Origin of the sequence: Acinetobacter lwoffii, from assembly GCF_019343495.1 — a bacterium.
Classification (GTDB): Bacteria; Pseudomonadota; Gammaproteobacteria; order Pseudomonadales; family Moraxellaceae; genus Acinetobacter; species Acinetobacter lwoffii_P.
The window spans coordinates 57672-115342 of the sequence record NZ_CP072549.1 but is presented as its reverse complement, the minus strand read 5'-3'; the positions used below and the strand labels follow the sequence as shown (position 1 = coordinate 115342).

Below are 57671 nucleotides of genomic sequence, written 5' to 3'. Positions count from 1 at the left end.
ATGTTGTGATGGCTTTTATTTTTTAAGCTAAACTTCACTTTAAATTGATTAAATAACATTCACTTTTCACAGTGTCATAACAGTTTGGTCATAAATTCATGGTTTTATTCTATTAAATCCATGCGATGATGTAGCCCAAGCACCTATACAATAAATCCGTTGATTTGAGTAAATAACGAATGATGGAAAAGACTCGCAAACATCTACTCTGCCTCGCAATCATTAGCGCTTTAAGCCCTGTATTGGCAACCCAGTCTTATGCCCAATTGCATCTGGAAATTACCAAAGCACCTGAGGCAGCACCTAAAATTGCCGTTGTACCTTTCAGTCAGGATCAGAGCATTTATCCTATTGTGGAAAATGACCTGAATCGTTCTGGCCGCTTTACCAGTGCTTCAAAAAACCTGCCTGCAACAGCAACATTGAATAATCCGAATGCAGAAGCTTGGGCATCAGCTGGTGTTCCCTATGTGGTCACCGGTTCATCCAAGGCCACAGCCGATGGTTCTTTTGAAATCCAGTATCAGCTCTATGATGTCGAAAAAAAACAATATCTATTAAATGAATTACTAACTGTTCCAGCCTCACGCACCCGTCAGGCAGCGCATATGATCAGTGATGCCATCTATCAGGCATTGACCGGCATTCCAGGTGACTTTAGCGGACGTATTGCCTATGTACTGCGTAATCCTGCTACCCCAGAACAACGCTATACCTTGCAGATTGCCGACACCGATGGCGAACAGCCAAAGACTATTTTGACCTCACGTGATCCAATTCTTTCTCCAGCATGGACACCAGACGCCAAAAAAATCGCTTATGTGTCCTTTGAAACTAAACGCCCGGCGATTTATGTACAGGATCTGGCGACCGGACAACGTGAAAAACTGGCCAGCTTCCGCGGTTTGAATGGCGCGCCGAGCTTCTCTCCAGATGGCAAGAGCATGCTGTTTACTGCTTCTATGCACGGTAATCCGGAAATCTACCAGATGAATCTGGAAACGCGTCAGCTACAACGTATGACCAATGACAGTGCCATTGATACTGAAGCACGTTATTCACCAGATGGAAAATCTTTTATTTTCACTTCTGACCGTGGGGGTTCTCCACAAATTTACCGCCATGATCTTGAATCAAGTAGCAATAAACGCCTGACCTTCCGTGGTGCATTCAACGCACGCGGCACGCTGAGCGCAGATGGTAAAAAACTTGCATTAGTTCATCGCCCAAGCGGCAGTAACTATCGAGTTGCGGTTCAGGACATGACCTCTGGTGTGAACAACATTTTGACACCAACAACGCTGGACGAATCGCCAAGCTTCTCGCCAAATGGCCAGATGGTGGTCTATGCCACCCGTGAAGGTGCACGCGGACTCTTGTCGATCATGTCGCTGGATGGCCGCTTCCGTATGAATTTGCCAAGTGAAACGGGCGAAGTCCGTGAACCGGCTTGGGCACCAAAATAAGATTTTTATATTGATAAACCCTTTACCCCATAATCAAACTTCATGGAGATGAAGATGAACAAAGTAAAATTATTTGCCTTGCCACTTTTAGCAGCAGCTGTTGTCATGACAGGTTGTGCGAGCCGTAAGCCTGCCGCTGAAGTTCAAACGGGCGGTTTAGATACGACCGGTACAACAACTGTGAATACTCAAGGCTTGAGTGAAGATGCAGCACTGAATGCACAAAACATGGCAGGTGCTTCTGCAAAAGGCGTTACTGCAGAAAATAAAGCATTCTTGGCAAAACGCGTGGTGCATTTTGACTATGACAGTACTGAACTCAGCAATGAAGATCTAAATACGTTGCAAGCCCATGCGCAGTTCCTAATGGCCAATGCCAATTCACGTGTAGCACTCACTGGCCATACCGATGAACGCGGTACCCGTGAATACAACATGGCACTTGGCGAGCGTCGCGCCAAAGCAGTAGAAAGCTTCCTGGTAACGACTGGTGTTAATCCTGGTCAATTGGAAGCAGTCAGCTATGGTAAGGAAATGCCAATCAATGCGGGCCATGATGAAAATGCATGGAAAGAAAACCGCCGTGTAGAAATTAATTATGAAGCGGTACCACCATTGTTGAAATAATTTTCATTCATGATGGTTTCATCAAATAAAAAGCACTCAATCATGAGTGCTTTTTATTGGCTTCAATTAAAGAATCAGTCTACTTTGGAAGCTGATCCTGTTCAGCCGGATGCATCGATTCGATCAGGTCATGTTTATTGAATTGTTTGTACTCTGGTTTTGCTTCATAATCCCGCCAGGCTTCTTTCATCTTGTCTTCAGAGATATCATCTAAAGTAATGCCTTCGCTTGGTGTTGGAGTCGCATCAAACTTCAATGTTGTCATATCTGTGCTCCTATTCTCAATTTTCCTTTGTCTTCAACATAGCACTTTCCGCAGGAGTTGCAAGGGCAAAATCGATACAAATAATCCAGTTTAATTTTTCTTTTAGTACGTTCTCATCTAAAATATAGCCGCATATCGTTTTGATCATTTTTTCCCGATTTAAGTTTTGGAGTTTCCCCTATGTCATACCGCACTTTATCCCAGTTTTTACAACAACAAAGCGGGAATCTCACACCTGAACTTGCACAAGTTATTGAAACGATTGCAAACACTTGCAAAGACATTGATCAATTACTGCAAAAAGGTGCTTTAGGGGATGTATTGGGAAGTGCACAGCATGAAAACGTTCAAGGCGAAGAGCAAAAGAAGCTGGATGTCATTTCTAATGACTATTTGATTGATGCCTTGCAGCAACATCCAAATGTGGGTGGTTTGGCCTCAGAAGAACTGGATGAATTCACCCCTGCACAAGAAAATGGTCAATTTCTGGTATTGTTCGATCCATTAGACGGTTCAAGCAATATCGACATCAATATGTGTGTTGGTACCATTTTTTCGATTCTTCCTGCAAAAAATGCCGTGACTCAGGCAGAAGACTTTATGCAAGCCGGTGTTCATCAGGTAGCTGCAGGTTATGTGCTTTATGGTCCATCGACCATGTTGGCATTGACCGTCGGCGCAGGCGTAGTGTTCTTTACCTATGACCCTGAGACTCAAGAATTCCTACTGACTTCTGAAGCAATTCAGGTAGCTGCAGATACTAAAGAATATGCGATCAATGCGTCGAATCAACGTCATTGGGAAGCACCAGTACAGCGTTATATCGATGAATTGTTAGCAGGCAAAACCGGTCCTCGTGAAAAAGACTTCAATATGCGTTGGGTTGCTTGTATGGTGGGCGACATTCACCGTATTCTTTGCCGTAGCGGTATTTTCATGTATCCATACGACCTTAAAGATCCGGCTAAAGCAGGCCGTCTGCGTTTAATGTATGAAGCCAACCCAATGAGTATGTTGATGGAACAGGCTGGCGGCGCATCGACTACAGGTCGTGTCCGTATTCTTGAGATCGAACCGACTGATTTACATCAGCGTGTTCCTGTGATCATTGGTTCTAAAAACGAAGTTGATCTTGTGACCAGCTACCACAACTAATTTTTATAGCGGCAGCCGGTATTGAATCGGCTGCCGTGGATTATATCTCCCATGCCAACTTTTTTTCTTGATTCAAAAGACAATCCAAAGATTAAACACTTACGTGGTTTAATCGAACAAAATACCTATCGTAAAAAACAAGGTCAAACGGTTTTAGAAGGCACGCATCTGTCTCTCGCCTGGTTACATGAAAACCGTAAAATTGATTCTATTTTCACCACTGAACATGCACTTTCACATCCTGATTTCGAGAAAATTCTCGCAAAATACACAGGTATGGTCTTTGTTCTAAGCGAGTCTTTATACAAAGATTTAAGTACCTTAGGAACATCTTTAGCCTGTTTAGCTGTGGTGACTTTACCAACAGCAAATTATGCATTGGATTTTAAAGCAGACACTTTGATTCTGGAAAATGTACAGGATCCGGGTAATGTAGGCACCCTGCTTCGCTCTGCTGCTGCTGCCGGTATTGAACAAATTGTGTGTACCAAAGGTTCTGCATCGCTCTGGTCTCCACGCGTATTACGTGCCGGTATGGGTGCACATTTCACACTGCAAACCTTTGAAAATATTTCGCTTGAACAAATTCTTGAGCAATTTCAAATCCCTGCTTATGTAACCAGCTCACACCGTGCTGAAAGCCTATATTCAAAAGACTTACGTAAACCTTGCGTGTGGATTCTGGGCAATGAAGGCCAAGGCGTGTCTGATTATGCGATGCAACATGCTGAAGCCGTGAGCATTCCGCAACCTGGGGGTCAGGAATCACTGAATGTCGCCATTGCGGGTTCGATCTGTTTTTTTGAAATGGTACGTCAACGTATCTAATTAGGGATTTAGGTTACAGTGTTTTAATACGACCCTGCCCGTGTATAAAATAGATTAAACTACAAAAATAATAAACTTAATTGTCAACCAAACCAGGATTCCCAACGTTATATGATTATGAACTTGGGAATAATGGTGGGTGTCCAATGACAGGATTTTCCATCTCTATGGATTTAGCACCAAAACAGTTGCAAACACACGATGTAAGTATTCTGAAGAGTACGGCTGAAGCACGTCTGAAGAATTTCATGCAGGATGTGACTGGGCGTGCTTTGGTGATGATGGAAAGTGCGACTCAAGGTCATCATGGTATTGCCATGGATCTGGTTCAGGAAGCTTTCATTTCCTTACACAAATCCTATGCAGAAAAAAGCACTGAAGAATGGTATCCCCTGTTTTATACCATTCTCAACAATAAGTTACAGGACTGGCGCCGTAAAGAGTCACGGCGTGGTCAAATGTTTTCATTTTTCAAAAAAGTCAGTCTTGATGACGACGAAATTGAATTTGATGATGTCGTCGATGAATCAACACCAACGCCGCTGGACTTTCTCGATCAGGCAGTCACTGCTGAAGAAATCCAGGAAGCGATTGCAAAATTGCCTGTACGTCAGCAGCAGGCATTTATGCTCAGAGCCTGGGAAGGATTTGATACGCATACCACCGCACAAATTATGAACTGCACAGAAGGCAGTGTAAAAACCCATTATCACCGTGCTATCCAAGGCTTACGTGCCTCTTTAGCACATTTAAATCCATATCTGGGAGGGTCATCCGAATGAATCAAGATGATTTCTTAAAACAAGTAACTTCCAAACTTGATGGACTGGCACAACAACATAAAGATAAACCTGTTGTCATGCACCATGTTCTTGAAGAAATTCAGGATTCAAAACATTCACGCTTTGCATTTCTAAAAATGTCAGGTTTTGCTTTGGCAGCTGCGATTGCAGGCATTGTGGTATTACCGAATCTTTCGGACCATAACGAACCGCAAACTCAAATGGTGTCAGTTCCAAAACTGTCTCCGCAAATGCTTGAAGATTTAGAAATGTTAATGGTTTTAGGTGAGGACAAAGTTCCACATGGCAGCTAAAAAATTGGCGATTGCTTTTTGTGCATTCAGTTTTCTGCAAACCAGCTTTGCAGGATTTGAACGTTTTTGGCTATTTTCCAAAGATGCGAATACCCAAGTAACTGATACTTGGGATAGTCTTTCTGATTCTGAACAATTGGCACTGATTAAACGTTATCAATCTTTAAAAGAAATCCCCGAACAACAACGTGTCAGCTTGCAGCAGCGTATGGACTGGTTTACCCAACTCCCTGATGCGGAAAAGCAGAGAATGCGTGAAACATGGCAAATGATGAGCAGCCAGGAACGTAAAGAACTGGGCGCACGTATGCAAAAAGCGTCTCCTGAGCAACGCCTCGCCATTCGTGAAGAATATATTCTCAAATATCAGCAAGTGACTCAGCAGCCTAACTCGCATTAAACACTTAATATAAAAAAGCCTCCATATGGAGGCTTTTTTGATGTTTCAATCATATTTTATTTTCTTAAGCGGCGATAAGCTGCGAGCCCTAATAATCCTAGTAACCCCCACATTCCAATTGCTCCACCACCACTTGAGGACGTATTCGTATTTTTAACTGTATTACGTAACAAGATTGTTGCTTTTTCTGACATTTTTTCATCAGCATCAAAAATCGCATAATCCATGCTGTAATTTGCCTGGCTTAAATTATTTTTTACACTAAATGTCAGCTGTCCACCATAACAGGTCTGATTTTGGTAGGTATCAGGACAGGCTCCTTGTCGCTCTGCCTTCAGTGAAACTCCCGCAGGCAGCTTAACAATATGAATCGGGATCTCTTTTCCATCTTTATCTTGATAAAAAGCCGACTTTCCTGATGGTAGCGGCCCATCCCCATCATCACTATCATTCTCAAGCGGATTGACTGTCACTGTAAGATTATTCTCTGGACTAAGCCGATATTCATCATCTTTTGCAATTGGTGCAATGTTGTTAAAAGCTGCTCTTAAGAGGCCAGCACTGCTTACACCTGTAGCCTGGTCTTTAAGTGTATAACTACAGAACTCCATATCAACCGAACTGGTCTGCTTACCATCAGTGCGATACATCATGATCCGGTTTAAATCAGGTTTCCACTCACATTTAAGATTTGGATCATTGGGATTTCCTTCCACAGTGGTCGAATTACCAGTACCAATTAACTTACCAACACCTAAAGTTTTTACACTGACCTCATAATTTTCTGAATTTAAGGCTTTAATTTGAATCTTATCATTGGTTAGAGTTTCTTGAGGCATAGCCAAGATAAAAGGATTAATATAGATTGCACGATATTTCTGATATTGCTTGGTATATTTAAGCAAATCCTGATAACTTTTCAATTCTTCCTTTAAACCAGGAAGCTCATTTTCTGGAGTATTTTTATCAGCAATGATTTCTTCGAGATCATCTATATTCTCCTGATAAAAGTCATTGAGTTCTACCAAACTCTTATTTTGCAAGTCCGTAATATCGGCTGCAGTCAAACGTCGGATTTCAACTGAGCCGATCTCGCAAGTATTTTTTGCACTTGGATCAAATGTTAATGTGGATCCAATCACACGATCAATACCACGCTGGTCTTGTTCAATACAGCCACTCACCCCGATATCTACCAAATCCGTTGCGGTCTGATTATCACGCGGGTAATACAGCCCTAAATAGCGATTATCAATAGCAGGCTCAATATAATTTGTTAATAAACTGCTGATTATATTGTTAGAGACATCAAGATTATTTGAAGTAGTATCTTCGTCTAATTCTGGCAATACGCAACGTGATGGCCCAGTCGTTTGAATTGCATTTCGAATTGTAGAAAATTCAACACGTTGTGCCTTGGTCGGATTTCCCTGATTTAAGGCATATTCACAAGACAGGCCTTGGTTAAAGGCTAAAATATTGAAATTAAAATACCTAAACCCGGTATTGTCATAAAATAAAGTAGATTGGGCTGTATTTTCAACAATAGTATTACTTAATGCAGTTAAACTGGAGAATTTACTGAGCGGACGATTAACTTCATTCGTCATACGCACAATATGTCCTGTGGTACTGGCAGTATTCTTCGCAATAGTAGAGTTAACAATTTCTACTGTGGCATAGCCACAAAAATCAATAATACTGTTAGCAGTGTCTGAACCATTTTTAACAATACTACTGGAATTAATTTTCACATTGGTTTGAGTTGTACCTAAATTTCCCTGACAATCCATCGCCAGAACACTACCATATGAACTCGCCTGATTTTTTTGAATCAAAGAATCCTGAATGACAATATTCCTTTCCGTATTCATTGCTACACTATAAATCGCACCACCTTCTGCAGCTGCTCGGGAATTTACTATTTCACTGGTATTAATACTTAAAGGCCCTGCTACATAAAAAGTACCGCCATTCCCTTTATCCAAGGTATTTATTGCTGCATAGCCATCCTTTAAGATCAGATGATGAATTTCCAGACTGGATTGACTGGCCATACTATTAAATAATCTGGTTTTCCCCTGGCCCGAAATAGTACTTTTTAAAGCCTCCCGGGTTGGATATAATAGCGTAATTGGACTACGACTAGCATAATTAAGCGGAGTTTTCCCATAAATTTTGAGCGCTGACTCTACGATCAGCTCTTTATCTAATTTGTACTCGCCTGCTTCAAGCTGAATCACATCTGCAGCTGAACCATCCAATCGAAGCGTACGTCCTACATTACATCCGCCATAAGATTTATCCAGTTTTGCAGTTTTAATGGCTTCTCGCAAAGAACAGGCATTATTATTCTCGCCATCTTCATCAGCAAAAGTAGTCACATATATCGTTTTATCTTCGGCTGCCATCAAACTCATGGCAGATAAAATCATGGCCGCAAGCAGTCCTTTTTTATAATTTTTCATGATTTTTCCTTAATCTTTTAATCCACGGCGTAAACCTATTAATCCGAGTAAAATCAGTAGTCCACCACAACCCCATGAACCACCTGAAGTTTTGACTGCTTTGTCTTCCATTTCATTTTTTGGCTCCTGAACAATTTGAGTAGTAATAGTCAAATAAGGTTTACTTTTATTAAACCGTGTCGATGAGGTCACCACTTGTAGTTCGAAAATATCTGCTCCATGCCAGGTAGAATCCGGGGTATAAACGACATTGCCATGAATATCGATGACTGTTTTACCCTTGGAAGCTGTTTTGGTTTGTACCACTTTCAAACAGCCATCTTGCCAAGTCTCACCCGTCGGATTCTGACCAACAATAGCATTACACTGTTCTTTTGGAATTAAATCACTATCTCCCAGATAAGATTCAATTGAAAACTTGGCGATTTCACCCTTTAACAGATCTTGTCCCACCAGACTGCCTGAGATTGGTATCGTGATTTCAACAGCACCTCGATCACAAAACAGATTATCCATCAAACGGTTGATCCCGCGCTGATCTGCCGCTTCACATGCTACCGTTGGATTTGCTAAACTCAATCCTGTGCCTCTATTCACAATCGGTGATTCACTCACAAGGATATAGTTCAACAAAATTCGTGGGCGCATATAACCGAGAAATTGTCCTTTAGGAACGCTGTATGGACAAAGTATGGCATTATTATTTTCTTGTAGGGTCTGACAAGCACCTTCACTTTTATCTGAGGATTCAGCAAAAAGTCGTGTACCACTCCAGAACTGGTTCGGTGCGACGGAATCCCCTACACCACACGAGGCTGTCAGCAGATTATTTTGCGACACAGACTTGTCACCAGTGATAATTTGGCAATCCTGTGTACCATTTCTTAAAATAATACTATTCGCTACATAAGCTCTGCCATACGGCGCATAGATACGTAAAGCAGTATTTTCATTATCAACCATGGTGAGATTATTCAATCCCACCCCGTCCAGGACATTAATGAGTACACCCTTATTTTTTAGTATCGTACTACTTAATATTTCCCCACTAATACCTTGATCTTTACTGGAGTCAGCAAACTGTCCCGCGCTATAAATATTGGTCGCTGAATTATCCAGTGTCTGGTTATTTTTAAGTACACTTTGATAAATGAGGAAAGCAGGTAGCTCGCTATACAGGATCCCGCCTCGTTGGGCTTTATTATTTTCGATCAGACTATTTTTAATTTGTGCACGGCTTGTTAAGTTCTGTCCAAACTTGCCAGCATTATAAATTGCCCCACCCAAGTTGGCAGCAGCATTAAATAGACGGTTATATTCTAGAATTAGCTGACCTTTATTATAAATTAGGCCACCTTGTTCAGCACAACTGGTTTTACCACAGCCTTCAAGATCCAGTTCTTTCAAATTTAACTGAACCAATGTATCTGTACTGTTGATCCGGAAAAGATTATCGATACCTTTCATTTGAATATGAGCATTATGCAAACCTAATGCTTTTTCATCCGTACTGAATTCACCATCACTTTCTGCGACCGCACGGATGGTAAGAGATTTTTTAATCGCAATATGCTGGTTCAACACATAGGTATTTTTTTCTTTTAAAATAATGGTACTGGATGAGTTCTCCCCACCACACCCCATAAAACCTGCTTTGGCTAAGCCACGGTTAACATACTCAACAGCTTCTCGAAGTGAACATTCCTTGTCATCTTTTTCAATATCTTCTGTAGTGGTTACAATAATATCTGCACTATACGACTGCCCCGCTATACATAGCAAAGCTATGCCTATGCTCTTCTTGAGCATAACCTTCTCCTTAATTTTTATTTCTTTCTTTTTCTTCTAAAGTTGCAGAATCCTTGCAACAGCGAATTATTTTGCCTTACTGTGGCATAGACTGAGTAATTACTCAAGATTTTTTGTGATTTACCGATATTCGTCAATCAAGGCATATATCTGCCGCAGATTAGCATTGCTGACTTTCAATTTTTCCCCTTTAAGTAATTGAATAATCTGCTCTAATCTTTGAAGCAGTACTGAAGTTTGATGCGGTCCATGGCTGAGTAAATAGTCAAAAATTTGAGGGTCTAGATGGATCCCACGACGATCAAGCACCGAGGAAACCAGCGCATAGCGATCAGCATACAAACTGCCACTCGGAACACGGGTACTGACCGCCTGCGTGAGACGGGATTGTAAATCTGGCAATTCGAGTTTGAGTTCGATAGGTGCAAAACGTGACGAAAACACCAACTGCCCACCACCTTCATTATTATAATTAATCAAGTGAAATACTGCGCGTTGCCAATGGGGTACGCCACTAATCGCTTCGATATCATCAAGTGCTACCAGATCAAAACGATCTAGAGAAGTAATCGCCTCAGTCGGTGCATCTAAAAGCTCAAGCAAAGATACCTGAATTGCAGATTTACCTACTTCCAGATAAGAGTCACAGATGGCAGACAACAAATGACTTTTACCTGTACCGGCTCCCCCATAGACATAAAATTGGTTGATCAGGCCTGCATGTAATTGACGGACAGCATCAATGACATGCCCCCAACCCGGCCCTGAAAAATCACTGATTCGGGCATCGAGCTGAGGTTCTATATCTAACTGCAATTGACGCATACGATTTTGTGGCCTTATGAGTCTTTACGATGTGGATCGTGAATTTTACTTGAGTTCTCCTCTGCTTGCAGCGGTTTTTTCTGTGGCTTTTTCATTTCAATATCAACATCTAAGTCTGCTGTTTCAATATTGATTGAACCGGTAGAGGCATCTTGTATGATAACAGCCCGATCACCATAAAATGGCGTATGTTCATAATACTCACGGATATGCCGCAGCAGTACCACAATCACGGCTGCCACCGGTAAGGCAATCAGCATGCCCAAGAAACCGGCCAGTTGTGCACCTGCCAGAACTGCAAACACTACAGCTACAGGAGAAAGACCGATTTTATCACCTAGCAAGAACGGTTGCAGAATATAGCCTTCGACGGCCTGCCCGACCATAAAGACAATCCCGACCAATACCAGTTGCCACCAGTCGATTCCAAATTGGAAAAAGGTTGCAATGACTGCGGCAATAATTCCAACCGCAAAACCAAGATACGGAATGATACTGCACAATCCGGCAATCATCCCAATGATCAAGCCAATCTCTAGGCCAATCAGTTGCAGTCCCACTGCATAGACTACGCCCAGCAGAACCATGACTAGGAACTGACCTTTGACAAAGGCACCTAACACACTATGACATTCACTCACAATAGTTAAGGTTGTTTTTTCATAAGGACGGGGAATTAGACGGCGTAAGCTGTCTAACATACGATCCCAATCCAGCAAGAAATAAAAGGCAATAATCGGAATCAGGACAATCGTGCCACCAATCTGGATAAAGTTCAGACCAGATTGTGCCAGTTTCAGCAGCATTGCCTGAATACTGTCAGCACTATAATTGGTCTGGACATAGTCCATTACTACTGAGGAAATCTGGTCAGTATCGATCTCCATCGGAACCAGATTAAAGCTATCGGAAAGCCAAGGTAGGAACGTGTAATTGATCCAGTGAATCCCGGCCGGAATGCTATCACGCGCATACATCAGCTGCTGCCAGACTAGTGGCACCAGATACCACATCACCAATGTAACCACGATCCCAATCCCGATAAATACGATACTGATCGAGAGCCATCGAGCCAGCCCAATGCGGTGCAAAACATTAACCAAGGGGCTAAATAAATAAGCAATTAGAAAAGCTGCAACAAAAGGAACTACAACTGGTTTAAGCAGATATAAAACCCAAAGTATCAATGCTATACCAGCAAGTATAAGAATGCGCCGTAAAGTACGATCGACCATAGAATCTTGCCTTTTCTCTATTAATCATTCTAAAAATTAAAATATTTTAATAAAGATAGCATTTTAGGCCACAAATACCATAAGAGTTTTACATATTCAGGTTATAATCGCACCCGCGAATGCGGAGACTTCATTATGAGCAACTCAACTTCTACCCCAAACACTGGTTTAAGCTACAAAGATGCAGGTGTCGACATTGAGGCGGGCGACGCGTTAGTCGATCGTATCAAATCTGTCGCTAAGCGTACCTCACGTCCCGAAGTTATGGGCGGTCTAGGTGGCTTTGGTGCACTTTGTAAAATTCCTAAAGGTTATGAAGAACCTGTTCTCGTATCTGGCACAGATGGTGTTGGTACAAAATTACGTCTGGCACTGAATTTGAACCGTCATGACACAATTGGTCAAGACCTGGTTGCAATGTGCGTGAATGACCTTCTTGTCTGTGGTGCTGAACCACTGTTCTTCCTTGATTATTATGCAACTGGTCACTTAAATGTTGATGTTGCTGCAAATGTAGTCACTGGTATTGGCGCTGGTTGTGAACTTGCTGGCTGTGCATTAGTTGGCGGTGAAACTGCTGAAATGCCAGGCATGTATGAAGGCGAAGATTACGATCTTGCAGGTTTCTGTGTCGGTGTTGTTGAGCAAAGTAAAATTATTGATGGCTCTAAAGTCAAAGCGGGTGACGTTTTAATTGGTGTAGCTTCTTCAGGTGCGCACTCAAACGGCTACTCACTGCTTCGTAAAATCCTGGACGTGAAAAACGTTGACCTGAATCAAATCGTCGATGGCCGCCCACTTGCAGATGTTGCAATGGAACCAACACGCATTTATGTAAAACCAATTCTTGAACTGTTAAAACACGTTGATGTCCATGCGATGGCACACATCACCGGTGGTGGTTTACCAGGTAACTTGCCTCGCGTACTTCCAAACGGTGCTCAAGCGCTGGTAAATGAATCTTCTTGGGAATGGCCTGAGCTATTCAAGCTTCTACAACGTGAAGGCGGCGTAGACCAGTTTGAAATGTACCGTACTTTCAACTGTGGCGTCGGCATGGTGCTGGTTGTTGATGCTGCGGATGCAGACAAAACTGTTGAATTACTCAACCAGCTTGGTGAAAAAGCATGGGCGATGGGTCAGATTCAAGACCATGCTGAATCGGTTGCAGGTGCAGACGAAAAAATTCGTGTGATCTTCGCGTAATTTCGCATGATTAAAATTGCTGTACTTGTTTCAGGTAGCGGATCAAATCTGCAAGCCTTGATTGATGCCAATCTTTCAGGGCAAATTGTGGGCGTGATTTCCAACAAACCTGAAGCCTTTGCTTTAACGCGTGCACAACACGCAGGCATTCAGACTGCAGTTATTGAACACAAGCAATATCCAAGTCGTGAAGCTTTTGATGATGTGATGCATCAACAGCTTTTGGACTGGGATGTAGATCTAGTGGTACTTGCCGGCTTTATGCGAATTTTAAGTGAAAAATTTGTGAAAGCCTGGGAAGGGAAAATGTTGAATATTCATCCGTCCCTATTGCCTTATTATAAAGGCATGCATACGCATCAGCGCGTACTCAATACCGGTGATGTTCTGCACGGTTGTACGGTGCATTATGTCACGGCTGAGCTGGATGCAGGCCAAGCACTTGCGCAAGGTGTTCTCAAGGTTTCTCACCACGATACGGTAGAAAATTTGGCAACACGTGTGCATAGCCTCGAGCATGTGATCTATCCACAAGTCGTAGAATGGATTTGTAGCGGTACGATTCAACATACTGAAGATGGTGTGCTGTATCGAAATGAGAAAATGCAAGCGCCTGTTCAATTCTGCAAGTTCTAAAAAAATTTAGATATTAAAAAAACGCATCCTCGGATGCGTTTTTTATTTCCAATACATTCAATAATTCAAGCAGACTGTTGCTGAATCAGCTGTTTGACCAAGCCAGCTACTTGATCAGGTTGTTCCAATGGGAACATATGTCCACCATCCACCACGGTAAAAGGAATACCAAATTTCTTTTGCACTTGCTGCGGGAACTTGCGGGCCAGAAATGGACCTTTCTTAGCCACAACTAAATGCACAGGAATTTTGGGTTTTGCCTGAGGCAACCACCATAGTGACGGATTGGTTCTAAAGACTGCGACCTCATCCATTTTAGGAATAGTGAGTTCTACCCCACCCCGGATGGGATCATCCTGCAAGGCATGGTCAATATAAGCTTGGAAGCAATCTGCATCAAAATCCTGATAAAAACCTTTAGGGCGCAGCAATTCAGCGGCTTGTTCACGTGAATCCCAATGGTCACGACGGCGTTTGGACAGACCGGCCGGAGACATTTTATCCAATGCTTTTAAGCGAAAAGTTTTCGCAATATGCAAGGCAAAGGCTTCTTTGCCCATAATCATCGGCGGGTCCAGCATGATCATTTGTGAAAACAGTTCCGGACGCTGCAAAGCCGCCTGCAGAGTTAACACAGATCCCAAAGAATGCCCCAGACCAATGACAGGTCGCCCATGTGACTGACGTACAATACTGTCAATCACTTGCTGGGTCAGGCTTTTCCAATGGTTATCAACCGGATAACGCTTGTCTGGCCCTAAAAGCGGCACATAGATAACATCGTAATCATCTTGTAATCCATCAAACAGCTTTTGATAGACTTTGGATGGCACGCCATTGGCGTGCGCGAAATGAATCAATGGTTTCATTGCAGTGTCGTGCTATTTTCTGACTGAAGCTTCTGTGCAACCGAAGAAGCAATTCCATCCCCAATCGATGAACCCATACGACCCAAGACTGATTCAAATGGACTATATTCAATGGTGTAATTCAACGCTTTTTCAGTTTTCAGTTCACGTTTCAAAGTATTTAAGCTACCGATACGATCCGCAATTCCTAATTTCACCGCCTGATCACCGGTCCAGAACAAACCAGAGAAAATGGCAGGATCATTAGATTTCAATTTATTACCACGCCCCTGTTTCACTGCATTAATAAAGTGACCATGCACATTATCTAGCACACCCTGTACATGGGCTTTTTGTGCAGGATCAACAGGCTGAGTCATAGACAACAGAGCTTTATTTTCACCTGAAGTCATGGTGCGATCTTCAACGCCTAACTTTTGCAATAGATTAGTCACACCATAATTCGGCATGATTACCCCAATTGAACCAACCAGACTCGATGGATTGACAATAATTTCATCCGCGGCTGAAGCAATATAATAAGCACCTGAAGCCCCCGTATCGCCAATCACGGCATACAGTTTTTTCCCAGGATGCTGTTTTTTCAGATACTGAATTTCCTGCCAGATCTCATCCGACTGTACCGGTGAACCGCCAGGTGAGTTGATATTTAGTACCACTGCTTTGCTTTGTTTATTTTCAAAGGCTTTTTTCAATGATTTGATGGTATTGCTACTGTTGACACTCTGCTTGTCGGCTGCAATCGTACCCACAATATCCACGACTGCAATATGAGAACCCGCACCAGCGCTGGCATCTGACGAGACTGAACTACAGCTCTTGCCCAATGCCAGAATAACCACAAGCAGATAAGCAAAAGTCAGGAATTTAAAGAAAATTCCCCAACGGCGCGCACGGCGCTGCTCCTCGACCGAAGCTAAAACTGCTTTTTCCAGCAGTTTCCATTCCGGGCCAGTCGGTTGAACTGGTTGTTGCGTATTTTGTATTTGATTTTCAGGTTTTGGTGGCCAATCGGACATAAATAATCCAATAAATTGATTTATATTGAGCCCATTATATACACTGAATCGGGTAATTCTGTCTAAACAAAACGTTTTCGCCTATAATAAATTTTGTTCTCTTTTTTTGTACTTATATTAAATCAATGACCAAACAGGACTCACGGAATTCAGCTTACGGTTTACTCAAATACATTAGCCGCCAACCGCTTCCGGTTTCTCGATGGATGGCCCGTCTTCTGGCCTTTATTGTGAACAGTTTCAAAGTCACCAAAACTTCGGAAATTATTCGCCTCAATCTCGAGATCAGCCTTTCTGAACTGTCCAATGACGAACGTGAACGTATTAACCGTGCGGCGGTTCGCAATGAATTAATGTCATATTTCGAGTTTTTTACCATTTGGGGTTCAAGTAATCAGAAAAATATCAAACGGGTGCATCGCGTCATTGGCGAAGATCTACTGCATGATGCACTGGCACAAAATAAAGGCCTAGTGTTAATCGTGCCACATTTTGGTACCTGGGAAATTATGAATGCCTATATTGCCCAGTTCACCTCAATGACCATTATGTACAAACCTGTGAAAAATCAGGCTGCAGATCAATTTGTACGGGCTGCCCGTAGCCGGGAACAGGCGCATCTGGTACCGACCGATGAATCTGGTGTCCGTCAGATTTTTAAGGCCTTAAAACAAGGCGGCACTACGGTCATCCTGCCGGATCATACCCCGAATATCGGTGGTGAATATATTCCATATTTCGGTGTGCCTTTAGCTACGAGTAATTTGAGTGCCAAACTGATTCAAAAGACCAAAGCGCGTGCCCTGTTTTTATATGCCTTGCGTAATACTGATGATGGATTCGATATCTTTATCGAAGCAGTTGATGAAAAAATTTATAGTGGTAATGCCAATCAGGGTACCCAAGTTATTATTAATAGTATTGAAAATTTAATTCGTCGCCATCCAGAACATTATCACTGGAGTTATAAACGCTTTAACGCTCATCAAGACTTGGGCAATCTTTATAGTCTAGAGCATGAACAAGCCTTGAGCAAAGTGAATACCTTAAGAACACAAGACGTCCATGACGTTTTGCTGATGCTGGAATCAGTGACTTAAAGGCTGACGATATAGCCACTGCCATCCATGTCGTTCGGCAGAAAGCACCAGTTTTGAGCCTTGTTGCTGAAAGTGCATGCTGCCCTGTTCTGCCGTGGTCAATAAAGGAATATTAAGAGCTTTCAACCGTTGCTGGGTCAGTTGGCTCGGGTGGCCATAACGGTTAAATTTCCCAGCCGAGGCAATCGCTAGTTTAGGCTGCAAAACTTCTAAAAATTGATAGGCTGAACTGTGCTGACTGCCATGGTGTCCAAGCACCAGCACATCAACTTTCAATTCAGGATAATCTTTGAGCAGCTGATATTCAGTCTCCCAGCCCGCATCGCCCATCAATAAAAAGTTTTGATACGGTCCGGCATTTTTGACTTGCAGATATACCACACAAGAGCGGTCATTTTTATTGAAGTTTGGCGTATTTAACTGCTGCTGCCGAGGTGCCAGAATTCTAAATTTAATCTCTTCGGACCATTGCCATTGCTGTCCTGCATAACAAAACTGAAAACTTGAAGAAGCAGCTGTTTCAGGCATCTGATTGGATGACACTTGTCGGATGTTTAGTTGATCTTTAATGCTGTGATATGCACCGCTATGGTCCTGATCCAGATGGGTCAAAATCAGTTGATCCAGTTCCCCAACACCTTGCACAGATAGAAACGGCCTAATCACTTGTCGACCAATACTGAATTTTTCTTCATTATAATAACCACCCATGTCGATCATCATGCTCTTTTGCCCTTTCCGAATGAAGATGGCCTGTCCCTGCCCGACATCCAGAACAGACAGCTGAAATGCATGCTGATTAAGTTGAGGAATGCACAGTGGTACACAGGCAAGTGCTGTCCAGCTTTTGGGCACTAAGCCACGCGGCAAAAAGACAATTAATAAGCCCAAAATACATAGAGCAATCATCCAGACATTCATGGCCACAGGAATCAGTTGCGGTGCAAACAGCCGATCAAGCAGATCTAGAAATGCCAGCAGTATATGAATAAAAATATCATTGAGCTGAAACAGCAGACTCGAAAGTGGTTCAGAGATGAAAAATAATAAAGCCGCCAGAATATCTACGGGAACTATCAGCAGGCCAATCCACGGGATGGCTACCAGGTTGCTTAGCGGGGTAATCCAAGCCACCTGCTTAAAAAACAGCATCATTAAGGGAAACAGGGCCAGAAAAATTTTCCACTGCGACTCCACTAAAACTTTCATTGCAAAATACGGCCGTTGTAATGCTGTTTGTATTGTTTGATTCGGTTGCTGCTGAATGGTTTGATAGATTCGCAGCAAGACAAAACAGGCTCCATAAGACAGCCAGAATGCGGCCGACAAAATGCTAAAAGGATCAAAGAGCAACAATAAGGCAGCACTTAAAATCAGCAGTTTTAATGGCTGCACACTTTGCCTGAGCAGCAAGGTTAAAGTTACAATCACACAAATCAGTAAAGTGCGTAGCGCCGGAATCTCAAAACCGACAAAGGCACAATACAGTAATACACATAACAAAAAAGGCAGACTCAAAAAATACTGCCTTGGCCATTTCAGATAAATCTGCGGTGCGTACCTTGAAATCAGATATTGCAAGGTGCCACAGACGATAAAAGCAAAGATCAGCACATGCGGTCCGGAAATCGCCAGTAAATGACTCATGCCAAAACGCTGGAATTGCTGTTCCGTCGCTTGATCCAAGAGACTTTCATCACCACTTAATAGAGCCAGTAACAAGCCTTTCTGCTGTACGGGTTGTCTGGCCACAAACTCTCTTAAGGCCAGTCGCTGTTGTTCTACCCAAAGCAAAAATCGCTGATTCAACTTTTGTTGCTGACGGAAATGTTGAGCATGACCTAGCGTATAGAGTTGTTGCAGTTGCAACTCCTGAATGCTCTTGATTCGGAAACCGGCCATAACATTTTGCTGTAATGCCCACTTTTCTGCATCAAAGGCACCTGGTGTGGCATAACTATGGCTAGGCCGAATCTGGCCTTGTAATAAATAATAGTGTCCCAGTTCAAGAGTCTGCTGTTTGGTTTCATCATTTACCAAACTGGATGTGGTAGGATCTGAAACTGGCAGAAAACCCATCCACTTAACTGTATTGCCATCAGGATTAAGCACATGCAAGGCTTGCTGGATATTCTGATCGCCCAGTTTATTCAGCTCTTTGATATACACCACGATTTCTTTTTCAGAGACCTCGTGCTCTCGCTTGGATAAACGTTCAGCCAATTGCAGATTGGCATAAGCGTGACCTAAAAACAGCCCTAAAAGTAGGCTTGACCCAGTGATCAACAGGCTTCTCAGCGGTGTATTCAAGATGAGCTTTAATTTATGGCAACACAGATACCACAACAGCGCAACGATCAAAACTGCCGTCCCGCTCAGTTGAACAGTCAGGAAACTTTTCCCCATACAGGCAAGGCCTAAAATCCAGCCAATACATAGCCACTGCAACATTGAATCTTATTCTGTCTTGTTATTATTTTGCCCAATAATAAAGCCCACCGGAGTGAGCTTCAATCAAATGCGAATATTCTCGTTATTTATGGTTCGATCCAGAGACCATCCTGCATGTGTAAAATTCGGTCTGCAGCATGGGCCAGTTGTTCATCATGGGTCACAATCAGCATCGCCATATTGAACTCACGTTGTAATTCGGTCAGCAGTTCAAAAATCTTTGCTGCAGTCTTACGATCCAGATTTCCGGTCGGTTCATCGGCCATCATCAGTTTAGGTTTACCGACCACTGCACGCGCCAAAGCTACACGCTGACGCTCACCTCCGGATAATTCACCCGGCTTGTGAGTCAGACGATGCGAAAGACCAACACGTTCCAGCAAATATTCGGCCTGCTGTTTAGCTTCCTTGAATTTCATGTTATCGCGTAACATCAGTGGCATGGCCACATTTTCCAGTGCCGTAAATTCTGGCAACAGGTGATGAAACTGATAAACAAAGCCCAAATGCTCATTCCGCACATAACCGCGTTCTGCTTCAGACAAGGTATCAAAACGGCGGCCATTCACCATGACCTGACCTGACGTCGGGCGATCCAATCCACCCAAAACATGCAATAAGGTACTTTTGCCTGAACCACTTGAACCTACAATCGAAACAAACTCACCTGCTTTCACCTGTAGCGACAAGCCGCGAATCACATCGACAGTGGCTTTACCATCGGTAAAGGATTTGTGAATATTCTGGGCATCTAAAATCAGATTACTCATAACGCAAAGCCTCTGCCGGTTGAATTTTTGCTGCACGTAAAGCCGGATAAATTGTCGCGACAAAACTGAGTGCCAGTGACAAGCCTACAATCACCAAGACATCCTGCCAGCGCAGATACGAAGGTAAGTAGTTAATAAAATAGGCATCAAACATATTCAGGCCTAAAGTATTGTTGAGCCAGCCAATAAAGCTACTGATACTGGTTGCCGCAATAATCCCGAGGATGGCCCCTGCACAAGTTCCAATCACCCCAATCACGGTACCTTGCACCATAAAGATTTTGGTAATGGTGGCAGGTGAAGCCCCCAAAGTCCTTAAAATGGCAATGTCTGATTTTTTATCCGTCACCACCATTACCAGTGAAGACACAATATTAAATGCCGCGACTAGAACAATCAGGAATAAAAGCAGGCTGACCATGGCCTTTTCCATCTGAATCGCACTGAACAGGTTACCATGCGTATAAGTCCAGTCCGAAGCATAGAAATTCCCCGGCAAATCACGCACGATTTCCTGAGACACTTGTGGTGCCAGGAAAATATCATCCAGCTTCATACGCACACCCTGCGCACCATCCGGAAGACGCAGTAAAGTCGACGCATCATTTAAAGCGATATAACCCATCATAGAATCAACTTCAGCACCAATACTGAAAATTCCCACGACTTTAAAACGCTTAAAACGTGGGACGACACCGGCTGGTGATGGGGTGGCTTCTGGCAAAACCAGAGTAATATTGTCATTTAAACCCACACCCATGGCATCGGTCATTTGCTTGCCCAAAACAATACCAAATTCACCTTTTTTCAGGCTGTCGATACTGCCCTCAACCATATGGTTTTGTATAATTGAAACTTTTTTCTCATACTCGGGTTCAATCCCGCTGACCATAATGCCGGCGACCTGACCCTGTGCGGTCAGCATGCCTTGTAATTGAGTAAAAGGTGCGACTCCCTGAACATGCTCATGCCCTTCAATTTGCTTTGCAAGTTCTGGCCAATTTGTTAAAATTTGTGTTGAGGAAACAGTCGCTTGAGGTATCATTCCTAAGACACGATTCTTTAACTCTCGGTCAAAACCATTCATCACAGACAACACTGTAATGAGGACTGCCACACCGAGTGTGAGGCCGATCATTGAGACCAACGCGATAAAAGAAATGAAGTGGTTACTACGCCGTGCGCGAGTATATTTCAACCCTATATACAGCGAGATTGGTTTGAACATAACCATCTAGTCCGAGGTAATAAATTATGGAAAATGTACAGCATCCAAACGGATTTACGGAAAGACGCGTCATGTCTCGAATCGATGCTGCCTTACGAATTAATTATCAGATTATTTCCGATGATGTTGCCTTGAATGATCCTTACGATCCTAACTTCGTCTTGCCCCGCTATTTTCTACTACTTGCAGAACTAGATCAATTTGATCATGCGGTTAACTACGAATTAGAACAATTATCTGAAAAAGATCAACAAATTGCTCGAATCTTATCCTTATTTAATCAAAAGTTAAACCTTATTACCGGTTCTTTGTATGACGCAATTGTACAAAGCATGTTACCTGTACCAGAGCAAGTGAACTTTTCAGAAACCGGTTTTAGTTTCTTTAATGAGCGCCCTATCGCTGAAGGCACCTATCTGCACGTGACTTTGAGTCATCCGGAAAATTTCTTCCATATTGCAGCAACCGCTCAGGTGGCCTACAGTCGCGAAGAAGAAAATGGCAAATATCGGACTGGTGCATATTTTATTACCATGCATCCCCAAGACCGTGTCAAACTGGGTGAATGCGTCAAGGCTCACTTTGTTTAAATTACTGCTTTAGTCAGTGCTGCTGGGTGATGAAAGGCGAGCGTTATAGCTCGCTTTAATTTCTCTGGAAAAATATAACAACAAACCAGCCAGTAAGATAACGACGCCAAAGACTGCTCCACCCGATAATTTTTCATCATTCAGAATCACCCCGACAAATAAGGCCAGCATCGGCGTCAATACGGTGGTCAACGACAAAGTGGTCGCCTTGATTTTCTGTACCAGCTTAAAATAACAGAACATCGCAATCAGGGAAGCCATGATTACCGCATAACTAAGTCCAATCAGCGATTTTGCCTGTGGAATCTGGGTAGGTGCAAATTGCCAGATAAATGGCAACATGGCACAAGCCATGACCGCTGAAACTGCAATAGAACCGGCAGCCTGCGCCATAGGCTCTAAAGGGGCATTGACTTTTTTCACCCAGAACATAGAAGCAGAATAAATAAAAACACTGAGCAACATCAGGCCTATGCCAATCGGCTGAATATGCTGATCTTTGCCACCTACACAGATAATGCCCAGACCCAGCAGCGCAATCGCCATACCACCCCACTGCGAAGCATACAGCTTAAGCTGAAATACAAAACGGCCAATCAATCCGGTCATGATCGGCGCCAGTCCGAACATCAGGGCAATAATGCCTGAACTCAGATAATCCGTAGCCAAATAGGTGAAAATCTGTGAGCCGATAAAACTGCATGCACCAGCCAGATAACTGTGCATGGATAATTTATCTAAGGGAAAACGGGTTTTAAACAGCCACAACAAGGCAAATGCAAAAGGCAAAGCCAGAAAGAAGCGCAGTGCCAAAGCCCAGAGCGGATGCAAATCCGTCACACTCCAGACAATCGCCAGCGGTGTCGTCGCCCAGATAAAAACCAATAAAAGATAGGTGACAATCATATTGGTTTGTGTGGGCATGCGAGTCACTCTGAATAAGGTTTAAAGCGCGGAAGTTTTACGTTTTTGTTTTTGAATGGTCTGATCGAGTGCGCTGGAAAATTCGCGTTTATCCCGCTCTGAAATCGGGGGTGGCCCGCCCGTTTGCACACCAGCTCCGCGTAGGCTGTCCATAAAATCACGCAAGTGTAAGCGCGCTTTGACATTGGCTGTAGTATAAATTTCACCGCGGGGATGAATCGCAATTCCGCCTTTTTCAATCACTTCCGCAGCCAAGGGAATATCTTGGGTCATGACAATATCATGCTCTTTCATACGCAGAATAATTTCTTTATCTGCAGCATCCGCTCCACTCATCACCTGAATTGAATTAATTCTGACCGAAGGTGTGATTCCGACTGGTTGATTGGCAACAAAAGTAACTTCCAGCTGATAGCGATCCGAAGCACGAATAATCACATCTCGCAGCATACGGGGCAATGCATCGGCATCGACCCAAAGTTTGAATGGCAACACAGGGCTTCCCATTAAGGTATAAATCATGGTTATTCTAGCAAATTGCAGTGATCAGGTTGATGATTAAATCGCTCCATTTTCATTGCATCCGCTCTCTGTATTTTAAAAAGTATGCGCTCGGTAAAAGCGGCGTGATTCATGCGAGAAAAAAAATTGACTTCATTTGACTGGCATTTTAATTTTAAAATTCATTCGATTGACTTGAAAAATCGCAATGACCCTCGATTAACTATAAATACATCATCCAAGATCAATTGTGCATATGAAAAATCAGAATAGCCCAGAGATCATCACCATTGATGATCAAAATTTCGGTAGTCATGTCGAACACTGGACCTTGCTCACCGACAACCCTGGCACAGATGTACCACAGTGGTTAGGCAAAGCTCTTGATGAACCAATCATGCCGATGGGCCTTTGTACACAAGAATGTGATATGGATGCAGAGACCTGGCTGATTCAGGGTCCAAGCAAAGCTGCGGTACAGTTGAGTCAAGTGATTGCCGTCGAAAACAATAAGCCTCAAGCGGTAAAAACTGCATTCCCCTGCTTTGACAGTCCTTATCAGGTGAAAGCCACGATTGACCGGATTATTAGCTGTAAATCCAATACTCAGGCTGTATTGCGCCTGAATCTGGGTGCTAACAATATTATTTACGCTTTCGATAGCCTGTATAGCGTCAATCACCCGCACTATGAAAAAGACCAGTCCTATGTGGTGAATCTGAATGGCTGGGCCTATGAACTTGAAGCGGTCGCAGATCATGAGCATCTGGTGGTTGATGATCCGGCTTCGATTAAGCACCACCGTGCCTTGAATGATATTCTCGCTGCCAATAATGGTGTGGCCCCGGATAATTTGCAGGAACAGATTGATGCCTGGCAGCCGCAGTCCGAAGAAGATAAAGAACCTGTAACCGTAGATTTTTCTAAAATGGTGGCTTATCTATACGGCGAAACCATGGGTCAAGAAGATGAAGCCTGGTTCCAGGGCAATATTGTCGGTAAAACCACCATGCAATTTATGGATCAGGACTACACCCTTTATGATGTCACCCTGATTCATGATGAAGACCAGCCTGCGACCCTGATCCGGATTGCAACGCGGAATGACCAGTACAAAAACTTCCAGATTGGTCAGTATATTCGTGGTAACTTGTGGATTCAGGCCAATATTTATAGAAAAGCTGCCTAAGTTCAAACATATAAAGAAGATATTCATTTTGATGGGTATCTTCTTTTAATCCATCTATATTCTTATTTGTCATTTTAATTTTTGATTATTTTTTATACATATTTTCTGGCTTAATAATCTATTTAAATTCATTAAAAACCGAGTTATCCACATTTTCAAATTCAAATGAATTCATTTTAAATATTTAAAATAACCTTAAAAATCTTGTAAAAATAAGCGCTTGATTTCTCATATAAATAATCTGTCGTCGTGCAAATCTAATATTTAGATAAAATGATAATTTATGCTCTTTAATTAAAAATGTACTTTATTTAATCAATTTTTTATGATAAAAATACTCACAACAAATTAGTATTAACGATAAATAGATCGGACAATAAATATCTATGAAAATCGTGCAAGAAGAAACATTACAACAGGTCGAGCATCATCTTAGCTCCCGCTATAATATTGATATGATGTCCTGCCTTTTTTTCATGTTGGGGATGCTGATCTGCGGATTCATCCTGCATACTTTTATTTTCTAAAATTATTGTATTCATAAAAAAACCCAGCCTGTGCTGGGTTTTTTCGTTTCAGGAATTAACCATTGCGTTTGGCAAAGTCATCCATAAAGTTCACCAATGCTTGCACACCTTCTAAAGGTACAGCATTGTAAATACTTGCACGCATACCGCCCACCGAACGGTGACCAGCAAGATTCAATAAGTGCTGCGCTTCAGCTTCTTTCAGGAACTGTTTCTCAAGATCTGCATTGGCCAAGGTAAATGGGACGTTCATGATCGAGCGGTTTGCTTTTGCGATTGGATTCGCATAGAAATCGCTTTGATCGATATAACCATAAAGCAAGTTAGCTTTCTCAAGGTTCACCTTGTGCATGGCATCTACGCCGCCATTTTCCAGTAACCACTCAAACACCAGACCAGATAAGTACCATGCATAAGTTGATGGTGTGTTGACCATTGAGCCATTTTTCGCTTGATCTGAATATTTCAAGATGCTTGGAATCTCAGGCTTGGCTTGATCGAGTAAATCTTCGCGAATGATCACCAGCGTTAAACCAGCAGGCCCGATATTCTTTTGCGCGCCCGCATAGATCAAACCAAATTTAGAGACGTCTAAGGGTGCAGATAAAATGCTAGATGAATAATCGCACACTAATGGCTTATCTGTTTCAGGAATTGAAGCAAATTGCAGACCGCCAATGGTTTCATTATCGGCATAATGCACATAAGCTGCATCAGCAGACAGGTTCCATTCGCTTTGTGCACTGATCGCATATTTACCATCAATTTGGATACCTGCTTTTACAACATTGATATCGCCATAACGTTGCGCTTCTTTCAAAGCTTTTTCAGACCAGATGCCGGTATCGATATAGTCTCCTTTGTTGTTTTTGCCAAGCAAGTTCAATGGAATTGCCGAGAACTGTAGTGATGCCCCACCCTGCAAGAACAATACTTTGTAGTTCTCAGGAATATTCATGAGTTTGCGCAGGTCTGCTTCCGCTTTTTCAGCCATGGCAACATAGTCGGAACTACGGTGGCTCATTTCCATGATCGAAAGACCTTTGCCATGCCAGTCAAGCATTTCAGCTTGAGCTTTTTCAAGTACGGCAGTCGGTAATGCAGCAGGACCAGCACAGAAGTTGTACGCGCGCATGATTTTTCCTTTCAGAGTGAAACACAATAAAATGATGGCATTTAACCATATCTGGCAGGGTCTTGCACAAAATTATTTCAATCTATGAGTCAAGATAGAGTCAAAAAATCAATGTAGATTCACAAGATAAATTGACCAGTATTTTAGCCTGCTGTTTTTATCATCTTTGAACTAACAATTGAAAATATTCAAGATTAAGCCATTTTTTGATTCTAGATATTCCATTAAAAACAGCCGATAAGTATTTGAAATACAGATGTAAAAGAAACAATACTATAACTTTACACTAGTTCTATCTACGAACTTTTAATCTATACTAGCCGGATAACATCACCGGCTTTAAATCAGTTTAGCGACTTTATGAACTTAAAGAAAAATAAAAGACAGCTTGTCTGGGGTTTAAATCTGCTTGCATCAATGATGTATGGCAGCTTTGCTCATGCGCAGAGCATCAGCTTTCAGGACGCTGAACGTCAGTTGTTGCAAAATTCTTATAGCAGCCAAGCCTATCAAAGTCTGGAACAGGCCTCAAAACTTGAAGCTGAAGCGGTGAAAGGTATAGGTCTGCCACGAATCGATCTGAATGTTCGTGCGTATGCCTTTCATAATGAACTCGATCTACCTTTGGGCGCATTAAAAAATAATTTAGAGCAATCCTTAACGGATGGTGTCAATAATAGAATTGATGAACTGAACTTAGGTGATCTGGCTGACCCGTTAAAAAATAGTTTAAGACAACCTATTCAAAATGGGGTGGGCTTAATTCCTGATAGTTCGCATGTCGTGCTGGATGACCAGGTGATTCGTCCGACGATTTCAGTCATGATGCCGCTTTATACCGGTGGACTGACAAGCAGCGCCAAAGAAATCGCCAATATTCAGGTCGGTCGTAGTCAGCTCAGCAACAAACAGCAGCAAGACACGCAGCGTTTTGAACTGATTCAAAGTTATTTTAATGTACAGCTTCAAAAGCAACTACATGCAGCAGCACTATTTAACCTGAATGCCATGCAACAGCATTATCGCAATGCCTTAAAGATGGAACAGCAAGGTTTTATCAGTAAAGGCCAGCGCATGCAATTTGAAGTGGCACGTAATAATGCCGAACGCAGCCAGCAAAACACGCAAGCCAATTTGAATGCTGCCCTTTTCCATCTGAATAATCTGCTTCAAGAAAGTAGCATCACTGAGCTTTCAACGCCTTTATTTGTCAATAAAACCGAGCCACAGGCCTTAAATCATCTGCTGAAAACCTTTAGTCAGAACTCTGCGCTGATTCAAAAAATGCAGCTGGATACCCAATTGGCTCAAGCCAATGTCAAAGCCCAGCAAGCGGCAAAAAAACCGAATGTTTTTGCTTTTGGTGAATATAGTCTGGATCAAAATGAAAACTGGATTGTCGGGGTGGCTGCCCGTTATAACTTATTTTCCGGAATTGATAAAAATAAAAATATTCAGGCTGCCGAACTCAAACGCTCTGCTACAGAACTGCTTACTGCACGCACCCAGCAGGAAATTGAAAATCTGATTTATAAATCTTATAGCGAAGCACTCAGTGCACAGCAAAGTGATGCGCTTCTGGCACAAAACTTGAAAGCCGCACAGGAAAATTTACGCATCCAAGAATTGTCTTTTAAAGAAGATATGGGCACCGCCACACAGGTCATCGATGCACAAAATATGCTGAGCGGACTACGAGCTGAAACTGCCTTGAATGCCTATAAATATGTGATGTCACTGGCCACCCTATTACAAAGCCATGGCTCGATTACAGAATTTCCGAACTACATTCAACATACCAATACCCACTATATTCGCTAATGGAGCCGAACATGAACGAAGATCAAAAAACCAATGATCCTGTGAATGAAGCGGCTTCATCCAGCGATACAGAAAAATCGCCTGCGCAACAGGTAGAAACAAAAACTGAAATAGAAAATAACGCGACGACTTCGACCGAGCAACAACAAGCTCCTGAAATCGCTAAAAAGAAAAAATATTTATTGCTCGCCCTGATTCCAGTTCTGCTGGCAGTCATCGCATTTGGATTATGGAAAAGCTACCAACCGGCTCCGCTGGAATTGCAGGGTCGTGTAGAAGCTGAAACGGTTCAGGTGGCGACCAAAGTGCCAAGCCGTATTGAAGAAATCTATGTAGAAGAAGGTCAGCGGGTCAAAAAAGACGATGTGCTGGTGCGCTTAAACAGCCCGGAAATTCAGGCCAAAAAACAGCAAGCCGTAGCGGCTTTACAATCTGCGCTAGCCTTACAATCGACTGCTGAACGTGGCTCGCAGGAAGAAAATATCGCCAGCCTGTATGCCAACTGGCAATCGCTGAAAGCACAGCAAAATTTAGCCAAAGTTTCTTATGAGCGTGGTGCAAATTTATTTAAGGAAGGTGTGATCTCACGCCAGCGCCGTGATGAATTATTTGCAGCCAGTCAATCAGCGGCGCAAATGACTGAAGCGGCGTATCAGCAATATGCACGTGCCAAACGTGGCAGCACCTCGCAGCAAAAGAGTTCCGCCGATGCACAGGTAGATATTGCCCAGGCTGCGCTAGATGAAGCCAATGCTTTAGAAGCAGAAACCCAATTAGTTGCACCTGTAAACGGAACGGTGTCTAAAACCTATGGCAAAGTCTCGGAGTTGGTAGCCACCGCAGTCCCTGTGGTCAGCCTCATTGAAGACAAGATGTGGGTGAGCCTGAATATTCGTGAAGACCAATATGCCCCGTTTCAGAAAATGAGCAGTATTGCAGGTTATATTCCCGCCCTAGATAAAACCGCCACTTTTAAAATCAAGCAGATCAGTGCTGAAGGTGAATTTGCCACCATTAAGACCACACGCCAAACCGGCGGCTATGATGTCAGAAGTTTTAAGCTGCATCTTGTGCCCGTACCAGCGATTTCTGAACTCAAAGTCGGGATGAGCGTGTTGTTTAAACTGAAAGAGACCCCATAATGTGGACGGGTATATGGCGCGAATTGCGCTATCTGCTTCACGAAAAATGGGATCTGTGTCTGGTCACGCTGGCACCTGCACTGGTGATTATTTTATTCAGCAGCATGTTTGCCCAAGGTAAACCCGATCATCTATCGATTGCGATTATTGATCAAGATCAGAGTGCGCTGAGTCAAAGCATTTATCAGCATGTGGCACTGAATCATACTCTGAAAATTGCTACGGTGTCGGAACAAACAGCTGAGATTGAGCGCCTGCTAAATCAAAATAAAATTTGGGGTTATATCCATATTCCAAGCGGCGCCGAGCAACGTCTGGTTCGTGCTCAGGATGCTGACATCAGTATTGCCTTTAACCAAAGTTATTTCAGTATCGGAAATACCATTTCGTCTGCCATGCTGGTTAGTACCCTGCAAGCACTCGCTGAATTTAGCGGACAGCAATATCTGGGCAACCGGCTGCCCTCTCTCGAAGCACCGTCACCGCATATCAAAATATCGCCACTGTATAATCCGCAGCTGAATTATGAATTCTATCTGGAACCCTATGTCATTCCGGCAATTCTGCATTTACTACTGTGTTGTTGTGTGGCATTTTCCGTCGGTCAGGAACTGAAGCGGCAGACCTTAACAAGCTGGGTCAGCAACTCATCCATCTGGATGGCATTGCTGTCTAAGAACCTGGTCTATGTGGCTATTTTTAGTCTATGGACCTGGATCTGGATGTTCTGGCTGATTGAAATTCGCGGCTGGTTTGTTGCCGGCTCGCTCGCTCTGATTCTATCGGCACAATTTCTGCTATATAGCGCTTATGCATTTTTAAGCAGTGCAGTGGTTCTGGCAACCAAAGATTTAAGTAAATCTTTTGGCATCATTGCGGTCTATGGCGGTTCATCTTTAAGTTTTGCCGGTGTGACTTTACCTTTAAATAATGCGCCCCTATTCACCCAGTTTTGGTCCAATATTATTCCGTTCACGCCCTATGCCAAATTACAAACTGAACAATGGGTGATTGGTAGTCCATTGCATATTTCACTGCAAGCTGGATTAATGCTGCTGATCTATGCCCTAGTCTACGCTCTGCTGGCTTATCTGTTTCTTAAAAAAATAGCTAAAGGAGCAGTCCAATGAAATCCCTCTGGTTTTACTATCTGCAAAGCTTCAAGGATATTGTCAGTCACGGCACGATCTTTACCACGCTTATTCTATCCGTCTTATTTTACAGCTTTTTTTATCCAACCGCTTATCAGGCACAGCAGGCTGAAGCCTTACCCATTATTATTGTCGATGAAGAACAAAGTAACTTAAGCACCCGTATTATTGGTCAGGTGGCACAAAGCCCCAATGTGGAAATTGAGGTGATTACCGGCAATTTTGCCGAAGCCAAACAATGGGTGGAGTCACAAAAAGCCGATGGCATTTTACTGCTGCCGGACAATTTATCGCAAAGCTTAAGGCATGGTGAAACAGGCGGAATTGGACTGTATTTAAGCACGGCCAACTTTTTAGTGACCAAACAAATTGGTCTGGGCTTAGCTACATCAGTTGAGCAAACTTTGGCAGATTATACTGAACGCTTTGGCAAGGTCTCGGATTTTTCACCTGCCCTTTCTGTGCATCAAATTCCTTTATTTAATCCGCTATCCGGCTATGGCAGCTATGTCTTTCCTGCGGTTGCACCTTTAATTATTCACCAAACCATTCTTTTGGGTTTGAGTATGCTGATTTTGGTATATCGGGAAAGAAAAGTAGAATTAAACGCAAATGCATTGATTGGGATGTGTTTAGCGGTCTTTACTATTGGCTGTCTGGGATGTTTCTATTTATTCGGCTTTAGCTTCTGGCTATTTGATTATCCGCGCGGTGGCAACCTGCTCGGGATGCTGCTGGCTGTTCCGGTTTTTATCTACACAATAATTGGCATGACCTGCCTATTTGCCAGTTTTCTGGATCTGCCAGAACGTGCGGGTCATATGATTGTATTCACTTCCATTCCACTGTTCTTTTTATCTGGTGCGGCCTGGCCGCATGCTGCCATGCCTATCTGGATGCAAGTCCTTGGTGAAATCCTGCCTTCCACGCAAATTGTGCAGATGTTTATTCAACTCAATCAGATGGGTGTACCTACCGCACTGGTCTTGCCTAAATTGCTCTATCTTGGAATGATTGGCAGCTTGTGCTTTTTCCTGGCTTATCGACGTTTAATTTCTAGTCATCAAAGCAGATAGAGCATTATAGTAATGCTCCTATTCCACTTATTTATTTGACTCGCCAAAGACCTGAATATTGAAATTACGAATCTTGTTGCTACCATTCGGCTTATCAAAACTCACATCATACTGAACCAGATTCTCCGGATAGGCAATTTCATAACTGACCTTATATTGTCCAGGCTGATTGATTGCTTCTTCAATCTCTTTGGTCATTAAAGTCTTAGACTTGTATTCACCTTGAGGAATTGAACGTGAAAAGCGTTTCATCAGCTTTTCATTATCCTTAAACTGGGTTTGCAACTGCGGTTCTAACTGATCCAGAAATTCCTCATATTTCCCATCACGCAAATCCTCATAGGCTAGCTGTGCCGCCTTTTCCTGTTCAGGACTCGGATCCGGAATATTGTCCATTGAATTACAGCCACTCAATGCAACCGCTGCTGCTAACAACATTAATTTGGTTTTCATCGCTTACCCTTATGCAGTCAAGGTTTATAAAAAAGGACGCCGAAGCGCCCTTTTTATCAGTAAAAAACTTATTCTTCTACTGAATTTTCACCATCTTTTTCAACTTGCTCATTTTCAACTGCTACATCTGTTTCTGCCACTAAAGATTCTGCACCTTCAATTGCTTCAACAAACTCGTCTTCTTCAACAGCTTCGATTGAAACCACACCGACCAGCAATTCCTCATTACCTAGACGGATCAGACGAACACCCTGTGCATTACGACCAGTTTGCGCCACTTCAGATGCACGGGTACGAACCAGCGTACCGCCATCAGAAATTAGCATCAGCTCTTTAGTCGCATCAATGCCAACAGCACCCACCAATTGACCGTTACGTTCAGAGGTCTTGATCGCAATCACACCCTTACCGCCACGTTTCTTGGTCGGGAAGTCGTCTACTGGAGTACGTTTACCATAACCATTTTCAGATGCACACAGTACTTCGCCAGTTTCAGGAACCACCACCAATGACACGATACGGCTAATCAATGCTGAATCTGAACCATCTTCGTCATCAGACTCGATCTCAGTTTCGTCATTTTCTTCTAGCTGTGCAGCTGCACCAATGGTCACGCGCATACCGCGTACACCTTTGGCAGAACGGCCCATTGAACGTACATCCGTCTCTGCGAAGCGAATGGCTTTACCTTCGTTCGAGAACAACATGATTTGCTGTTCGCCGTCGGTAATCGCTACACCAATGAGGGTATCGTCACCATTCAGCTCAATCGCACGTAAACCGTTTGAACGGACATTCGAGAACTGTTCAAGCTCTACACGTTTAATCGTACCGTATTCAGTTGCCATAAACACATAGAAGTTTTTACGTACCGCTTCAGCCTGCTGAGCAAAGTCATTGATGATGTCATCATCAAGATCTGTTGCAGAAAGCTCTAAGCCCAACTGTTTCAATTGAATACGCAATGCATCTGAAATATCATCCGCACCATCTTCAGATTCAGTCAGGGCAGCTTCAAGCTCGGCAAAATGAGCATTGATCACTTCATTGGCTTGCAACTGCGCTGCATTAACTTTTACAAATGCCTTGAAGTCAGCCAGACGTTCTTTGAATTTCTTCGGCGCGTCAATGACAGGCAAGATCGCAGTAATGGTCTCGTTTTCATCCAGCGGCAGCAAGTTCACCATTGGGCGGCCTTTGGCACCACGTGATGCTTGCGGCACTTCATAGACTTTCAGACGATAGACCTTACCAACGTTGGTAAAGCAAAGTACTGTCGCATGACTTGAAGTCACAATCAGATGCTGAATGTAATCATCTTCTTTCATGCTGGTCGCAGACTTACCACGGCCACCACGACGCTGTGCAGCGTAGTCAGACAATGGTTGAGTTTTCGCATAACCTGATTTCGATACCGTCAGAACCATTTGCTCTTCAGGAATCAGATCTTCACGAGAGAAATCGATACGTGACTCGACAATCGACGTTTTACGTGCATCGCCATACTGCTGAAGAATCAAGGCCAATTCTTCACGAATCACATTCATCAACAGATTAAAGTCATTCAAAATTGCAGTCAGTTCAGCAATTTGTGACAGAATTTCACTATATTCCGCATGTAACTTGTCTTGTTCCAGACCAGTTAAACGGTGTAAGCGAAGTTCCATAATCGCATTCACTTGGGTTGGTGACAGACGATAAATCTCGCCATCCAAACCAAATGGGCGACTTGGATCTTCACCTTCAATCTCATCTGGACGTACAGAAACTGAACCGGCTTTTTCTAGCAAGGCCAAAACACCGCCACCAGCCCACTCACCTGCCTGCAAACGCTCACGCGCTTCAGCTGGATTCGCAGAACTCTTGATGGTTTCGATGATGGCATCAATATTCGCCAGAGCAACGGTTAAACCTTCCAGGATATGACCACGTTCACGCGCTTTGCGTAATTCGAACATGGTACGACGCGTGACCACTTCCTGACGGTGACGGATAAACGCTGCAATGATGTCTTTCAAGTTCATCAATTTTGGTTGGCCATTATCCAGACAAACCATATTGATGCTGAAAGAGTTTTCAAGTTGCGTATTCTGGAACAGGTTGTTCACGATCACTTCGGCGTTTTCACCGCGCTTCAGGTCAATCGCGATACGCATACCGTCTTTGTCAGACTCGTCACGAAGCTCTGAAATGCCTTCGAGTTTTTTCTCTTTGACCAGTTCAGCAATACGCTCAATGGTTTTTGCTTTATTGACCTGATATGGAATTTCAGTGAAGACAATCGTGGTACGGCCATTCTTCGGATCTTCTTCGAAATGGTATTTACCACGGATATGCAAACGGCCCTTACCAGTACGGTACGCATCGACGATACCTGATTTACCGTAAATGATGCCACCTGTCGGGAAATCCGGACCAGAAATATGTTCCATCAATCCTTCAATGCTGATTTGAGGATCATTGGCATAGGCCAGACACGCATTCACCACTTCAGTCATGTTATGCGGCGCCATATTGGTCGCCATACCGACTGCAATACCAGTGACACCATTAATCAACAAGTTCGGAACACGGGTTGGCATGACTTGAGGAATACGCTCAGAGCCATCGTAGTTGTCTTCCCACTCGACGGTATCTTTTTCAAGATCCGCTAACAGTTCGTGGGTCAGTTTACGCATACGCACTTCGGTATAACGCATGGCTGCTGCGCTATCGCCATCGACCGAACCGAAGTTACCTTGACCATCAACCAATTGGTAACGCAAGCTGAAATCTTGCGCCATACGTACAATGGTTTCGTATACGGCATAATCACCATGCGGGTGATATTTACCGATGACGTCACCGACTACACGTGCAGACTTTTTATAAGCTTTGTTATAGTCATTGCCTAATTCGTGCATTGCGAAAAGCACACGACGATGAACAGGTTTTAAACCATCTCGTACATCGGGCAATGCACGTGACACAATCACGCTCATCGCATAATCGAGATATGAGCTTTTAAGTTCATCCTCAATGGCAATCGGTCTAATTTCCGATACGCTCATGCATACTCCTTATTCTACAAGCCAATTTTGGCTTGTATTTATATGTCGTAAAACTAGCAAAATCATTAACTCAAACGACTGAGTTAAAAACTAAAATACAGCCCTAAATTATAGCATAAACACTTGTATTTTTGTGTCGAAATATTCAGCTTAACCTTGTTAATTATCTTCATTTTAGTGATCATTTTCTTGTTATTTCAAAACCGAAAATCAGCGCATCCAGACAGGATTTTTCAATACCCAAAATTTTGAGAAATACAGGAGTACAAAAACAAAATGCGCCAATCAACTGGCGCATCTTCATCGTTTTTTCTATATTTTTATTGTGCCTGGTTCAGTACTTTACGATAGCTCAGCACGGCCACAATCAATAAAACTGGCAATAACATTTCTACCCCTTCCTCAATGGTCATAATCATGATTTAAGTATGTGGCACCAACTGGATGCCGAATTCTTCTTTCAGGGTTGAGGTCGTGCGATCCAGCACCTTGCTCAGTCCGCCACAGGCAATGGTGAGGAAGATAAAAAAATGTGCAATATTCAAAGAATCTTTCATGCTTCGTATGGTTTGAACCAATTTTTTCGCCAGTACCAGAAAGACAAAAATAATCCCGAGCAATAAAATAAATCCGAGCAGCTTATCCATGAGCGGAATTTCAGCACTGCGATAGAAATTAGTTTTAATAAAACTCATTTCAAACACCTGCTTATGAAAATCCATTTCCCGCAATCCCAACAATGTCGCTGCTATAGCCGTAAACACTCGGGTATTAGGTTTGATTTCAACATTGAGCAAACACAGCACTGCCAGCAAGTACCATAACCATGGACTCATGACTTCAAAAGCGCCTGATTCACTAAATAAATACTGAGTCACCGCAGGCGGTGCATTCAGGGCAGTATGAATGCAAATACCCAGATAAAGCGCAATCAGCAGAAAACTAATTAACAGGATATGGGCGGCTTTGGAAAAGGACATGATTAAAAACAGGAGAAAAACCAAACCGGAATTTTATCACTTTTCATGCAAATGAAATACTCTAGTTTCGACTGCCGAGTATTTTTAAAATTTTTGCATAAAAAAACGCCCTTGCACAAAACAGGAAAGCATTGCTTTCACTGCCTGCGCAAGAGCGTTTTTTTAAAGCTGATTCAGGAATTAGATTTTAGAAACCAATTCTGGAATTACAGTGTTCAGGTCACCGACTAACCAGTAGTCAGCGACTGCATTGATTGGTGCTTCTTCATCTTTGTTGATCGCAACGATCACTTTAGACTCTTTCATACCCGCCAAATGCTGAATCGCACCAGAGATACCTACCGCGATGTACAGGTCAGGTGCAACGATTTTACCAGTTTGACCCACTTGCATATCGTTTGGTACGAAGCCAGCATCTACCGCAGCACGTGATGCACCTTGAGCAGCACCAAGCTTGTCGGCCAATGGATCAAGGATCTTGTGATAGTTCTCACCAGAACCTACACCACGACCACCAGAAACCACAATACGCGCAGCTGTCAGTTCAGGACGTTCAGACTTTACGATTTCTTCGTTGATAAACTTAGAAATACCCGCATCACCAGTAGACGCAGCAGCTTCAACAGCAGCAGAACCGCCTTCAGCAGCTACAGCATCAAATGCTGTACCACGAACAGTCGCCAATACGATGTTTTCGCCTGATTCTACAGTTGCAATTGCGTTACCTGCATAGATCGGACGTTTGAAAGTCTTAGGACCATCTACCGCAATGATGTCAGTGATCATGCTTACGTCAAGAAGCGCAGCTGCACGTGGTAAAATGTTTTTACCAGTTGTTGTAGAAGCAGCAAGGATATGTGTATAGCCTTTACCTAATTCAGCAACAAGTTTAGCCACATTTTCAGCCAATTGGTTTGCATAAGCAGCGTCATCAGCAAGTAATACTTTGCTTACACCCGCAACTTTAGCCGCTTGGTCAGCAACTGCCTGAGCGCCAGAACCAGCAACCAATACAGTGATATCACCACCGATTTTTTGCGCTGCAGCAACAACGTTTAAAGTAGCAGCGTTTAATGCTTTGTTGTCGTGCTCAGCGATAACTAAAATACTCATGATTTTTATCCTTCTGTATTAGATCACTTTCGCTTCGTTTTTCAATTTTTCTACAAGCTCGTCTACAGACTTCACTTGTACGCCAGCTTTACGCTCTGCAGGTGATTCAACTTTCACTGTTTTCAGTTTAGTTGCAGGGTTTACACCGAAATCTGCAGGTGACTTGGTATCCAGCGGTTTTTTACGCGCTTTCATGATGTTTGGAAGTGCCGCATAACGAGGCTCGTTCAAACGCAAGTCCGTGGTAATGATTGCTGGAAGTTTCAGCTCAACAGTTTGTAAACCGCCGTCTACTTCACGTGTTACTTGTACTTTATCGCCATCTACTTTTACTTCAGAAGCGAATGTACCTTGACCTGCACCCATTAGAGCGCCAAGCATCTGACCAACCTGATTCGAGTCATCATCAATTGCTTGCTTACCCAGAAGGATCAATTGTGGTTGTTCAGCGTCAACAACGCCTTTCAGAATTTTAGCGATTTCCAGCGCACCCAGTTGGCTGTCATCAGCTTCAACCAGAATACCGCGGTCAGCACCAAGCGCCATTGCAGAACGAATCTGTTCTTGGGCTTCTTTAGGACCAATAGAAACAACAATGATTTCTGAAACAGTTCCTTTTTCTTTTAAACGAACCGCTTCTTCCACTGCAATTTCACAGAATGGATTAATTGACATTTTAACGTTAGTTAAGTCAACACCACTGTTGTCCGGTTTAACACGAACTTTAACGTTGGCATCAACCACACGTTTTACAGCAACAAGAGCCTTCATGTAATCCTCGGCTGTTTTAGCAAATGTAAATGTTGAGAAAAGTTAGTGTAACTCTTCACTTAAATTTTTTTAGGTGCCCTATCTTGCAATGTGTACGGCATTTCGGTCAAGTCACAATTCAACAAAGAGGTGTAAAAATGCGTAATTTTCCCTGAACGATGCGTTCACAATTAATTGTTATCGTTTTATTACAATGAAATGTATCAATATTTACTTAAAATTTACCCATTGATTTATATTATTTTTTTATCTGATTAATCACATCAGAAGTTTTGATTGATCACATTTAATTTAAATTGATTTAAAGCAGCTTGAAGCAAAACAGCCGGAATATACGTATGTCAGCTTTTGTCATTTTGGACAGAACTCTTTTTGAGAGCGAATTAAACCTAATATAAAGACAAATTGACCAAATAATAAACCAGCGCATTGAATTCTACGCCGACAAAGTGAATATTTAATTTCAAATCTTCGCAATTATAAAAAAAGCATACTGCGAACAGTATGCTTCTTTGCAACCAGATTAATTGATGATGAGCCAGCTTGCAGCAAGTGCCAGTAAACCACCAGAAGTTCCATCCACCCATTTTTGTTTACGTTCATCCATTTGGGTTTTTTGGCTGATTTTGCTGAACAAAATACTTAAGCTACAATACACTACAAAAATCAGACTGATAAAAATAAAGGACAGGATCAAACCTTGGCTGACAGTATTGGCGGATTTATCAATAAACTGCGGCAAAATCGCAAAATAAATCAACATGCCTTTTGGATTTAACAGCGCAGTAAAAAAACCTTTTTTAATCGGATTGGCTGAGGTCTTTTTCTCAATGTTCAGCGCTTTTTTACTGAATACCGATTTGAGCAAATTAAAGGCCAAATACAACAGATACGCAATCCCAAGCCAGCGAATTGTTTCAAACAGCACCGGAAAAGAGATAATAATAGCCGCAATTCCGAGTGCCACCAGAATAGAATGCACCAGATAACCGCAACACACCCCTAAGGTTGCCATCATGCCTGCTTTTGCATCTTTACCCATCACTTGAGACAGGATAAATAACATATCGGGTCCAGGCGTAAAAATCAGGGGAAGCACGGTCAGTGCAAAGAGTACAAATACAGACATTTCCTTTTCCTTTCAAACTCCAGAAAGTGAAACAAGTATCTGCGATTTTTTACAAAATTGGCTTTCAATTTATTTTATAATAAGTATTATTTTTCGAATATTATTCTAATTTATGAAAATATCCACCAAGTCTGTGCGGGTAAAACTTGATCGAATTGATAAAAATATCATTCGACATTTACAGTCCAATGGCCGTATTCAGAATAATGATCTGGCACGTGAAATCGGACTTTCACCTTCATCCTGTTTACGCCGGGTAAAATTACTGGAAGATGCAGGCGTGATTCAGAATTACACGACTATTGTCGACCAACAAAAAATTGGTTTTCAGCTGATTTTATTTTCACGCATCTGGTTAGTCGGTCAGGATGCCGAAACCATTGATACCTTTATTGAGGCGATGAAAGAATTGCCGCAAGTGATGGAGTGCTACATTATTTTGGGAGAGAGCGATGCCATGTTGAAAGTTGTGGTGCCTGATCTGGAAAGTTACCGTAAATTTCAGTCGACCCATCTGACCAAAAAAAATGGTATTACCAGTGTCAAAACAGATTTACCGAGTCAGATTATTAAACAGAGTTTCCAGCTGCCTTTAGAAGATTTATAGGCAAACTGATTTTAGACAACGACGCTATGTTCTTAATTTAAGATTTGCATAATCGTATGCTTGCTTAAACCATAACATGTGCTGCAAGCGCATAGATTGCAAGTTCTCGTATAAAAAAGGTTGCCTATAATAGAAGACAACCTTTTCCTCTTGAGCAAAGCCAAACCACAGGACTGAGTCTTATTTTTATGCTGTGTGGATGCTTCAGAATTTACTCAGTTTCTTGTGCTAAAAAATCACGATGTACATGGCTTAAATCTACCAGCTCATAGTCTGCCAATTCAAAAATTTGCCAAATCGCAATCGCATCTTCTTTTAAATCGACTGCTTGGGTCGCACGATTCGACAATTGCCATTGCAAGTCAGAAATCCATAAATAGTATTGTCCAGTCGCCGCATTAAAGGCCTGAACTTTCCCATCGGCATTAATGCCTTGAATGATGGCGCCTTCAGGTAAAGTCGCTTCAAGATTGGGTAAGCTAATGTCCACGAAATGTTTGATTTGTCGCAGACCATAACCTGCAAACATTTCTTTTTGAGCTTCACTTAACTGTGCATATTTTTGCTCTACATCTGCAATTACCAGTGTGTCCATGTCACCTCCCATCGGTCAAATGCTGAGACGCTGCTCAGCAATATTTCATTTTAAATATTAAATAGTATTTATTGTTATACCTGAAATGGCGCATTTAACGAATAAGACAATAGTGAAATGCTTACCCGAACGCCAATGTTCAGTTCAATTCCATTTTAAGGTTTATATATGAAAGTTTTGTGCCAAAAATACAATTTTCATGATTTTTATTCTTTAAAACTGGGCACATGATCAATCTTCTTTATGCTGCGCACGCGGATGGGCCTGATCATAAATCTGGGCCAGATGGTCAAAATCAACATGGGTATAAATTTGCGTGGTGGTTAAATTACTGTGTCCCAGCATTTCCTGCACCGCACGTAAGTCCCGGCTATTCGACAACATATGACTGGCAAAACAATGTCTTAACAAATGCGGATGCAGATCGACATTGACGCCTGCGCGCTGCGCCTGAAACTTGACCCGATTTTCAATTTGTCGTGCACCGAGCGGATTGCCTTTCTGGGTAATAAATACATTCGCCTCCGGTACAAAATCGCCATTCCATAAAGGATAAACCTGCAACCAAGCCATCACGCTGTCTTTGGCCTTGGAACCGAAAGGCACTATCCGGGTTTTATTGCCTTTACCAGTAATGCGTAATAACTGCCGGTTGAAATCAATATCTTTAATTCTCAGGCTTTGCAGTTCTGCCAGACGCAGCCCACTGGAATAAAGCAATTCTAACATCGCTTTGTCCCGGAGCCACATTTGCTGTTGTATTTCATTTTCAGGCGCAGGCTGATCAATAATTTGGTTGACGGTTTCAATATCCACCATGCCCGGCAAAGGACGCGATTGACGTTTTAACTGAAAATCATCCGCCGGATTAAAAGCCATATGCTGAGCCTGCTCGGCCCATTTCATAAACTGACGAATAGCCGAAAGCATACGTTGCAGGCTGCTAGGACTGAGCTGATGCTGTTCCACTTTTTCAGCCAGAAACTGGCGTAAATCGGTGGCTTCTACATCGTTTAAATTGAGCTGCTCACGCTGGCAAAACTCTAAAAAATCTGAGACATCACGTTCATAGGCTTGCAAGGTATGTTTGGACTGGTTTTGAATTTCACGTTCTTTCAGCCACATGTTAAGCAAGAGTTGAGGTGGGACAATCACTGCTTGCTCCATTTAGAGTTGCTCCAAATAATCTTGAATCAGCATTGCAACCTGATTTGCATGAGAATTGGCAAAGAAATGATCTCCACCTTGGATAATATGCAATTTTGCATTTTTAAAAATTCCTGCCAAGTATTGTCCAAGCTGAACAGTACTTAAAGGATCATGATCGCCCCAGATCAGTAAGATCGGAATGTCAAGACTTTCAAGCTGAATGCGGCTAAATTCAGTTTGGTCTTGTACAAACCAGTCCGGTGCTGTTTTAAAATGTTCATGATAATCTGTTCGCCAGTCTGCACAATGAAATGATTGCAAATTCAGGCCACCAGATGTCGCCAACAATACCAGTCCTTTGACTTTCTGTGGATGCTTAAGTACCAACCCAACGGCCAATACACCACCCATAGACTGGGCAATCAGAATGGAATCATCCTCTATCTGCTTTTCCACGAATTCTTGCAAATCATGCAGATTTTGAATGGCCAAATTTGGTGCTACGCCATCAAAGCTTGGATAGGCAATGACTTGCTGATCTGGATATTCGGTTAATGCTGCCTTTAATGGCTGCCAAAAGTGCTGGCTTCCTGAAGCACCCGGCAGGAACACAAGCTTATTCATCTCGGTCAAATTCTACGGTTTTTCCCATCCTAGCATAAAAAAAGCACCATCGAAGACAGTGCTTTTTTCTCAAGCGGAACCAAGCTTAACCCTGGAAATAACGTAAATCCAGACGTCCTTCATATACGGTCGCCGTTGGTCCGGTCATCCAGACCACATCACCTTCTTTCCATTCAATTTGCAGCTTGCCGCCTGCCAGTTCAACTTCGACTTTACTCGACAGCAGACCACGACGCATACCTGAAATTGCGGCAGCACAGGCACCTGTACCACAAGCTAAGGTCTCGCCTACACCACGCTCGTACACACGTAAACGTGCATGTTTTTCATCAATAATCTGCATAAAGCCAGCATTGACTCGTGCCGGGAAGCGCGCATGTGATTCAACTTGTGGACCAATACGTGCGACATCGGCAGCAATCACATCCGGTACGATTGTCACCGCATGTGGATTCCCCATATTGACCACATCAATGGTCAGCTTTTCACCGCCAGCAAGATCGATGTCATACAGGCTCTCCTGCGCATCAGCTACAAATGGAATTTCCTGAGGCAAAAATTTTGGATAACCCATATTGACCCGTACCCAACCATTCGCACCCAATTCCGGCTCTACAATACCAGATTTGGTTTGTACCTTGATTTTGGTTTTGGTGGTGAGCTGACGATCATGCACAAATTTGGCAAAACAGCGCACGCCATTGCCACATTGTTCCACTTCCGAACCATCAGCATTAAAAATCCGGTATTTAAAGTCTGCACTTGGCACATCGGGTGGCTCAACCACCAAGAGTTGATCAAAACCAATGCCGAAATTACGATTGGCCAAACGCTGAATGGTCAAGGTATCCAGATAAGCACGTTGGCTGATCAGATCAACCACCATAAAGTCATTGCCCAGACCATGCATCTTGGTAAATTCTAATAACATCCTGATTTATCCTTAAGGCAATAAACGCTCACGTTCCCAGAGTGATTCAATCGTTTCACGTTCACGAATCAAATGCGCCTGATCAGCGTCGACCATTACTTCAGCAGCACGACCACGGCTGTTGTAATTTGAGCTCATCACAAAACCGTATGCACCCGCGCCAAGCACTGCTAGCACATCATTTTCCGTGATCGCAAGCTCGCGCTCTTTACCCAGAAAATCACCAGTTTCACAGATCGCGCCCACAACATCCCATTCTTTCGTTTCGACATCGGTACGAGGTGTAACGGATTGAATGTCCATCCATGCTTCATATAAAGCAGGACGAATCAGGTCATTCATCGCGGCATCAATAATCGCGAAATTACGATGATTGGTTGGCTTCAACAGATCCACTTTAGTCAGCAACACACCCGCATTAGCAGAAATACTACGTCCCGGTTCCATATACACTTTCAAGCCCAATTTTTCTAAAGCTGGACGTAGCGCATTGGCATATTCTTCAACCGACGGCGGGGTTTCATCTTTATACGTCACACCCAGACCACCACCGATATCGATGTGTTTGAGGTGAATGCCCAGCTCTTTTAACTGCTCAATCATGACAATGACACGATCCAGTGCATCGACAAATGGCTGGGTTTCAGTCAACTGTGAACCGATATGGCAGTCAATTCCGACTACATCCAGATTTGGCAATGACGCTGCATATTGATAAGTTTCAAACACGCTATCCGATGGAATACCGAATTTATTTTCTTTTAAGCCGGTTGAAATATAAGGATGGGTTTTGGCATCGACATCCGGATTCACACGCAAGGAAATCGGCGCTTTGACATTCAATTCAGCCGCAACTTTCTGGATACGATCCAGCTCGGCATAAGATTCCACGTTGAAACAGGCAATGCCGACTTCCAACGCTTTTTTGATATCCGCTTCAGATTTACCCAAGCCCGAAAATACGATTTTCGATGCATCACCACCGGCTTTCAGCACACGCGCCAATTCACCACCGGTCACAATATCAAAACCGGCACCCTGTTTGGCCAATACATTCAATACCGCAAGATTAGAGTTGGACTTTACCGCAAAACAGATTTGATGGTCGATAAAATCAAAAGCACGGTCCATATCTAAAAAATGCTTTTCCAAAGTGGCTTTAGAATAAACATAGAGTGGTGTGCCGAATTGCTCCGCGAGCTGTTGTAATGAACATTGCTCAGCGTGCAATACCCCATTAATGCGGGTGAAACTCATGAAGGTATCCTTTCTGTGAAAGCGTTATGGAGTGGTTTTAACGTCTGAATCGGTAGGTGCAGCAAACTGTTGTTGCACAGGTGCCTCGCGTTCTTCATCGGACGCTTTAGGCTCAGTTTCAGTATTTTTGTATAACAGATACTTGGCACGCTTGTCGTAATTCGGATCATTCGGCAAGTGCAAAGCACCTGACTGTCCACAACTTGCAAGAGCAAGACCCGTCGCTAAGATACTGATGTAGCAAATGACTTGGCGCATCTGACCACCTAATGTAATAGTTTCGATGAAGTATAACGCGATCATTCGGCATGACCCAAGCGTTAAACGCTAGAGAGTATCTTTAGACAAAAAAAAACGCCAGCAGATCGCTGACGTTTTTATTGATAAGGTTTATTTATGTTTCTGTTTATAGAAACCAAAATAGCCAATGATTAGCAGGATAAACCAGATCGGACTGATCATCAGTGCCTGGCGAGTATCCTCTTCCAGTGCTAAGACCACGATCATGCTCAGGAAGAAGATAATCACGATCCAACAGGTCACTAAACCACCTGGTAATTTAAAGGTCGATTTGGCATGCAGCTCTGGTCGTGTTTTGTAATACACGATATAGCTCCAGATAATGATGATCCAGACACAGATAAACAGAATCGTAGATAAAGTCGTTGCCAAGGTAAAGGCCCGAACTGTATCCGGAACAAAATACTGGAGTGCTGCTCCCAGCAACAAACATACCGCCGAGAAATACAAGGCATTGGCAGGCACTGCGCGACGGTTCAGACGACCAAAAGCCATCGGTGCCTGCTCTTCACGCGACAGGCCAAACAGCATACGGCTGGTCGAGAATACGCCACTGTTCATCGATGACATCACCGAGGACAATACCACCAGGTTCATGATGATCGCAGCCGCGGCAATGCCAGCCTGACTGAACAGGTTTACAAACGGCGAGACATTCGGGTCAATCTGGTTCCATGGAGTTACTGACATCACAATTAGCAGTGCCAAAACATAGAAAATAATGATACGGATCGGAATAGAGTTCACCGCTTTTGGCAGGTTCTTTTCCGGATCTTTGGTTTCAGCCGCGGTAGTACCCACCAGCTCTACCCCGACAAAGGCAAAGATTGCAATCTGGAAACCGGCCAGGAAGCCCATGGCACCCGTCGGGAACAAACCGCCATGCTCCCAGATATGACTAAAGGATGCGACCGTACCTACATCATTGGTAAAGCCGGTAAATACCATCCACAGACCAACGGCAATCAGCACCACAATGGCGATAATTTTGACCAGGGCAAACCAGAATTCCATTTCACCAAACAGTTTTACCGTGACCAGATTCAGCCCCATGATAAACACAATTGCGGCAATACTGATCATGACGCCTTCTTCAGGGCTAAAGGGCAAGCCATTATTGAAGAATTGCAGATAGTAAATAATGGCTGACAGATCTGCGATCCCGATGGTGATCCAGCACAGCCAGTAGGTCCAGCCGACAAAGTATCCAGCCCAAGGCCCAATCAGATCCGTGGCAAAATCAATAAAAGATTTATATTGCAAATTGGAGAGTAACAGTTCACCCAGTGCACGCATTACCAGAAAGACCATAAAACCGATGATCATATAGATCACCAGAATTGAAGGACCTGCGAGACTGATGGTTTTACCCGAACCCATAAACAGGCCGGTTCCGATGGCGCCCCCAATGGCAATTAACTGTAGGTGCCGATTGGACAAACTCCGCTTTAATTCACCGTGCTCTGCCGACGAATTGTTATATTTTTCTGACATTATTAATTACAACTTTGAGTTTTACTCGCGACAAATTAACGTAAAAAATGCTGAATACAAAAATAAAATTTGCATCATTTGTATTTCCTGATTAATTGAAGAAGTTAATTTATTTTTCTTATATCGCTCTAAAGTTACATTTCTGCTTTATTTTTGACCTGCGATATTCCAGTAATTTCTTGTCAAATTTTTAAAACTGTGTAAAAAATAGAACACTATTCAGCCAATTTATGCATTTAGGATGAATGCATCTGGCATAGCAATTGCTTTTTAATCAATACCTCGAACTACACAGACATGGATCAATAAGAAGAATTTTATGCAAAATTTACAAAGTTTAATGGAAACTTTAAGCGGCTGGGTCTGGGGCCCTTATATGCTGGTACTGATTGTCGGTACCGGGATCTTCCTCACCTTCCGTTTATTGTTCTGGCAGTTCCGCATGTTGCCCCTAGCCTTCAAACAGGTCTTTGGCAAGCACCCTGACCATTCAGGGGACATTTCCCAATTCGCTTCACTCATGACCGCACTCTCTGCCACGATTGGTACCGGTAACATTGCCGGCGTAGCCACTGCCTGTGTCCTCGGTGGTCCGGGCGCCGTGTTCTGGATGTGGATGACTGCCCTGTTTGGTATGGCAACCAAATATGGCGAAGGTGTTCTGGCAGTCAAATACCGAGTCAAAAATGAGAAAGGTGAAATGTCCGGTGGTCCGATGTACTACATCGAGCGGGGTCTGAAATGGAAATGGCTGGCGCTGATTTTTGCCTTGTTCGGAACTCTGGCTTCTTTTGGGATCGGCAGCTCCGTACAGTCCAATACCGTAGCATTGGCAGTGCAAAACAGCTTGGGCATCGAAACCTGGATGACCGGTATTATTATTACTGCCTTTTCGGCACTGGTGATTTTGGGCGGGATTAAATCGATTTCCAGAGCAGCGTCACTGATTGTTCCTATTATGGCTATAGGCTATGTGGCAGGGGGATTAATTATCATTTTTAATAATCTTGAACTGGTCGTTCCTGCGCTTAAAATCATCTTCACCTATGCCTTTACTGGAGAAGCCGCAGTGGGCGGTGCAATTGGTGCGGCGATTCGTTATGGTGTGGCACGTGGTGTATTCTCCAACGAAGCCGGCATGGGTTCTGCGCCGATTGCTGCTGCAGCGGCAAAAACCGATCATCCAGCCCGTCAAGGTCTGGTGTCTATGACCGGTACCTTCATTGATACCATTATTGTCTGTTCAATTACTGGTATTGTTCTGGTGATGGGTTATATCATGACCGGTAATTCATTCGGAGATCAAACCGGTGCGGTACTGACTATCGGTGTATTCGACAAGCTGCTACCTGGTATTGGCGGCTGGGTGGTGACTTTCGGGATCATTTTCTTCGCTTATTCCACCATTTTGGGCTGGAGCTACTATGGCGAAAAATGTACCAGCTATTTACTTGGCGAAAAATTCGTTTTGCCCTATCGCATTATTTATATTGCCTCAGTGTTTATCGGCTGTATTGCAACACTGGATCTGGTCTGGCTATTCGCCGATACATTTAACGGCCTGATGGCGGTTCCGAACTTAATCGCATTATTATTACTGTCTGGCGTCATTGCCAAAGAATCGAAAGACTTCATTGCAAGACGTAAATCTGGTGAACTTTATTAATTGATAAGTTATTATTTAACTACTCAATTCAAATAGTAAAAAGCCACGTTAATCGTGGCTTTTTATGCTTCATCTTTTCCATTCTTCATCATGAAAATTTAGCAACGTAAACCACTACAAGCCAGCTTGTCCCACTCAGATTCAAGCTCCAACGCTAGTCCTAAAGATAAAACAAAAAACTGAATGCCTTTAATTTTCATATTGCCCTGTTCATCTTCCAGATATCCACTCAATTTTTGATAGGTTTTATGATGCAGATCAAAAGGTACATCCAGATAAAGACCACCCAGGTAGATTTCACTATGGACGGTTTGATCCACACCTAAACACGGCATATAGACAATGCCCTGTTGCTCTAGCCAGCCGATCAACATTTGGCGAACCGAGTTTGCGTCCCGATCTGGATGTACATAATGATCAAAATGCACAAACAGCACATCACGGTTTTTTTCACGTGCGATCGCATCAATATGTTTCAGCAATTGTGACAAGATCTGTTCCATTCCAGCATAACAAGATGGGCATTATAGACGGCGTTGACGCACAGCATTCAAATCAGCATAAATAAAAACGACAAGACTTGTCGTAAAAACCATGATTTTTCAGGTGAAAGACTTGGTTTTCGATGGCATTCACCGCTATGCTGTCACTCAATTTCAATCGCTTCATCTTCAAATATGGCTAAAGCAAAAAGTGTGTATCGTTGTGAACAATGTGGTGCCGATCATCCAAAATGGTCGGGGCAGTGTTCTGAATGCGGGGAATGGAACAGCCTGGTTGAGGTAACCATTGCACCGGCAGTGACGCATCGTGCTCAGCCAAAAATTGGTGGTGGATATGCGGGCCAGGCGTCCAGCATCACGACTTTAAATCAGGTTTCAGTCTCTCATGAAACCCGTCTGCCGACGGGTATCAGCGAATTTGACCGGGTCTTGGGTGGCGGACTTGTCACTGGTTCGGTGGTCCTAATCGGCGGTGATCCCGGGATTGGTAAATCCACCATTTTGCTACAAACAGCCACGCACATGGCATCTGCCAAAAATCCGGCCCTGTATGTGACCGGTGAGGAATCTTTGTCTCAGGTGGCTTTACGTGCCCAGCGTCTGGATCTGCCGACCGACCAGCTCAAAGTCATGGCAGAAACCTGCGTCGAACGTATTTGTGAAGTACTGGCCCAGCAACGTCCTGCGGTGGCAATCCTGGACTCGATCCAAACCCTGTACACCGAAACCCTGCAATCTGCACCAGGTGGTGTCTCACAAATTCGTGAATCAGCGGCCTTGTTGACCCGTTTTGCCAAAAATAGTGGCACGTCTTTGTTTCTGGTCGGTCATGTAACCAAAGAAGGCGCACTGGCTGGCCCACGTGTACTGGAACATATGGTGGACTGTGTGCTGTATTTTGAAGGCCAGTCGGATTCACGTTACCGGATGATCCGAGCGGTCAAAAACCGTTTTGGTGCGGTCAATGAGCTCGGTGTGTTCGGCATGACCGATAAAGGTCTGCGCGAAGTTTCCAATCCTTCAGCCATCTTTTTAAGCCGTTATGATGAAGCGATTCCCGGTTCGATTGTAATGATCAGCCGCGAAGGTACGCGCCCGCTACTGGTTGAGGTTCAGGCACTGGTCGATGATGCACATGGCCAACCAAGACGCGTAGCGCTTGGTTTGGATCAGAACCGTCTAAATATGCTCCTTGCAGTCATGCATCGGCATGGTGGTGTGCAAACCTCCGGCCAGGATGTTTATGTCAATATTGTCGGTGGATTGAAAATTACCGAAACAGGTTCGGATCTGGCGGTACTTCTCGCCTGCGCTTCCAGCATTCGTGGCAAAGCCTTACCGCAACAGCTGGCGGTTTTTGGGGAAGTCGGACTGTCTGGAGAGATTCGCCCTGTGCCGAACGGTCAGGAACGGCTGAAAGAAGCGATTAAACATGGTTTTAAATACATTATTGTCCCTCGCGGCAATGCACCGCAAAAATCCATCGAGGGCGTGCAAATTATTGCAGTTGCGCGTTTACATGAAGCCTTGAGCGAGGCAATGGCGCTGAGTGATGAACTCAATTAACTGTAAACCGGCTCATTTCGTACAAAGAGCAAAAAAATACAGATTTTTGATTGAAATTCCACACAAAGCCTATATAAATAGACTGTACAAACAGGTTTTATTCTCATAGGAAAAATGAATGGAAGTTCGACAGCGCGGTTTGATCACAGGTATCTTGACAGCAGTTTTATTGGTTGCGCCTTTTGCAGCTGAAGCAAAACGTGCCGGTGGCGGTAAAAGTCACGGCATGCAACGTTCTGCACAACCTACTCAATCTTATCAACAACCTCGTCAAGCTGCGCCTGCTCAACAAGCGCCAGTTGCCGGTGCTGCAACCCAGCAAAAATCCGGTCCGGGTGTCGGCGGCATGGTTGCCGCGGGTGTAGCCGGTGCTGCGATTGGTGCAGTTGCTGCCAATGCCTTGGCGGATGATCAAAGTGTAGCAGCATCTGAAGCTCAGGCTGCTCAAGCCGAAGAGGAAAAAGGTGGTATTCCAGGCTGGATCTGGATCCTTCTTGCTGCTGCTGTTGCCTTCTTCATTTTCCGTAAGATGGGCGCAAAAAAAAAAGTAGCTTCTAACCCATACGCACCAAATAGCGGTGCTGGTAATACAGCACCTTTTGGTCAGGCACCGACTGCACCTCGCGGTGGTGACAGTACCAATATTTTTGGTCAGAATGTGGGTGGTCAAACGTCAAGCAACAATGCTCCGTTCGGTTCTGCTCCGGTAAATAACGCGCCTTTTGGTACAGCTTATACCCAAAGTGGCAGCCAGTTACCGGATGGTACTGAACCTGCAGCATTCTTGCGTGTAGCGCGTCAGCGTTTTAACCATATTCAGTCCATGAATACAGCAAGCAACATTTCTGAAATTCAGCGTTATCTGACTCCTGAACTTTATCAGTCAATGTATAACGACATCATGAGCAATCAGGATCAGGATGTTGCCGAGTTTTCAAATCTGAATGCGATGGTCGTCGACTCATCGACTGACAATGGCCAGTATATTGTCAGCGTACGCTTTACAGGTACGGTAAGCGAAGACTTAAACAGCTTGCCGCAACCGTTCGCAGAAATCTGGCATTTCACCAAACCAGCAGGTTCAAATCAGGACTGGGTGGTTGCAGGTATTCAGCAAGACTAATCGTGAATAAATGAAGTTTAGACAGCGGCCTTCGAGCCGCTGGTTTTATTTGTAAGCCTTACATTTTGATCTTTTTTAATTCCCTTCCCCCTCTTTTTTTAACTTAACTTCCAGTTTTACTTATTTTTCATATAAATAGCTCAAAAACCCATATTTAAAATCTAAACAATAATTGCTATCATTATCATTAATTACTTCATAAGTTTGTAAATAGAATTTTCGATGATGAATAGTCCGAATATGCAAGCCATAGCGACTGGAACAGTTACTGCACCGAAACCATCAAGCAAAAATAAAGTCAAAGCAAATATGCTGGCTTATCGTGGGATGATTTTATATCGCTTTATTCTGGCGGGTGCTGGCGGTTATCTACTGGCTACACTGGCAACGATCTTGATTGCCCAGCTTTTTATCGACAGTGGAAGCAGTGCAGCCATGTCCGCCACCCTGATTGGCTTTAGCTTGAATGCTGCTGCATTTATCTGGGTATTTATGGTGAATAAGACGCTCAAAGCTACGCTCGGGATCGCGATTCCCGGTGTTTTACTCTATATCGCCTATAAGCTTTTAGGAAATTGAGATGAGAGTAGATGCAAAACCCGAAGGTCCACGCCAGTCGATGTCGTGGTTGCATACCTGGGCCAGTCTGATTTTAGGCTGGCTTTTATATGCGATTTTCTTGACCGGAACCTTAAGCTTTTTCCAGAACGAAATTACCGTCTGGATGAAACCGGAATTTCATCAATCAGTTCCACCAAAGACTCAAATCGAACAAACCCGTGTGGCACTGGCTTATCTGCAACAGCACCATCCGGATGCTGGCAGCTGGGCAATCCAGCTTCCTAACTCACGCCAAAATACTACCACCCTGACTATTCGTAGTGCCGGCGAAGATCCGCGTGCCCGTCGTGGCGGTACCCGCGTGACGATTGACAGCGCCACCGACGAAGTTTTGCAAGCGCGTGAAACACGCGGTGGTTCATTCTTATACCGTTTCCACTTTGAATTGTATGGTTTGCCAAGAATCTGGGCGCGCTGGATGGTCGGCGTTGCGACCCTGCTCATGCTGGTGGCAATCATCAGCGGTGTCATTACCCATAAGAAAATTTTCAAGGATTTTTTTACTTTCCGTCCCGGCAAAGGTCAGCGTTCATGGTTGGATGCACACAATGCTACTGCGGTATTTGCCCTGCCCTTTCACATCATGATTACCTTCAGTGGCTTATTATTATTGCTTTTTACCCTCATGCCCTGGGGCGTAAACCAGATTTATGAAAATCGTGGTGCTTTCCTTCAGGATCAACGTAAGAGTTTGGTTCAAGACAACAGTATTCAGGCTGAATCCCGTGAAAGCCATAGTGAGAGCAAAGAACGTCGACCGCAAGCTGAGAGAGAAAATCGTGGCGAGCGCGGTGAAATGTCTGCACGCAGTGAAGGTCGCCGCTCTCGTGATGAAATGCAAGCTGCACCTCCTGCACCGTTAACCGATCTAGCTCCGATCTTGGCAACAGCCGAAAAAGAATGGAAAAATAATCCGGTGGGTATGATAACTATTATCCAGCCAAATACCGTAAAAGCAGAAATTGAGCTTCGTGCCTTAAACGGAGTCAGCGTAGCTTATCGCAATATTTATCTGAGCCTTGCTTTCAATGGTGTGACTGGTGATTTAGAGCCGGATCAAACCACACTGAAAATGCCTTCAGTCGCAAATGGTATCTATAACGTGTTCACCGCACTGCATGAAGCACGGGGCGTAGATCTGGCTTTACGCTGGTTATTGTTTCTGTCTGGCGTAGTCGGCACCTTGATGATTGCCACCGGCTTGATTCTATGGTGTGTTAAACGTGCACCGCAGCAACAGAAGCAAGGTTATAAATCGTTTGGATATCGTCTTGTGGAAGTCACCAATATCGCTGCCATTATTGGTTTACCTATTGCCTGTGCTGCCTATTTCTATGCCAACCGTTTTATTCCGGCAGACATGGACATGCGTCTGAACTGGGAAATACGTAGCTTCTTTATTGTCTGGTTGCTGACGTTGCTTTATGCCATGATTCGCACTCATCGTCAGGCTTGGCTGGAACTATTACTGCTTGCCACTACCGCATTTGCCTTACTCCCAATCGTCAATTTTCTGACCGGCGGTCAGGCGATCTGGAACACCATTATGCATGGTCAATGGGTCATTGCTTCTTTTGATCTAGCGATGTGGGTGCTTGCGATCTTGTTCTGGTTTTCATTTAAAAAAGTGAAAAACCATAAAGGCTTGTCGCCTAAAAAAGCCAAGGTTGCTCTCAAGGAGAATCAGTCATGATGTTTTTCTTACTGATTTGGGCTTTAACTTCACTGGGTTTCTTTGCGCTTGCAACGTCGATGTCCAAACATCAAAAACAAATTTTTGACACAGAACTCAACCCTGCAAAAACACAACTTGCGACTATTCTCGGTTGGGTATTGCTCATACTCGCCCTGATTCTGTGCCTGTGTACAGGAGCTATCAGCAATATGATCAGTTACTGGCTGGGTAGTCTGACTTTTGCAGCACTGGTGGTCGGCTTAAGCCTGAGTTATCTGGCAAGTAGAATTAAAGTGATCGTAATGTTCTGTGTGTTCATCGCCTCGATCTCAGGGATTCTTTGCTTGATCTAATCATTTGATTGACCAATCTCTTTAAAAAGCTGACTTTCGGATTGGCTTTTTTGCTTTAAACCTTTTAGTCTACACACAATATTTTTGAGATGTTGATATGACCCAGCGTGTTTCTCCCCCTGCTGCCCTGACCAATCTTGCCTTAGCCGGCAATGCTGAAGCGCAATTTGAACTGGCTGAACTGTATATGCAAAGCGAGCATGATGATGACATCATTCTTGCTGAAGAATGGGCGTTGAAAGCTGCCAACGGCGGGCTGGTGGATGCAATGTACTGGTTAGGTGAAGGTTATACCGTTTATGCCAAAGAGTTAGCAGAAAAAGATCCTGAAGAATCCAAAGCTCACTTTGAGTTAGCCTATTACTGGTTAAGCAAGGCCAATATCGAGAAGCACCCTGCTGCGACTTTGGAGCTGGCAGGTTTTTACCGTCGTGGCGATGTAATTGAAAAAGACGTCGAAAAATCGATTGCTTTGGTAAAACAGGCTGCGGAATGGGGCGAAGTTCAGGCGATGCGTGATCTTGCATTTATTTATGCCAATGGTTTAGGCGTAGATGGCAATGAAGAACAGGCTGAGTTCTGGACTCAAAAAGCAGATGCTGCTGAAGCTAAATAAGTAAAAAAAAGCCCATCAGATGATGGGCTTTTTTTTAAGGATTATTCCAACAACCTGAACTTTGGCTGTCAAAAAATTCTATTTCGATATTTGGAGCTACTTTTTCATTTTTTATAAGCCGATAAATTCGATGGCACTCTTCCTGATTATTTTGAAATATAGAAATAGCCACCTTACCTGATTGTTTGTTCTTAAATATCTGCTTTACCAAATGTGATTCCTGCTTGCCTAAGCTCCAGCCATAAATGACTAAATTAGCTTTTTGAGTTATTAAATCTGGTAGAACTTCATAGAAAATAGTACTCAAATAGGAACTACTTTTTATAGATTCAAGCTTTTTAGTTCCCGTACCCTCGGCAACAAATAAAGGAATTTTATTATCTTCCCATTGTGAAGTAATAACTTCTAACAAACCCTCAAAATCCCCTCTTTGAACTTTAGTTTCGGTATTTTTTGCATCTCTGAAAATAGATAAATTACCATGTTGATAAAGACTCAAAGTTACTTCTTTTTCCTTACGAATAGGATTTCTCAAATCTTGCCAATTATTTCTAAATAACCCGCTACCTTGAAAACAATCTTTAAATCTATGCCCATCTTCATTTCTATTTCCATACATTAAAATCCAATACAGGATTAAATCGTAATTAAGGGAGACTACTGTTCTAAATTGTTTTGTAAATTGATATAGCTGAGGTAATTGATCCGCGATATCAGAATGTTCACAATGAACTTCCTTCACCACTTTAATAAGAGCTTGTTTTATATTTTCGTAAGCTGAATCAAGTTTTTGATCAACTATTCCCAAATGCTTATTTATTAACTTCGCATGCCAAACCAATCGTAAAATTAATTCAAAATCAGATGTATCAAACTCAATAAAAAGTTTAGATATATCATCATTAAAAAGTCTTAATTTTTCAGCCTCTTCTTTTAAAGAATCAAAACGAAATTTTTGATGCAAAGCAACACTCGCCCCATTACCAATAATTAAATTGCCATTCTCATAATTATCCTTAATTTCAGCCCAGTCTTTGATTGCATACTCAAAACCATCAGTCATAGTTTATTCTCAAAATTTTCTTATTAGTCAGATATTAATCAATTTAGGATTGGAACAAAATCAATTTCCAAGTACAATACGGCGCTAGTCGAGGGATGCTGCGACGTTTTACAGGCACTAAATGTAAAATCGCTAGGCTCGACCATCGGTCAGACATTCGTTCTGATCAACAACGGCATCCGCGAACAGAACGATCCAATCTATTTTTTCCTAGGAGATCCTGATGAACGCGGTTACTGCTTCATTTACAGATTACAAAGTTGCTGATATTTTACTTGCTGATTACGGCCGTAAAGAAATTAAACTTGCTGAAGCTGAAATGCCAGCCCTAATGGGTCTGCGTAAACGCTACTCGGCAGTAAAACCACTTGCAGGCGCGAAAATTCTCGGCTGTATCCACATGACCATCCAAACAGCTGTTTTAATTGAAACACTGGTTGAATTAGGCGCAGAAGTTCGCTGGACTTCATGTAACATCTTCTCGACTCAAGACCATGCTGCTGCTGCAATCGCTGCTGCGGGCATTCCTGTATTTGCTTGGAAAGGCGAAACTGAAGAAGAATACATGTGGTGTCTTGAACAACAAATCAATGTAAATGGCACGCCTTGGGATGCCAACATGATTCTTGACGATGGCGGTGATTTAACACTACTTGTTCATGAAAAATACCCAGAAGTGATTGAAAAAATTCACGGTGTAACTGAAGAAACAACGACAGGTGTTCAACGTCTGTATGAAATGCTTCGTGATGGCACTTTAAAAGTTCCTGCAATCAACGTAAACGATTCAGTAACCAAGTCTAAAAACGACAACAAATACGGTTGCCGTCACTCACTGAACGATGCAATCAAACGTGGTACAGATATGCTTTTATCTGGCCGTCGTGCACTTGTGATCGGTTATGGTGACGTAGGTAAAGGTTCTGCGCAATCCCTTCGTCAAGAAGGCATGATTGTACGCGTAACTGAAGTTGATCCAATCTGCGCAATGCAAGCATGCATGGACGGTTACGAAGTTGTATCTCCATACAAAAATGGCGTGCAAACTGGCAAGAAAGAAGACATCAATGTTGACCTTCTTCAAAACACTGACCTTATCGTAACTACAACAGGTAACTACCACGTATGTGACGCTGCAATGCTTGATTCATTAAAAGCTGGCGCAGTTGTTTGTAACATCGGTCACTTTGATACTGAAATTGATACAGCTTACCTACGTGGCTACAAGTGGGTTGAAGTTAAACCTCAAGTACACCAGGTGTATCGTTCAGAAAATGAAAATGATTACCTGATCCTTCTTTCTGAAGGCCGTTTGGTGAACCTTGGTAATGCGACTGGTCACCCATCACGTATTATGGATGGTTCATTTGCCAACCAGGTATTGGGTCAAATGCATTTATTCGCTGAGAAATTTGCTGATCTTCCAGAATCTGAAAAAGCTGCACAAATTCGTGTAGAACTTCTTCCTAAGAAATTAGATGAAGAAGTTGCTGCTGCGATGGTTGCTGGTTTCGGTGGTGTCTTGACTCAACTGACTCAAGAACAAGCGGATTACTTGGGTGTTCAAGTTGAAGGTCCATTCAAGTCTGATGCTTATAAATACTAATTTTTGTTTTTACCTCTCCCTAGCCCTCTCCTAAAAGGAGAGGGAAACTTCTATTGTGAAAATAGTTAGAGGGTAAGTTTTAAAGACTTTAACTATCGTAATGGAAGTCCCTTCTCCCTTTGGGAGAAGGTTAGGATGAGGGCAATCCAAAATTACAAGTATTTATAAAAAGGATTTGAACATGTCTAAACAGATTCCAATTTCATTTGAATTTTTCCCGACCAAAACTGATGTAGGTGCGGAAAAACTCAAGGTTGTACATCAAGAGTTACAACTCTTAAATCCAGAATTCTTCTCTGTGACCTATGGTGCTGGTGGTTCCACTCGTGAACGCACCCTGTCTACTATCAATGACTTTAATGGCAAAGGTGCACCTGTTGCCCCTCACCTGTCTTGTATTGGCGATGACAAAGCGCGTATTGCTGAACTTCTAGATCTGTACAAATCTCAAGGCATTGACCGTATTGTTGCCCTGCGTGGTGACTTGCCTTCAGGCCAAGTGGGTTTGGGCGAATTACCTTATGCAGCTGATCTGGTTCGCTTTATCCGCGAACATTCAGGCGATCATTTTAAGATTGAAGTCGCAGCTTATCCGGAAATGCATCCTCAGGCTGAAAGCTTTGACAAAGACATTCAGCACTTTGTTGATAAAGTCAATACAGGTGCCAATGCTGCTTTAACTCAGTTCTTCTTCAATCCAGATGCTTATTTCTATTTTGTAGATCGTATCCAGAAAGCAGGAATCGATATTCCAGTTGCGCCAGGCATCATGCCAATTACCAATGCCAGCAATCTGATTCGCTTTGCTGATGGTACCGGCGCTGAGATTCCACGCTGGATTCGTAAGCAACTGGCAACTTATGGTGACGATACTGCCAGCATTAAAGCCTTTGGCCATGAAGTTGTAGTTAAATTCT

The 57671-nt window shown here is 43.2% G+C and carries 54 protein-coding genes and 1 pseudogene (1 of these 55 only partly in view); 26 read left to right on the top strand and 29 right to left on the bottom strand.

What is annotated here, in order from left to right:
* Positions 1-182 precede the first annotated feature (182 nt).
* Together tolB and pal are read left to right on the top strand one after the other, a co-directional pair.
* A complete protein-coding gene (tolB, locus tag J7649_RS00540; RefSeq protein ID WP_171064287.1) occupies positions 183-1466 on the top strand; it encodes a Tol-Pal system beta propeller repeat protein TolB in 1284 nt (427 codons plus the stop codon).
* 54 nt (positions 1467-1520) lie between these two features.
* Positions 1521-2093, top strand: coding sequence for a peptidoglycan-associated lipoprotein Pal (pal, locus tag J7649_RS00535; RefSeq protein WP_004279115.1), 573 nt, complete (start codon positions 1521-1523; stop codon positions 2091-2093).
* A gap of 79 nt (positions 2094-2172) precedes the next feature.
* Here the strand turns inward: pal and J7649_RS00530 are convergent, their stop codons facing one another.
* Positions 2173-2358, bottom strand: coding sequence for an NF038105 family protein (locus J7649_RS00530; RefSeq protein WP_004645674.1), 186 nt, complete (start codon positions 2356-2358; stop codon positions 2173-2175).
* A gap of 180 nt (positions 2359-2538) precedes the next feature.
* On the opposite strand from J7649_RS00530, the gene J7649_RS00525 reads away from it, so the two are divergent.
* The 5 genes from J7649_RS00525 (at position 2539) to J7649_RS00505 (ending at position 5837) form a co-directional block, all read left to right on the top strand.
* Positions 2539-3513: a class 1 fructose-bisphosphatase gene (locus J7649_RS00525; RefSeq protein WP_219308828.1), complete on the top strand. Its 975-nt coding sequence runs from the start codon at positions 2539-2541 to the stop codon at positions 3511-3513.
* A gap of 51 nt (positions 3514-3564) precedes the next feature.
* On the top strand, positions 3565-4341 hold the full coding sequence (locus tag J7649_RS00520; RefSeq protein WP_219308827.1) for a TrmH family RNA methyltransferase: 777 nt from the start codon (positions 3565-3567) through the stop codon (positions 4339-4341).
* A 167-nt stretch (positions 4342-4508) separates the two neighbouring features.
* Positions 4509-5123 (top strand): RNA polymerase sigma factor, encoded by a 615-nt coding sequence (locus tag J7649_RS00515; RefSeq protein WP_004645678.1) that lies wholly within the window; start codon positions 4509-4511, stop codon positions 5121-5123.
* Positions 5120-5437, top strand: coding sequence for a hypothetical protein (locus J7649_RS00510; RefSeq protein WP_004279120.1), 318 nt, complete (start codon positions 5120-5122; stop codon positions 5435-5437). The genes J7649_RS00515 and J7649_RS00510 overlap by 4 nt, the downstream gene beginning before the upstream one ends.
* Positions 5427-5837 carry a DUF3106 domain-containing protein gene (locus tag J7649_RS00505; RefSeq protein WP_005103857.1) on the top strand — a complete coding sequence of 137 codons (411 nt, stop codon included), beginning with the start codon at positions 5427-5429 and terminating at the stop codon, positions 5835-5837. Before J7649_RS00510 ends, J7649_RS00505 begins: the two co-directional genes overlap by 11 nt.
* Positions 5838-5893: 56 nt before the next feature.
* On the opposite strand, the gene J7649_RS00500 is transcribed toward J7649_RS00505, so the two are convergent.
* From J7649_RS00500 to cxpE, 4 genes are all read right to left on the bottom strand, one after another.
* Positions 5894-8305 (bottom strand): CSLREA domain-containing protein, encoded by a 2412-nt coding sequence (locus J7649_RS00500; protein WP_219308825.1) that lies wholly within the window; start codon positions 8303-8305, stop codon positions 5894-5896.
* Positions 8306-8314: 9 nt separating this feature from the next.
* Positions 8315-10114 carry a rhombotarget A gene (gene rbtA, locus J7649_RS00495; protein ID WP_219308822.1) on the bottom strand — a complete coding sequence of 600 codons (1800 nt, stop codon included), beginning with the start codon at positions 10112-10114 and terminating at the stop codon, positions 8315-8317.
* Positions 10115-10234: 120 nt separating this feature from the next.
* Positions 10235-10939 carry a DnaA regulatory inactivator Hda gene (gene hda, locus J7649_RS00490; protein ID WP_004645685.1) on the bottom strand — a complete coding sequence of 235 codons (705 nt, stop codon included), beginning with the start codon at positions 10937-10939 and terminating at the stop codon, positions 10235-10237.
* Between the two features lie 14 nt (positions 10940-10953).
* A complete protein-coding gene (gene cxpE, locus J7649_RS00485; protein ID WP_004645686.1) occupies positions 10954-12174 on the bottom strand; it encodes a chloramphenicol efflux transporter CxpE in 1221 nt (406 codons plus the stop codon).
* A 135-nt stretch (positions 12175-12309) separates the two neighbouring features.
* On the opposite strand from cxpE, the gene purM reads away from it, so the two are divergent.
* Together purM and purN are read left to right on the top strand one after the other, a co-directional pair.
* Positions 12310-13380: a phosphoribosylformylglycinamidine cyclo-ligase gene (purM, locus tag J7649_RS00480; RefSeq protein ID WP_219308820.1), complete on the top strand. Its 1071-nt coding sequence runs from the start codon at positions 12310-12312 to the stop codon at positions 13378-13380.
* Positions 13381-13386: 6 nt separating this feature from the next.
* Positions 13387-14016: a phosphoribosylglycinamide formyltransferase gene (purN, locus tag J7649_RS00475; RefSeq protein WP_219308818.1), complete on the top strand. Its 630-nt coding sequence runs from the start codon at positions 13387-13389 to the stop codon at positions 14014-14016.
* A 65-nt stretch (positions 14017-14081) separates the two neighbouring features.
* Here the strand turns inward: purN and J7649_RS00470 are convergent, their stop codons facing one another.
* Together J7649_RS00470 and sppA are read right to left on the bottom strand one after the other, a co-directional pair.
* Complete coding sequence (locus tag J7649_RS00470; protein ID WP_180037143.1) at positions 14082-14885, bottom strand: alpha/beta fold hydrolase; 804 nt, start codon at positions 14883-14885, stop codon at positions 14082-14084.
* Positions 14882-15904 (bottom strand): signal peptide peptidase SppA, encoded by a 1023-nt coding sequence (gene sppA / locus J7649_RS00465; protein WP_071850628.1) that lies wholly within the window; start codon positions 15902-15904, stop codon positions 14882-14884. The genes J7649_RS00470 and sppA overlap by 4 nt, the downstream gene beginning before the upstream one ends.
* 125 nt (positions 15905-16029) lie before the next feature.
* Here sppA and J7649_RS00460 point away from each other — a divergent pair, with 125 nt between their 5' ends.
* On the top strand, positions 16030-17004 hold the full coding sequence (locus J7649_RS00460) for a lysophospholipid acyltransferase family protein (protein WP_219308816.1): 975 nt from the start codon (positions 16030-16032) through the stop codon (positions 17002-17004).
* Here the strand turns inward: J7649_RS00460 and J7649_RS00455 are convergent.
* The 3 genes from J7649_RS00455 to J7649_RS00445 all read right to left on the bottom strand — a co-directional run bounded on the left by J7649_RS00455 (position 16993) and on the right by J7649_RS00445 (position 21453).
* A complete protein-coding gene (locus J7649_RS00455; RefSeq protein ID WP_219308814.1) occupies positions 16993-19455 on the bottom strand; it encodes a DNA internalization-related competence protein ComEC/Rec2 in 2463 nt (820 codons plus the stop codon). The two genes, J7649_RS00460 and J7649_RS00455, sit on opposite strands and share 12 nt — an antisense overlap.
* Before the next feature lie 86 nt (positions 19456-19541).
* Positions 19542-20225: a lipoprotein-releasing ABC transporter ATP-binding protein LolD gene (gene lolD, locus J7649_RS00450; protein WP_004645694.1), complete on the bottom strand. Its 684-nt coding sequence runs from the start codon at positions 20223-20225 to the stop codon at positions 19542-19544.
* Positions 20218-21453 carry a lipoprotein-releasing ABC transporter permease subunit gene (locus J7649_RS00445; protein ID WP_004645695.1) on the bottom strand — a complete coding sequence of 412 codons (1236 nt, stop codon included), beginning with the start codon at positions 21451-21453 and terminating at the stop codon, positions 20218-20220. The genes lolD and J7649_RS00445 overlap by 8 nt, the downstream gene beginning before the upstream one ends.
* Positions 21454-21479: 26 nt before the next feature.
* Here J7649_RS00445 and J7649_RS00440 point away from each other — a divergent pair, with 26 nt between their 5' ends.
* Positions 21480-22043: a PilZ domain-containing protein gene (locus J7649_RS00440; protein ID WP_004279140.1), complete on the top strand. Its 564-nt coding sequence runs from the start codon at positions 21480-21482 to the stop codon at positions 22041-22043.
* A gap of 9 nt (positions 22044-22052) precedes the next feature.
* Here J7649_RS00440 and J7649_RS00435 read toward each other — a convergent pair whose 3' ends face one another.
* Both J7649_RS00435 and J7649_RS00430 read right to left on the bottom strand, forming a co-directional pair.
* Positions 22053-22967, bottom strand: coding sequence for a DMT family transporter (locus J7649_RS00435; RefSeq protein WP_219308812.1), 915 nt, complete (start codon positions 22965-22967; stop codon positions 22053-22055).
* A 21-nt stretch (positions 22968-22988) separates the two neighbouring features.
* A complete protein-coding gene (locus J7649_RS00430; protein WP_171054293.1) occupies positions 22989-23474 on the bottom strand; it encodes a YaiI/YqxD family protein in 486 nt (161 codons plus the stop codon).
* Between the two features lie 250 nt (positions 23475-23724).
* Between J7649_RS00430 and J7649_RS00425 the strand changes: the two genes are divergently transcribed.
* Positions 23725-24657: a hypothetical protein gene (locus J7649_RS00425; protein ID WP_219308810.1), complete on the top strand. Its 933-nt coding sequence runs from the start codon at positions 23725-23727 to the stop codon at positions 24655-24657.
* A gap of 410 nt (positions 24658-25067) precedes the next feature.
* Here J7649_RS00425 and J7649_RS16865 read toward each other — a convergent pair whose 3' ends face one another.
* Both J7649_RS16865 and serC read right to left on the bottom strand, forming a co-directional pair.
* The gene (locus J7649_RS16865; protein ID WP_005103875.1) at positions 25068-25199 is read right to left on the bottom strand and encodes a hypothetical protein; all 132 of its coding nucleotides are present in this window, start codon (positions 25197-25199) and stop codon (positions 25068-25070) included.
* A gap of 40 nt (positions 25200-25239) precedes the next feature.
* Positions 25240-26319 carry a 3-phosphoserine/phosphohydroxythreonine transaminase gene (serC, locus tag J7649_RS00420; protein WP_219308808.1) on the bottom strand — a complete coding sequence of 360 codons (1080 nt, stop codon included), beginning with the start codon at positions 26317-26319 and terminating at the stop codon, positions 25240-25242.
* A 360-nt stretch (positions 26320-26679) separates the two neighbouring features.
* Here serC and J7649_RS00415 point away from each other — a divergent pair, with 360 nt between their 5' ends.
* Genes J7649_RS00415 through J7649_RS00400 form a run of 4 tightly spaced genes read left to right on the top strand, consistent with a single transcriptional unit; the run spans position 26680 to position 31509 of the window.
* Positions 26680-28140 (top strand): TolC family protein, encoded by a 1461-nt coding sequence (locus tag J7649_RS00415; protein ID WP_219308806.1) that lies wholly within the window; start codon positions 26680-26682, stop codon positions 28138-28140.
* Between the two features lie 11 nt (positions 28141-28151).
* Entirely contained in the window at positions 28152-29282 is a 1131-nt protein-coding gene (locus tag J7649_RS00410) for an HlyD family secretion protein (protein ID WP_219308804.1), read from the top strand.
* A complete protein-coding gene (locus tag J7649_RS00405; protein WP_219308802.1) occupies positions 29282-30412 on the top strand; it encodes an ABC transporter permease in 1131 nt (376 codons plus the stop codon). The genes J7649_RS00410 and J7649_RS00405 overlap by 1 nt, the downstream gene beginning before the upstream one ends.
* Complete coding sequence (locus J7649_RS00400; protein ID WP_219308800.1) at positions 30409-31509, top strand: ABC transporter permease; 1101 nt, start codon at positions 30409-30411, stop codon at positions 31507-31509. Before J7649_RS00405 ends, J7649_RS00400 begins: the two co-directional genes overlap by 4 nt.
* Before the next feature lie 27 nt (positions 31510-31536).
* On the opposite strand, the gene J7649_RS00395 is transcribed toward J7649_RS00400, so the two are convergent.
* From J7649_RS00395 to J7649_RS00370, 6 genes and pseudogenes are all read right to left on the bottom strand, one after another.
* On the bottom strand, positions 31537-31962 hold the full coding sequence (locus tag J7649_RS00395; RefSeq protein WP_219308798.1) for a DUF3887 domain-containing protein: 426 nt from the start codon (positions 31960-31962) through the stop codon (positions 31537-31539).
* Between the two features lie 68 nt (positions 31963-32030).
* Entirely contained in the window at positions 32031-35012 is a 2982-nt protein-coding gene (gene gyrA / locus J7649_RS00390; protein WP_219308796.1) for a DNA gyrase subunit A, read from the bottom strand.
* 320 nt (positions 35013-35332) lie between these two features.
* Positions 35333-35992, bottom strand: a pseudogene (locus J7649_RS00385) (hypothetical protein).
* Positions 35993-36172: 180 nt separating this feature from the next.
* A complete protein-coding gene (locus tag J7649_RS00380; protein ID WP_004280494.1) occupies positions 36173-37105 on the bottom strand; it encodes an FAD-binding protein in 933 nt (310 codons plus the stop codon).
* An 18-nt stretch (positions 37106-37123) separates the two neighbouring features.
* On the bottom strand, positions 37124-37876 hold the full coding sequence (locus J7649_RS00375; RefSeq protein ID WP_004280496.1) for an electron transfer flavoprotein subunit beta/FixA family protein: 753 nt from the start codon (positions 37874-37876) through the stop codon (positions 37124-37126).
* Between the two features lie 523 nt (positions 37877-38399).
* Positions 38400-39005 (bottom strand): LysE family translocator, encoded by a 606-nt coding sequence (locus J7649_RS00370; RefSeq protein WP_004645711.1) that lies wholly within the window; start codon positions 39003-39005, stop codon positions 38400-38402.
* 112 nt (positions 39006-39117) lie between these two features.
* On the opposite strand from J7649_RS00370, the gene J7649_RS00365 reads away from it, so the two are divergent.
* On the top strand, positions 39118-39612 hold the full coding sequence (locus tag J7649_RS00365) for an Lrp/AsnC family transcriptional regulator (protein WP_180086254.1): 495 nt from the start codon (positions 39118-39120) through the stop codon (positions 39610-39612).
* Positions 39613-39823: 211 nt separating this feature from the next.
* Here the strand turns inward: J7649_RS00365 and J7649_RS00360 are convergent, their stop codons facing one another.
* The 7 genes from J7649_RS00360 to J7649_RS00330 all read right to left on the bottom strand — a co-directional run bounded on the left by J7649_RS00360 (position 39824) and on the right by J7649_RS00330 (position 45962).
* Complete coding sequence (locus tag J7649_RS00360) at positions 39824-40207, bottom strand: hypothetical protein (protein WP_219308794.1); 384 nt, start codon at positions 40205-40207, stop codon at positions 39824-39826.
* 231 nt (positions 40208-40438) lie between these two features.
* Positions 40439-41374: a site-specific tyrosine recombinase/integron integrase gene (gene xerA, locus J7649_RS00355; protein WP_005252485.1), complete on the bottom strand. Its 936-nt coding sequence runs from the start codon at positions 41372-41374 to the stop codon at positions 40439-40441.
* Positions 41375-41980, bottom strand: a complete 606-nt coding sequence (locus J7649_RS00350) for an alpha/beta fold hydrolase (RefSeq protein WP_004645715.1) — start codon at positions 41978-41980, stop codon at positions 41375-41377.
* A gap of 85 nt (positions 41981-42065) precedes the next feature.
* Positions 42066-42911: a diaminopimelate epimerase gene (gene dapF / locus J7649_RS00345; protein WP_219308792.1), complete on the bottom strand. Its 846-nt coding sequence runs from the start codon at positions 42909-42911 to the stop codon at positions 42066-42068.
* A 12-nt stretch (positions 42912-42923) separates the two neighbouring features.
* Positions 42924-44168, bottom strand: coding sequence for a diaminopimelate decarboxylase (gene lysA / locus J7649_RS00340; RefSeq protein WP_219308790.1), 1245 nt, complete (start codon positions 44166-44168; stop codon positions 42924-42926).
* Between the two features lie 24 nt (positions 44169-44192).
* Complete coding sequence (lptM, locus tag J7649_RS00335) at positions 44193-44426, bottom strand: LPS translocon maturation chaperone LptM (protein ID WP_005252493.1); 234 nt, start codon at positions 44424-44426, stop codon at positions 44193-44195.
* Positions 44427-44558: 132 nt separating this feature from the next.
* On the bottom strand, positions 44559-45962 hold the full coding sequence (locus J7649_RS00330) for an amino acid permease (protein WP_219308788.1): 1404 nt from the start codon (positions 45960-45962) through the stop codon (positions 44559-44561).
* A gap of 319 nt (positions 45963-46281) precedes the next feature.
* Here J7649_RS00330 and J7649_RS00325 point away from each other — a divergent pair, with 319 nt between their 5' ends.
* Positions 46282-47628, top strand: a complete 1347-nt coding sequence (locus tag J7649_RS00325; RefSeq protein WP_004731815.1) for an alanine/glycine:cation symporter family protein — start codon at positions 46282-46284, stop codon at positions 47626-47628.
* A gap of 98 nt (positions 47629-47726) precedes the next feature.
* On the opposite strand, the gene J7649_RS00320 is transcribed toward J7649_RS00325, so the two are convergent.
* A complete protein-coding gene (locus J7649_RS00320; protein WP_004645721.1) occupies positions 47727-48131 on the bottom strand; it encodes a hypothetical protein in 405 nt (134 codons plus the stop codon).
* 174 nt (positions 48132-48305) lie between these two features.
* Between J7649_RS00320 and radA the strand changes: the two genes are divergently transcribed.
* The 6 genes from radA to J7649_RS00290 all read left to right on the top strand — a co-directional run bounded on the left by radA (position 48306) and on the right by J7649_RS00290 (position 54085).
* A complete protein-coding gene (gene radA / locus J7649_RS00315) occupies positions 48306-49697 on the top strand; it encodes a DNA repair protein RadA (protein ID WP_004731817.1) in 1392 nt (463 codons plus the stop codon).
* A 118-nt stretch (positions 49698-49815) separates the two neighbouring features.
* Positions 49816-50820 (top strand): Tim44 domain-containing protein, encoded by a 1005-nt coding sequence (locus tag J7649_RS00310; protein WP_219308786.1) that lies wholly within the window; start codon positions 49816-49818, stop codon positions 50818-50820.
* Positions 50821-51042: 222 nt separating this feature from the next.
* Positions 51043-51399 carry a hypothetical protein gene (locus tag J7649_RS00305; RefSeq protein WP_034438312.1) on the top strand — a complete coding sequence of 119 codons (357 nt, stop codon included), beginning with the start codon at positions 51043-51045 and terminating at the stop codon, positions 51397-51399.
* 1 nt (position 51400) lies between these two features.
* A complete protein-coding gene (locus tag J7649_RS00300) occupies positions 51401-53134 on the top strand; it encodes a PepSY-associated TM helix domain-containing protein (RefSeq protein WP_219308784.1) in 1734 nt (577 codons plus the stop codon).
* A complete protein-coding gene (locus tag J7649_RS00295) occupies positions 53131-53469 on the top strand; it encodes a DUF3325 domain-containing protein (protein WP_180086270.1) in 339 nt (112 codons plus the stop codon). The genes J7649_RS00300 and J7649_RS00295 overlap by 4 nt, the downstream gene beginning before the upstream one ends.
* 97 nt (positions 53470-53566) lie before the next feature.
* Entirely contained in the window at positions 53567-54085 is a 519-nt protein-coding gene (locus J7649_RS00290) for a tetratricopeptide repeat protein (RefSeq protein WP_180086272.1), read from the top strand.
* Between the two features lie 34 nt (positions 54086-54119).
* Here J7649_RS00290 and J7649_RS00285 read toward each other — a convergent pair whose 3' ends face one another.
* Entirely contained in the window at positions 54120-55148 is a 1029-nt protein-coding gene (locus J7649_RS00285; RefSeq protein ID WP_224215610.1) for a DUF4917 family protein, read from the bottom strand.
* Positions 55149-55371: 223 nt separating this feature from the next.
* On the opposite strand from J7649_RS00285, the gene ahcY reads away from it, so the two are divergent.
* Together ahcY and metF are read left to right on the top strand one after the other, a co-directional pair.
* Positions 55372-56754, top strand: a complete 1383-nt coding sequence (ahcY, locus tag J7649_RS00280; RefSeq protein ID WP_219308782.1) for an adenosylhomocysteinase — start codon at positions 55372-55374, stop codon at positions 56752-56754.
* A gap of 181 nt (positions 56755-56935) precedes the next feature.
* Positions 56936-57671 carry the 5' portion of a methylenetetrahydrofolate reductase [NAD(P)H] gene (gene metF / locus J7649_RS00275; protein WP_085064772.1) on the top strand. The gene runs 101 nt beyond the window's last position, so only the first 736 of its 837 coding nucleotides appear in the window; the start codon lies at positions 56936-56938; its stop codon lies beyond the right edge, outside the window.

Bases quoted from the DNA above. Each gene is read 5' to 3' on its own strand.
- pal (WP_004279115.1), top strand. From the start codon at position 1,521: ATGAACAAAGTAAAATTATTTGCCTTGCCACTTTTAGCAGCAGCTGTT.
- J7649_RS00515 (WP_004645678.1), top strand. From the start codon at position 4,509: ATGGATTTAGCACCAAAACAGTTGCAAACACACGATGTAAGTATTCTG.
- J7649_RS00435 (WP_219308812.1), bottom strand. From the start codon at position 22,967: ATGCCCACACAAACCAATATGATTGTCACCTATCTTTTATTGGTTTTT.
- purM (WP_219308820.1), top strand. From the start codon at position 12,310: ATGAGCAACTCAACTTCTACCCCAAACACTGGTTTAAGCTACAAAGAT.
- J7649_RS00500 (WP_219308825.1), bottom strand. From the start codon at position 8,305: ATGAAAAATTATAAAAAAGGACTGCTTGCGGCCATGATTTTATCTGCC.
- J7649_RS00415 (WP_219308806.1), top strand. From the start codon at position 26,680: ATGAACTTAAAGAAAAATAAAAGACAGCTTGTCTGGGGTTTAAATCTG.
- J7649_RS00360 (WP_219308794.1), bottom strand. From the start codon at position 40,207: ATGGACACACTGGTAATTGCAGATGTAGAGCAAAAATATGCACAGTTA.
- purN (WP_219308818.1), top strand. From the start codon at position 13,387: ATGATTAAAATTGCTGTACTTGTTTCAGGTAGCGGATCAAATCTGCAA.
- J7649_RS00430 (WP_171054293.1), bottom strand. From the start codon at position 23,474: ATGGGAAGCCCTGTGTTGCCATTCAAACTTTGGGTCGATGCCGATGCA.
- J7649_RS00440 (WP_004279140.1), top strand. From the start codon at position 21,480: ATGGAAAATGTACAGCATCCAAACGGATTTACGGAAAGACGCGTCATG.
- J7649_RS00330 (WP_219308788.1), bottom strand. From the start codon at position 45,962: ATGTCAGAAAAATATAACAATTCGTCGGCAGAGCACGGTGAATTAAAG.
- J7649_RS16865 (WP_005103875.1), bottom strand. From the start codon at position 25,199: ATGAATACAATAATTTTAGAAAATAAAAGTATGCAGGATGAATCCGCA.
- lptM (WP_005252493.1), bottom strand. From the start codon at position 44,426: ATGCGCCAAGTCATTTGCTACATCAGTATCTTAGCGACGGGTCTTGCT.
- J7649_RS00400 (WP_219308800.1), top strand. From the start codon at position 30,409: ATGAAATCCCTCTGGTTTTACTATCTGCAAAGCTTCAAGGATATTGTC.
- J7649_RS00470 (WP_180037143.1), bottom strand. From the start codon at position 14,885: ATGAAACCATTGATTCATTTCGCGCACGCCAATGGCGTGCCATCCAAA.
- J7649_RS00300 (WP_219308784.1), top strand. From the start codon at position 51,401: ATGAGAGTAGATGCAAAACCCGAAGGTCCACGCCAGTCGATGTCGTGG.
- J7649_RS00305 (WP_034438312.1), top strand. From the start codon at position 51,043: ATGATGAATAGTCCGAATATGCAAGCCATAGCGACTGGAACAGTTACT.
- J7649_RS00365 (WP_180086254.1), top strand. From the start codon at position 39,118: ATGAAAATATCCACCAAGTCTGTGCGGGTAAAACTTGATCGAATTGAT.
- lolD (WP_004645694.1), bottom strand. From the start codon at position 20,225: ATGAGTAATCTGATTTTAGATGCCCAGAATATTCACAAATCCTTTACC.
- J7649_RS00380 (WP_004280494.1), bottom strand. From the start codon at position 37,105: ATGAGTATTTTAGTTATCGCTGAGCACGACAACAAAGCATTAAACGCT.
- radA (WP_004731817.1), top strand. From the start codon at position 48,306: ATGGCTAAAGCAAAAAGTGTGTATCGTTGTGAACAATGTGGTGCCGAT.
- J7649_RS00455 (WP_219308814.1), bottom strand. From the start codon at position 19,455: ATGTTGCAGTGGCTATGTATTGGCTGGATTTTAGGCCTTGCCTGTATG.
- J7649_RS00325 (WP_004731815.1), top strand. From the start codon at position 46,282: ATGCAAAATTTACAAAGTTTAATGGAAACTTTAAGCGGCTGGGTCTGG.
- J7649_RS00410 (WP_219308804.1), top strand. From the start codon at position 28,152: ATGAACGAAGATCAAAAAACCAATGATCCTGTGAATGAAGCGGCTTCA.
- J7649_RS00505 (WP_005103857.1), top strand. From the start codon at position 5,427: ATGGCAGCTAAAAAATTGGCGATTGCTTTTTGTGCATTCAGTTTTCTG.
- gyrA (WP_219308796.1), bottom strand. From the start codon at position 35,012: ATGAGCGTATCGGAAATTAGACCGATTGCCATTGAGGATGAACTTAAA.
- J7649_RS00405 (WP_219308802.1), top strand. From the start codon at position 29,282: ATGTGGACGGGTATATGGCGCGAATTGCGCTATCTGCTTCACGAAAAA.
- J7649_RS00370 (WP_004645711.1), bottom strand. From the start codon at position 39,005: ATGTCTGTATTTGTACTCTTTGCACTGACCGTGCTTCCCCTGATTTTT.
- J7649_RS00375 (WP_004280496.1), bottom strand. From the start codon at position 37,876: ATGAAGGCTCTTGTTGCTGTAAAACGTGTGGTTGATGCCAACGTTAAA.
- dapF (WP_219308792.1), bottom strand. From the start codon at position 42,911: ATGTTATTAGAATTTACCAAGATGCATGGTCTGGGCAATGACTTTATG.
- hda (WP_004645685.1), bottom strand. From the start codon at position 10,939: ATGCGTCAATTGCAGTTAGATATAGAACCTCAGCTCGATGCCCGAATC.
- rbtA (WP_219308822.1), bottom strand. From the start codon at position 10,114: ATGCTCAAGAAGAGCATAGGCATAGCTTTGCTATGTATAGCGGGGCAG.
- J7649_RS00525 (WP_219308828.1), top strand. From the start codon at position 2,539: ATGTCATACCGCACTTTATCCCAGTTTTTACAACAACAAAGCGGGAAT.
- xerA (WP_005252485.1), bottom strand. From the start codon at position 41,374: ATGGAGCAAGCAGTGATTGTCCCACCTCAACTCTTGCTTAACATGTGG.
- J7649_RS00460 (WP_219308816.1), top strand. From the start codon at position 16,030: ATGACCAAACAGGACTCACGGAATTCAGCTTACGGTTTACTCAAATAC.
- J7649_RS00285 (WP_224215610.1), bottom strand. From the start codon at position 55,148: ATGACTGATGGTTTTGAGTATGCAATCAAAGACTGGGCTGAAATTAAG.
- J7649_RS00425 (WP_219308810.1), top strand. From the start codon at position 23,725: ATGAAAAATCAGAATAGCCCAGAGATCATCACCATTGATGATCAAAAT.
- J7649_RS00320 (WP_004645721.1), bottom strand. From the start codon at position 48,131: ATGGAACAGATCTTGTCACAATTGCTGAAACATATTGATGCGATCGCA.
- lysA (WP_219308790.1), bottom strand. From the start codon at position 44,168: ATGAGTTTCACCCGCATTAATGGGGTATTGCACGCTGAGCAATGTTCA.
- J7649_RS00295 (WP_180086270.1), top strand. From the start codon at position 53,131: ATGATGTTTTTCTTACTGATTTGGGCTTTAACTTCACTGGGTTTCTTT.
- J7649_RS00350 (WP_004645715.1), bottom strand. From the start codon at position 41,980: ATGAATAAGCTTGTGTTCCTGCCGGGTGCTTCAGGAAGCCAGCACTTT.
- J7649_RS00510 (WP_004279120.1), top strand. From the start codon at position 5,120: ATGAATCAAGATGATTTCTTAAAACAAGTAACTTCCAAACTTGATGGA.
- J7649_RS00310 (WP_219308786.1), top strand. From the start codon at position 49,816: ATGGAAGTTCGACAGCGCGGTTTGATCACAGGTATCTTGACAGCAGTT.
- ahcY (WP_219308782.1), top strand. From the start codon at position 55,372: ATGAACGCGGTTACTGCTTCATTTACAGATTACAAAGTTGCTGATATT.
- sppA (WP_071850628.1), bottom strand. From the start codon at position 15,904: ATGTCCGATTGGCCACCAAAACCTGAAAATCAAATACAAAATACGCAA.
- tolB (WP_171064287.1), top strand. From the start codon at position 183: ATGGAAAAGACTCGCAAACATCTACTCTGCCTCGCAATCATTAGCGCT.
- J7649_RS00290 (WP_180086272.1), top strand. From the start codon at position 53,567: ATGACCCAGCGTGTTTCTCCCCCTGCTGCCCTGACCAATCTTGCCTTA.
- J7649_RS00530 (WP_004645674.1), bottom strand. From the start codon at position 2,358: ATGACAACATTGAAGTTTGATGCGACTCCAACACCAAGCGAAGGCATT.
- serC (WP_219308808.1), bottom strand. From the start codon at position 26,319: ATGCGCGCGTACAACTTCTGTGCTGGTCCTGCTGCATTACCGACTGCC.
- J7649_RS00395 (WP_219308798.1), bottom strand. From the start codon at position 31,962: ATGAAAACCAAATTAATGTTGTTAGCAGCAGCGGTTGCATTGAGTGGC.
- J7649_RS00520 (WP_219308827.1), top strand. From the start codon at position 3,565: ATGCCAACTTTTTTTCTTGATTCAAAAGACAATCCAAAGATTAAACAC.
- cxpE (WP_004645686.1), bottom strand. From the start codon at position 12,174: ATGGTCGATCGTACTTTACGGCGCATTCTTATACTTGCTGGTATAGCA.
- J7649_RS00445 (WP_004645695.1), bottom strand. From the start codon at position 21,453: ATGTTCAAACCAATCTCGCTGTATATAGGGTTGAAATATACTCGCGCA.